This is a genomic window from Xanthomonas sp. NCPPB 2933 (assembly GCF_056725225.1).
On record NZ_CM161518.1, the window covers coordinates 4,956,894 to 5,013,121 of the forward strand.

Below are 56,228 nucleotides of genomic sequence, written 5' to 3' on the forward strand. Positions count from 1 at the left end.
CCGCCGAGCGCGCGCCGACCTTGGCCACCGCGCTCTTGCGCGCCGCGCTCTTGGCAGCGGTCTTGGCAGTCAATGCAGCCGCTTCGGCCTTGGCGTTGGCCTTGGCGGTTTCCAGCTTCTGCCTGGCGCTGGCCTTGGTGCTGGCCAGTTTCTGCTTGGCCGCAGCGGTACTGCTGGTCAGCTTCTGCTTGGCCGCATCCTTGGTCGCGGTCAACTTCTGCTTTGCTGCGTCTTTGGTCGTGCTCAGCTTCTGCTTGGCCGCGTCTTTGGTGGCCGTCAGCTTGTCCTTGGCAGCCTCTTTGGTCGACACCAGCGAGCGCTGGGTCTTGGCCACGCTGCGCTTGACGGCAGTGGCCGCTTGATTGGCTTTTTTGACCACGCGTTTTTCGACCTTGACCGCGGCCTTGCGTGCCTTGGCCACGCGCGTCTTGACCTCTTCCACCGCCGTGCCGGCTGCGTCCTGCACGCTGGCGACCGCCTCGCTGGTAGTGCTGGCGATGGTTTCGGTCAGTTCGGTGGCCGTGCTTTTTACGTTGTCGACGGCGTCGGACAGGGTTGCCGTCACACCATTGCCGTTGCTCATAGACCCTCCTTAAGGGCGTCATTTCTGAAAAACGCAGGCGATGCACGACGGCATGCGTATGCTGAACAGGCATCGGATCAAGCGGACGCTACGCCGGGCTCAAGCGGCTGTCAACGCAAGGCCTGCAAGGGGTGCGTGGCGCTTTCACCAGGAGTTAAATTGCGCACTGGCACTCTCGTTCAGCTTGATTTACGCAGTCAGACGCCCTATTCCTCTTCCACCGCGTAACCGGATTCCGTTGCATGCGACCGCTGCCTACCCTGCTGACACTTTCATTGGCCGCCGCGTTCGGCGGATTTGCCGCCACCGGCATCAATGCCTGGCTGGACAACCGTGCCGAGGCCACCCCGGCCGGCACTGCGTCCTTCACCCTGCCCGCCGCCGCCGCGTTGCCGGCCGCCGTCGCCGGGCAACCGGTGCCGTCGTTGGCGCCGATGCTGCAGCAGGCGATGCCGGCAGTGGTGAGCGTCAACACCAAGCAAGTGGTACGCGTGCGCAACCCGTTCTTCAACGACCCGATCCTGCGCCGGCTGTTTCCGGAAATTCCGCAGGACCGCATCAACGAATCGCTGGGCTCGGGCGTGATCATCGATGCGCAAAAGGGCTACGTGCTGACCAACCACCACGTCATCGAAAATGCCGACGACGTGCAGGTGACACTCGGCGACGGGCGCACCGTCAAGGCCGACTTCATCGGTTCCGACGCCGACACCGATATTGCGCTGATCCGCATCAAGGCCGACAAGCTCACCGACATCAAACTGGCCGATAGCAGCGCGTTGCGCGTGGGCGATTTTGTGGTGGCGATCGGCAACCCGTTCGGCTTCACCCAGACGGTCACCTCCGGCATCGTCTCGGCGGTGGGCCGCAGCGGCATTCGCGGGCTGGGCTACCAGAACTTCATCCAGACCGATGCTTCGATCAATCCGGGTAACTCCGGCGGTGCGCTGGTCAATCTGCAAGGCCAGTTGGTGGGCATCAATACCGCCAGCTTCAATCCGCAGGGCAGCATGGCCGGCAATATCGGGCTGGGCCTGGCGATCCCCTCCAACCTGGCGCGCAATGTGGTGGAGCAATTGGTCACCAAGGGCGTGGTGGTGCGCGGCACGCTCGGGTTGGAAACCCAGAACCTTACCCAGCAGATGCTGCAGGGCCTGGGTGTGGATTCGTTGCGCGGCGCTCTGGTGACGCGCGTGTTGCCAGGTTCCGCTGCTGCGGCCGCAGGCGTGCAGCCGGGCGATGTGGTGGTGGCGGCCAACGACCAACGCGTGGACAGTGCCGAAGCCTTGCACAACTACGAAGGCCTGCAAGCGGTAGGAAGTGCGGTGACCTTGGAGATTCGTCGCGACGGCAAACCGCTCAAGCTCAGCGCCACACTGAAAGAGCAGGATCGCGCGGTCACCGGCGACATGCTCGACCCACGCCTGGGCGGGGCCACCTTTGTGGACCTGCCCGAATCGCTGCGCCAATCCGGCATCACCGGCGTCATGATCAGCGAGGTCAAACGCGGCGGTCGTGCCGCAGCCAATGGTCTGGTCAGCGGCGATGTGATCGTGGCCAGCAGCGTGGGCGAGTTTGCCGATCTGGCCAGCTGGCGCGCCAACTTTCAACGCAAACCGCAGCAATTGGTTGTACGCATCTTGCGTGGCAACGCGCAGTACGACGCGTTGATGCGTTGACGTGGCGTGCACTGCGATGCACGTCCACTAACACCCCCTACACCGCAGCGATGCTATTGCTGCACCACGCCCGCATGCTGTCGCGGCTGCCATCAATGACCGAAGGAGATATCGCATGAGCCCCACCAATACCGATCAGCTGAAAGAGAATCTGAGCGAAGCCAGCACCCACCTGAAGTCCGCTGCCAGCGCTGCGGGCGAAGCGGTCAAGGGCGCCACCAGCGCTGCGGGCGATGAGCTCAAGCTCGGTCGCGCCAACGTCAAGGCAGAGCTGTCCGACACCGCACTGGCTGGCATGGCGGCTGCAGAGTTCGGCGGCGCCGCTGCCAAAGAGCAGCTCGATGTGCTGGTCAGCAAGGGTAACGACCTGCTGGAAAGCGCCACCGATCTGATCCGCGAGCGTCCGCTGGCTGCGTTCGGCGTTGCATTTGCGACCGGCTGGATCATTGCCAAGCTGGCACGCAGCAACGACAACTAAGTCGTGAGCGATCAGGCCTCTACAGCTGGAGCATCCGACGCGCCCAACGCGCGTACGGAAACGCCAGGACTGGACGAAAGCGTACGTGCGGTCGGCGCTGCCGGTCGCGCGACGCTGGGCTCGGCCAAGGACACCAGCCGCGCATTACGCCGGCTGGTGTCGGCCGATTTACAACTTGCACGTAGTGCCTTCGGGCGCGGCCTGGCATGGGCATGCGTTGCCGTGGTCTTCGGCGCTTCATCATGGTTGTTGTTGGCAGGCGCGATCATTGCGTTGTTGCAGCGCGCCGGGTTGTCGTGGTTCCAGGCAATGTTCTTCACCGCGTTGGCCAGCTTGCTGGTCACCGGCATCGCGGCGTGGCGGGTGTTCTTCTACTTCGATCACACCGGCTTGAATGCGACACGTCGTCAGCTGATCAAGCTGGGCATCTTCGATGACAGCAATGACGACGACGATGCCACTGCATCGCCCAGCAATGGAGCGCGTACATGAAGTTTGGCACCTTGCGTCAGCGCGTCGAGCGCGCTGAATTTCTGGTGGAAGGGCGCGCCCAAGAAACGCGTCTGCATTGGGGTGAATTACGCCAGACCTGGCGTGCTGGCTGGTCGCCGTTGCGCATCGTGGTGATGGGTTTCGGACTGGGTTTTGTCACCGGCCGCAACGAACCGCAAGCCGCGCTTGGCAGCATCGCCAGCAAGCTGGGCGGCATCCCGAAGATTCTGCAGATGATCAGCACGATCTCTGCACTGTTTACAGCACATCGCGCGCAGGAGGCCTCCGAGCAGGCCGAACGTGCAGCCGACAACGCCGAAGAGGTTGCTGCCGATCCGCCGGTGACCGTGGTGCAGGCGCCGGTAGACCGCGCAGCCTGATCGCTGCGCTGAAGGCGGGCACCGTGTGCCTTTGTGTACTGCCTGTGCGGCCGAGTCCGCCACCGAACTTTCGATACTGACGTGATGCGCACAGACTCTGTGCGCGCTGTTGACGCGTTCTGCCGATAATGGCGCACCGCTGGCACCACGCCAGTCTGCTGCCAGGGCGCGCATGTCTCTTCCCATCGACTCATTGGATGCTGCCGTCCCGGCAGAATCGCTCCCGCCCCCACCGGCACCGCGCCCGCGGGCCCCGGCTTCGTTGGTGGTGCTAGCCACGCTAGCGGTGGGCTACACCTTGTGGGCAGCGCAGACGATCATCCTGCCGGTGATGCTGGCGGCGTTCTTCGCTCTGATCGGCAATCCCATCCTGCGCGGCTTGCGCAAGCTTTATATCCCCCGTTTTCTTGGCGCCTTCATGGTGTTGTGCCTGGGCCTGGCCGGCACCGTGGCGCTGGCCGCGCAATTGGCCGGCCCGGCTGCGGAATGGGTGCAGCAGGCGCCGCGGCAGATGCGCCAGATCGCGCGCGATGTACGCGATCTCACCAAGCCGGTGATGCAGGCCAACCAGGCCGCGGAAAATTTTGCACGCGCGGCCGGCGGCGAAGGCCAGCGCAATGTGCAGATCGTGCGCACGCAGATGGACGACCCGTACAAGGCGCTGGTGCGTACGCCCAAATTGGCCGCCTCGGTGCTGGCGGTGGTGCTGCTGACGTTCTTCTTCATGGTCTATGGCGAAAGCCTACAGCGGCATGCGATCGCCTTGCTGCCCAATCGCCAGCAACAGCGCTTCACCACCGAAATCATGCTGGACATCGAACGCGAGGTCTCGCGCTATGTGCTCACCATCAGCGTGATCAATACGCTGGTGGGTCTGGTCTTCGCCGGCATCCTGTATGCGCTCAAGATTCCGCTGCCTGAAGCCTTGCTGTGGGGCACGGTGGTGGCGCTGCTCAACTTCGCGCCGTATGTGGGCCCGCTGATCGGCGTGATGCTGATGCTGCTGATGGGTTTTGTGGAATTCCGCACCACCTTGTCGGCGATGCTGCCGGCGATCCTGTATCTGGCGCTGCACACCATCGAAGGCCAGGTAGTGACCCCGATCGTGCTGGGCCGACGCATGGCGATCTCGCCGCTGATGTTGATTTTGGCGCTGATGCTGTTCGGCTGGCTGTGGGGCATGGTGGGCCTGCTGCTGGCGGTGCCGCTGCTGGTCTGCATCAAAATGGTGCTGAGCCGGGTGGAGGGGATGCAGCGTTGGGCCAGGCTGCTTGAGTAGCCGGGATTGGGGAGTCGGGATTGGGGATTGGGGATTGGTAAAAGCGACCGCGCATCGCCGTTGCGAATCTCCAATCCCGACTCCCCAATCCCCTTTTCATCGCAACAACCGTAAAATCTGCCGATGAGCTTCCACATCAGCGCCATCACTCTCGACCTCGACGATACGTTGTGGCCCTTTGCGCCGATCGGGGCGCGGATCGATCAGGTGCTGTACGACTGGATGCGCGAGCACAGCCCGGTCACCGCCGAGCGCTTCCCGGTAGAGGCGATGCGCGAACTGCGCGAGCGCAGCTTTGCCGACAACCCGCACCTGCATCACGACCTCAGCGCACTGCGCCGGTTGACGCTGGAAATGGCGCTGCGCGAGAGCGGCGGCGATCTGGCGTTGCTCGAACCCGCCTATGAGGTGTTTTACGCCGCGCGCAACCAGGTGGAATGCTATCCGGATGCGCTCGACGCACTGGCGCGCATTGCCGCACATGTGCCGGTGGCGGCGCTCAGCAACGGCAATGCCGATCTGCAGCGCATCGGGCTGATGCACCACTTTGCGTTTCAGCTGGGCTCGCGCGAACACGGCAGCGCAAAACCCGACCCGAGCATCTTCCTGGCCGCATGCGCGCGGCTGGACACACCGCCGGCCCAGGTGCTGCATGTGGGCGACCACGTGCGCATGGACGTGCTGGGCGCGCTGGATGCCGGCTTGCGCGCATGCTGGATCAATCGCGAAGGCGCGCAATGGTCGCACCCCACACAGCAGCCCGATCTGGAGTTCGACTCCATGGCCGGGCTGGCCGAGTGGCTCGACGCACACCGGCCGCATCCAGGCGCCGCACACGATGGCGTCCGCCTTCCCGCCTGAGCCACTATTGCTCGGCGCACGGCGCCGCATTCAAGGATTCCCATGTCGCAGCTCACCGGTTTCATCGATCCCAACGCCGCCGCGTTGCCGCTGTATGTACTCGATCGCGCAGGCTTTGCAGGTTGGTGCGCCGAGCAGCCCACGCGTGTGTTGTCGTGGGCGCAGGCGCAGCGCTTCGATGCGGCGCAGGGCAGCGTGTTGCTATTGCCAGGCGAAAACGGGCTGGCCGGGGCGATCCTGGGCATCGGCGACCGTGCCGACGCCTATGCCTACGCACATGCACCGATGGCGCTGCCGCCGGCGAGCCGCTGGACGCTGGCCAGCGCATTGAGCGACACCGAACAGGCGCTGCTGCACCTGGGCTGGGGCTTGGGCGCGTATCGCTTCTCGCGCTATCGCAAGGTGCCGCGTGCACCGGCCGAACTGGCGGCTGCGCCATCGGCGGAAACCCGCGCCTTGATCGAAGCTTGCTTACGCGTGCGCGACTTGGTCAACACACCCACCGAAGACATGGGCCCGCAACAGCTGGAAGATGCCACGCGCGCACTGGCGCAAACGTATGGCGCGCAGGTCGAGGCGATCATCGGCGAGCAGTTGCTGGCGCAGAACTTCCCCACCATCCATGCAGTGGGACGCGCCTCGCATCGCGCGCCGCGTCTGATCGCGCTGCGCTGGGGCGCGGCCGAGCATCCGCATCTGGTGCTGGTCGGCAAGGGCGTGTGCTTCGACACCGGCGGGCTAGATCTGAAACCGGCCGACGGCATGCGCAACATGAAAAAGGACATGGGCGGTGCGGCGCATGCGCTAGCGCTGGCCGGCCTGGTCATGGCGCAGCAGTTGCCGGTGCGGCTGACCTTGCTGATTCCTGCAGTGGAAAACGCCGTTGGCCCGGATGCGTTCCGCCCCGGCGAAGTCATCACCACCCGCGCCGGCGTCACTGTGGAAGTGGATAACACCGATGCCGAAGGCCGCCTGGTGCTGTGCGATGCGCTGAGCTACGCCACCGAGCAGCGCCCCGATCTGATCCTGGATTTCGCCACGCTCACCGGTGCCGCGCGCATCGCGCTAGGCCCGGATCTGCCTGCGCTGTTCGCCAACGACGATGCCCTGGCGCAGGCCTGGCTGAGCGCTGGCGAGCAGACCCGCGACCCGGTGTGGCGCATGCCGCTGTGGCGCCCGTACCTGCGCTATCTCAACAGCCACGTGGCCGACATGGCCAACGCCGGCTCGCGCATGGCCGGCGCCGTCACTGCCGCGCTGTATCTGGAGCGCTTCGTCGCCCCGGGCCAGCTGTGGGCGCATCTGGACGTGTACGCCTGGAACGACAGCGACCGCCCCGGCCGCCCGGCCGGTGGCGAAGCATTGGCATTGCGCTCGGCTTACGCGATGCTCAAGCAGCGTTACGGCGGCTAAGGCCGGCTGGCGACACAGCATTGGAAAAACTCGCCTTTGTCGACGAGTGAAGTGATGTCAGCAATGGCAGCGACGTTGATCGGATTAAATGCGTGATCAGGCCGCAGCGCATCCGACGTCCGCGCTGCATTCACGGCTCGCAACCATGCAAACCGACCATCTCGACTGGTCCTTGCCCGCCCACCGTCGCGGGACCTTATGCGGCATGGATGCCGCAGAAGAGCCTACATGGACGTACTTGCGGCGTGTCCCGCGATGGTGGGCGGGCAAGGACCCTGCAGCCAAGTCGCAGCACCAATGCTCTACAACCAACGCATCCACACCGTTCGACCAACCTCTCAAGGCGACCGAGAGCTTGAGCTTCAGCGTCATCTGGAGATCCCCAAGCCGAGCGGGTCGAAGGCGTAATGCCCTCAGCACGCTGCGCCATTGCCCGTCATCGGGATCATTCATCGGCCGCTTTGGTGGCAGCATCACACAGTAGACGCACTGGAGCGTGGACTATTCGCCGACGGGTCGTGCCTGCGCCGCACGTTGGCGGGCCTGACCATCATTGCGCCGCACATTGTTTTGCTGCATTGACTCAGTACTGCATCGACCCTCATTGCATCGCCCACCGGAGCCAGCCATGAACGTGCCACCTCCCTCTCCACCGCCGCAGCGCTCACGTGCTGTGGCGCCGCTGCTGGGCATCGCTGCGATTGCCGGCGGCATCGCGGTGGCGTTCGCCTGGACCGCCGGCTGGATCGGTAGCGACCGGCTCACCGCCGCGCGCATGACCGACACCATCGAATCCAGCGGGCCGCCGCATCCGGGCTTTCGCCGCGCGCACACCAAAGGCGTGTGTGTGAGCGGAGAATTCAAGGCCAGCGGCAAGGCGACCTGGCTGTCGTCGGCACGCATCTTCAGCCAGGACAGCACGCCGGTGCTCGGGCGCATGTCGATCGGCGGCGGCGACCCGCATGGCGCCGATGGCGCCGCGCGCGTACGCAGCATGGCGTTGCTGTTGCGCAGCGACGACGGGCAGGAATGGCGCACCGCAATGAACAGTTTTCCGTTCTTCGTGGTGGCCACGCCAGCGGGTTTTCAAGCGCTCAATGTGGCCTCCAAGCCGGACCCGGCCACCGGCAAACCCGATCCGGCCAAGCTGGCCGCGTTCGGCAAGCAGTATCCGGAAGCGGCCAAGTTCCAGCACTGGGCCAAGACCGCGCCGTGGTCCAACAGCTGGGCCAACACGCAGTACAACGGAGTGAATGCGTTCCGCGCGATTGCCGCCGATGGACGCGAGCGTTACATCCGCTGGTCGATGCGTCCGCATACGCCGTTCAAGGAATTGAGTGCCGAGCAGCGTGCCAGGGCCGATGGTGATTTTCTCGCCACCGATCTCGATCAGCGTCTGGCGCAGGGACCGTTGCGTTGGGACATGGTGCTGACCATCGCCGAACCGGGCGATGCAGTGGACGATCCATCGCAACCATGGCCGGAAGGCCGCAAGCAGATCGTGGCCGGTACCGTCTCGATCGATCATGCCGAGCCGCAGGCCAGCGGCCCGTGCCGCGATCTCAACTACGACCCGCTGATTCTGCCCAAGGGCATCGCCGGCTCGAACGACCCGATCCTGGCGGCGCGTTCGTCGGTGTATTCGCAATCGTTCAATCGACGCGAGCATGAAATCGCCAACGGCCAAGGCGCCGCCGCCACCGGTCAGGGAGCCCACCCATGAGCAGCCGCACCCACTTCAATCTGCCCGCACGCGTGCTGCATTGGCTGATGGCCGCGATGATCCTGACCATGCTGTTCGTCGGCGTGGGCATGGTGGCCTCGGTGACGCAGCGGCCGTGGTTGATCGATCTGCATCGTCCGCTGGGCATCGCGATCCTGATTCTTGCGGTGCTGCGATTGATCAACCGCCTGCGCAACCGCCCGCCGCCGTTGCCGGCCGATCTGCCGGCGTGGCAAAAAGCTGCTGCGATCGCCTCGCACTGGGTGCTGTATGCGTTGATGCTCGGCATGCCGCTGATCGGCTGGGCGATGTTGTCGGCCGGCGCGTATCCGATCGTGCTGTGGCCTGGCGCGCAATTGCCGCCGATCGCACCGCACGATCCTGCGTTGTACGCCTGGCTGCGTAGCGCGCATGGCTGGTTGGCGTATCTGTTGTTTGCCACCGTGCTGGGGCATCTGAGCGCGGCGCTGTTTCATGCGTGGGTGCGCCGGGATGGTGTGTTTTCCAGCATGGCGCGAGGGGAGCGGTCTGCGCGTTGATGAGTGGGTGCGTGGTTGAAGACGTGTTGCACAGCGTAACTTCACTGCGACGTACCCTCACCCCAACCCCTCTCCCGGCGGGAGAGGGGCTTGATTGCCTCTAGCCTTGAGGGTGATCCATGCCACGCACAAAGCGGCTTAGTCCCTTCTCCCACCGGGAGAAGGTGCCCCGCAGGGGCGGATGAGGGTACGGGCGAAGCCTCGTAATCCCACTCGCCAAGTGGCTTTGCCCCGTACCCTCACCCCAACCCCTCTCCCGAGGGGAGAGGGGCTAATGCTTAACGCTGGCGCTTTGTTTCAGCCGCTGGCGTAAATGCATCGATGCCTTTGCCAGTCGCGGCCCAGTAAATCCCGCCGTAAAGATGATCTAAATAGCGCGGGTCGTTATACGCCTCGGCCAAATGGCCGAGCGCGGTGGCGAATACGCGGCCGCCTTCGAAATGGTGATACCACGCCACCGGATGCTGTTTGCCCATACCCTTGGCGACCTGCCCAGGCCAGATCAGCGTGGGGTCGTAGCTCGTCTCGTCCACCGTCAACAGAGTGACCAGGTCATCGCTGTACGGCGCATCGTATTCGTACCATTCGTCGGTCCACACCCATCGTTTGGGCAGGCCGGCAGTGGCCGGGAAGTTGGCATCCACCACATCCACCATCGCCGTCTGCATATACGGATGGGTGCGGAACGAGCGGCCGATCAGATGGTCGTACCACTCCCACTCGCCGCGCTTGATGGCAAACGCCTTGTGCACCGCGACCACGCCGCCGCCGTTGCGCACGTACTTCTGGAAGTTCGCGCGCTGGGTGGGATCCAGATCGGTGGCCGGTGTATTGAGCAGCACGATCGCCGCGTATTGCGACAGATCGCCATCGAAGGCCTTGGCATTCCACGCCCACACCAGCTCGACATAGTGCTTGCGCGCCATCGCCTCGAACTGCGGCTTGGCTACCGGGATATAGTCGTGGTGATACTGGTTGGGAATGGCCGCCACCAATATCTTGAATTGCTCGGCGGATGCATTGAATGTGCAGGCAACTAGCAGACCCAACAGCCACAGATATTTCATGCAGTTCGCTCGCGATGATCACTCGTTCGGCAGTGTACCTGCGTGCGTGCGGCATGCTTTTTTAGAGTGGCTGACAAATCGCGGCGAGTATGTTGTCTGCGGACTGCGGACTCTGCTGACTGCGTAATCAGAACCGAGGCGCGCCAGCGGTGCATGCTGTACCTGGCATCTGCTGCACCCGCCTGGTAGTGAGCGCAGTCGTGTTGTTTAGCCGCACTTGGGCACGGTTTGGAAAGCTGCCCGCTGCGGCAGTACACGACTGATGCGTGGCATTGCACGGTCAACGCCATCCAGGGTTGCGCTCGCTGGCACCGCAACGCGTCTGCGTCTGTGTCTGTGTCTGCGTCAATGCTTCACAGCCAGCCCTTCTGCCGCGCCAACCGATACGCTTCGATACGATTGGCGACCCCCAGTTTGCCGATGCATTCGGACAGGTAGTTGCGCACCGTGCCATGCGACAACTGCAGCTGCTGCGCGATCTCGCTAGCCGAGCGGCCTTCGCCAGCCAACCGCAACACGGTGCGCTCGCGTTCGCTCAAGGGGTCGGCTTCCACCCACGCGTCCACTGCCAGTTGCGGGTCGATCACTCGCCCGCCGCGTTGCACCTGACGCAGCGCGCTGACCAGTTGTTCGGCTGGCGCATCCTTGAGCAGATACGCGGCGACGCCGGCATCCAGCGCGCGGCGCAAAAACCCGGGGCGGGCGAAGGTGGTGACGATCATCACCCGCACCGGCAGCGCCTGGCGCTGGATGCGCTGGGCCAGCTCCAGGCCGGTCAGACCGGGCATTTCGATATCGGTGATCAATACATCCGGTTGCAGGCGTTGCAGTTCGCGCCAGGCACTTTCGCCATCGCCTGCGCTGCCGACCACCTCGATATCGTCTTCCAGTCCCAGCAAGGCGACCAATGCGCCACGCAGCAGCGCTTGGTCTTCGGCCAACAACACCCGGATCATCGCGCGCGCTCGCATGCAGACAATGGTGGCGCACGATAGCAGCCGTGGCGCATGCCGTGCATTGAGTGAGGTGCAGTCAGCGCAGGTGCGATCAGCGCGACTGCGGCATCAACGGGACCGGCAATGGCGGCTGCGCCGTCGCCAGTGTCGGCCGCGGCAATGGCACGCTGGCGCGCAGGCGCATGCCGCGCGGCAGCGCTTCAACCTCCAGCGCACCGCCCAGGCCGTGCAGACGCGTGCGCATGCCGTCCAGGCCATTGCCGGGCACGATCACACCACCGCGCCCGTCATCGGTGATTTCAAGCAGCGCGTGTTCGCCCTGCGTGCGCAAGCTCACGCGCACACGTCTGGCCTGCGCATGCCGTTGCACGTTTGTGGCCGCTTCGCGCACCACCAGGGCCAGTGCGGTCTCATGTTCGGGCGGCAATGCCAGCGTTTCCAGCTGGTGTTCCAGCACGATGCCGTCCATCTCCAGCAACACACGCGCCGATGCCAGCTCGGCCACCAGCCCGGCGGCGCGGATGCCGGTGACCGCACGCCGCACCTGCGCCAAGGCATCGCGCGAAATCTGCGCCACTGCATCGATCTCGCTACGCGCGGCCTGCGGGTCGCGTTCGATCAGGCGCGCGGCCAGATCGGACTTGAGCGCCACCAACGACAAGGTGTGGCCGAGCAGATCGTGCAGGTCGCGCCCGATGCGCTCGCGCTCGGCGGTGGCGGCCAATCGACGTACTTCGTCCTGCGAAAGCCTTAGCAACGCGTCCTTGCGTTCGTTGATGCTGTAGACAGCCCCAACCGCAGCCATGCCCAGCACCGACACCGGCAACCACACCAGCGACTGCAGGCGCATCCCCAGCCAGTGCGCCCAACCCAGGTACAGCGCGTTCATCACCACCAGCATCGCGAAGTGTCGCCACACCGCATGCCGCGTGGATGCGCGCAGGCTCAGGCAGGCGAACACGAAATAGCTGATGCCCGAGGGATACACCGGCAGCAACGCGGCACTGAGCACACCCATCGCCCAGGCATAGCGATACAGGGTGCCGCGCGGCGCCAGCAACATGCGTGCGTACAGCAGCAGGAACACCGGATACGACAGCAGCGTGCACAGCAGCCAGGTGCTGTCGTACCCGCGCGAGGAAAACACCGGCACCACAAACACCCAGCTCGACCACAGCAGGTGCACACCATCCATCCACGGCGACTGGCCTTGCGCCAGCCGCGCGGCAACCTGCGAATTGGCGGCGGGGCGAAGCCAGCCGGGAAGCCATAAGCGCATCGGGATGGGTCCCTGTGAGTGATCGGATTCTGCCACTGCCGGGCCCGCCGCGTGAGGCGACGCAGCTGGCCGCTGCGGGCGAGCGGTCTCATGCATCTGCAGCGCCCGATTGCGTAGGTACGTGGCAATCCCTTGAAACAGCGAGCGGCACGCACAGGCAGTGCAGGTGGACGCAGAGCATGGCGATTCCGGCAGTCATGACGATGGCGCAGCGTGGCCCAGCGCTACGAGCGCGGCCAGTCGCCGCTGTCATGGCGTGCAGGTGACAGCTGTCACTGGTGGCCGACGCCGCCGTGGTCGCATGCTGCGCAGCACCTTGCAGTAGCGTTGGATCGCACGACCGTTCGTCGCCGCAGCTGTGTTGGTGACTTCCGGCAGCTTGCGGCGCCGCCTGCGGCCGGTCACATTTTGCGCAGCATCCCGTCCTGGTCATCGATGAATACTTCCGCCGATCTACTCAAGCAACTCCGCATCGACCGCCAGCGTCCTGCCGCCCCTGAGCCTGCACGGCGCGGTGGCTGGATCATCGCCGCCGTTGTCATCGTGATCCTGTTGGCAACTGCGGCGTGGTGGTTCACCCGTCGCCCGGTGGCGAAAGTGCAGACCGCGCAGGTGGTGGCGATCAGCGCCGGCAGCAGCAGCGCCTCGGTGCTGGATGCGTCGGGCTACGTGGTGGCGCGGCGCATGGCCACGGTGTCGGCGCAGGTCACCGGCAAGGTGCGCGAGGTGATGATCGAAGAAGGCATGCGGGTCGAACAAGGCCAGGTGATGGCCACGCTCGACCCGCTGGATGCCGAAGCGCAGCGCACGCTGTCCGCATCGCAACTGTCTGCCGCACGCAGCCAGGTCGACAACATGCAGGCGCAACTGGCGGTGGCCAATGCCGATGCCACGCGGCTGCAATCGCTGGTCGGCGCGCAACTGGTCTCACGCTCGCAGTACGAGCAGGCCACCGCACAACGCGACGCCTTGCGCGCACAGCTGCAGAACGCACAGCGCAATGTGCGCGTGGCCTCCGACCAGCTGGCAATCTCGGCGATCCGCTCGGACTTCAACGTGGTGCGTGCACCGTTTGCCGGCGTGGTTACCGCCAAGGCTGCGCAACCCGGCGAAATCGTCTCGCCGTTGTCGGCCGGCGGCGGCTTCACCCGCACCGGCATCGGCACCATCGTGGATATGGAATCGCTGGAGATCGAGGTGGAAGTCGGCGAGTCCTACATCGGCCGCGTGCAGCCGAAGATGCCGGTGGAAGCGGTGCTCAACGCCTACCCGGAATGGAAGATTCCCGGCGAAGTGATCGCCATCATTCCCACCGCCGACCGCGGCAAGGCCACGGTGAAAGTGCGCGTGGCGTTCAAGGTCAAGGACCCGCGCATCGTGCCGGAGATGGGCGTGCGGGTGAGCTTTCTCGAACAGGCCAAACCGCAGCAAGCCAGCAAGCCGCAGGGCGTACGCGTGCCGGCGGCCGCGCTGGTCGAACGCGACACGCGCACGGTGGCGTTCGTGGTTGGCGAGCGCAACACCGTCAGCGCGCAGACGGTCACTCCCGGCATGGTGATGGGCGAGGACCGCCAGGTGTTATCCGGCCTGAGCGCAGGCGACAGCGTGGTGCTGGATCCGCCGCAGAGCCTGAAGGACGGCGACACGGTGGCGGAAGCAGAACCGGACGCTGCCGAGTAACGGCAACGACCACTGCGGTAAAACGTGGGTAGCGACGCCGCTCAGGGGAGCGCGGTGCCCGCGTTGGCGGCCATTCGATACGCACGTCGTTGCGCCTGGATGGCGCTGCAGTTGAACAAAGCGCAGTGAACACGCACCAAAGAACGCGATGTTGATCTTGATCCGCATCGAACCTCGTTATCGCTCATTGCAGAAATAAAACGCTCGGGCGTCGCCGCCAGGCGCAATCGAGCGCTTCGCCCGGCATTCGCGTCTTTCGTTGCACGGCGCTGCACTGCCCTGCAACGCCACAGTCATCGCATCTCGCCTTGCCGCTTCAATGCAATCGCAATCGCAGTCGCCATGCCGCACCGCCCTCACTCTTCCCATTGCACCGCCAGGAGTCGCCATGACCGCTCTCGTCAGCTTGCGCAACATCACCAAGACCTACCAACGCGGCCCCGAGCAGGTGCAGGTGTTGCACGGCATCGACCTGGACATTGCCAACGGCGACTTCGTCGCATTGATGGGTCCGTCCGGTTCGGGCAAGACCACCTTGCTCAATCTGATTGGTGGCCTGGACAGCCCCAGCGGTGGCGAGATCGAGATTCAAGGCGAGCGCATCGATCGCATGAGTGGCGGCCAGCTCGCGACCTGGCGCAGTCACCACGTCGGCTTCGTGTTCCAGTTCTACAACCTGATGCCGATGCTCACCGCGCAGAAGAACGTGGAGCTGCCGTTGCTGCTCACCTCGCTCAATGCTGCGCAACGCAAACGCAATGCGGAAATCGCACTGACCCTGGTCGGCCTGCAGGAACGCCGCACCCACAAACCCAGCGAGTTATCCGGCGGCCAGCAGCAACGCGTGGCGATCGCGCGCGCGATCGTGTCCGACCCGACTTTCTTGATCTGCGACGAACCCACCGGCGATCTGGATCGCCACAACGCCGAAGAAATTCTGCGCCTGCTGCAGGAACTCAATCGCGAACACGGCAAGACCATCGTGATGGTCACCCACGACCCCAAGGCCGCCGAATACGCCACCCATACCATCCATTTGGACAAGGGCGAGCTGGCCGACGCGCCGCTTGTGCTCTAAAGGAGTGATGCCATGAAGTATCTCTCGTTGGTCTGGGCGCAGTTGTTCCGCAGCAAGACCCGCACCTTGTTGACGCTGTTGTCGGTGGTGGCGGCATTTTTATTGTTCGGCATGCTCGATTCGGTGCGCGTGGCCTTCACCTCCGGCGGCAACGTCAGCGGCGTGGACCGGCTGGTGGTCGCTTCGCGTTTGTCGATCACCCAATCGCTGCCGATCAGCCTGGAATCGCAGATCCGCAGCGTGCCGGGCGTGCGCGATGTGACCTCGGCGATGTGGTTCGGCGGTATCTATCGCGACCCGAAGAACTTCTTCCCCAACTTCTCGGTGGCGCCCAACTTCTTCGACGTCTACAGCGAATACGAGCTGCCCAAGGACCAGCTCAAGGCTTTCCAGACCACGCGCACCGGCGCCATCGTCGGAGAGAGCCTGGCCAAGGCCAATGGCTGGAAGATCGGCGACACCATCCCGTTGCAGGCCACCATCTTTCCGCGCGGTGGCAGCAACGATTGGCCGCTGCAACTGGTCGGCATCTTTCGCATGAAAGACCGCACGGTGGCAGCCAATCAGGAACGCCAGTTGATGATGAACTGGAAATACTTCGACGAGTCCAACGACTACATCAAGAGCAAGGTTAGCTGGTACACGGTGACGCTGCGCAATGCCGACCAGGCCTCGCGCGTGGCGCAGGCGATCGATGCGTTGTCGGCCAACTCCGATCACGAAACCAAGTCGCAGACCGAATCGGCCTTCCAGCAGGCCTTCCTCAAACAGTTCGCCGATATCGGGTTGATCGTCACTTCGATCATGGCGGCGGTGTTTTTCACCTTGTTGCTGCTGACCGGCAACACCATGGCGCAGGCGGTGCGCGAGCGCATTCCGGAATTGGCCACGCTCAAGACGCTGGGCTTTCAGGACCGCACCGTGTTGAGTCTGGTGATGGTCGAATCGGTGCTGTTGATCGGGCTGGGCGGGTTGATCGGCATGGGCCTGGCAGCGCTGGTGATCCCGGCGGTGGCCGCACGCAGCGGCGGGGTGATGCCGGTACAGAGCGTGCCGCTGCAGACCTGGTTGGTCGGGCTGGGGCTGATGGCCGGCATCGGCATCGTGGTGGGTGTGCTGCCGGCATTACGCGCGCAGCGCTTGAAGATCGTTGATGCCCTCGCCGGCCGCTGACAGGAGCATGCACATGCAAACCAAATGGAAGAACCGTCTCGTCAATCTGGTGTCGGTCGTGTTGCTGGCCGTCGGGCTGGGCGTGTGGATCGCGCTGCCGTGGATCGGCGTGCTGGTGCTCGCCGTCGTGCTGGCGGTGTGGCTGGTGGCCACACGCAGCGGCCGGCTGTCGTTGGCCGCCGCGCGTATCGGCATCGCTACCTTGCCGCAACGCTGGGGTGCCAGCTCGGTGATCGTGGTCGGCATTGCCGGCGTGGTCGGCGTGCTGGTGGCGATGCTGGCGATGGGCCAGGGCTTTCAGGCCACGCTCAACAACACCGGCGACGACACCACTGCCATTGTGTTGCGCGGCGGCTCGCAGGCGGAAACCAACTCGGTCATCACCCGCAACCTGGTGCCGCTGATCAGCAGCCTGCCCGGCATCGCTGCCGATGCCAAAGGCCGCCCGCTGTTGTCGCCGGAACTCTCGCAAGTGGTCAACATCGCCTCCAAGTCCGATGGCACTGACGTCAACGCGCAAGTGCGTGGCGTGGGCGAACAGGCCTGGGCGGTGCATGACAAGGTCAAGCTCGTGCAGGGCCGGCGCTTCACCACCGGCCTGCGCGAGATCGTGGTCGGCAAGGGCGCGTTGAATCAGTTTCGCGGGCTGGAACTGGGCAAGACGCTCACCCTCGGCAGCCAGCAATGGACCGTGGTCGGCGTGTTCGCCTCCGGCGATGCGCACGATTCGGAGCTGTGGACCGATGCGCAGACGCTCGCCACCACCTACAACCGCAGCGCCTATCAGTCGATCAGCGTCCGCACTGCGGGCAAGGCTGGATTTAGCCAGTTCAAGACCGCCATGGCCGCCGACCCGCGGCTCAAGCTGGATGTGGAAACCACCCGCGCGTACTACGGCAAGCAGGGCGGCGGCTTGAACAGGTTGATCAGCATCCTGGGCACGGTGATCGGCACGATCATGGCGGTGGGCGCGGTGTTCGGCGCGCTCAACACCATGTATGCGGCGGTGGCCACGCGGGCGCGCGAGATCGCCACCATGCGTGCGATCGGTTTTCGCGGCACGCCGGTGATCATGGCGCTGATGCTGGAAACCATGTTGCTGGCGCTGCTGGGCGGCCTGCTCGGTGGCTTGATCGCCTGGGCGGTGTTCAACGGCTATAGCGTGTCCACGCTGGGCAACAACTTCAGCCAGATCGTGTTCCAGTTCAAGGTCTCGCCGGAGCTGTTGTGGAGCGGGCTGAAATGGGCGCTGGGCATTGGCCTGGTCGGCGGGCTGTTCCCGGCGTTGCGCGCGGCGCGGTTACCGATTACCACAGCGTTGCGTGAGGTGTAAGGCGGGCTGTTGGTCCGCTGGGATTTGGGAGGCGGGATTCGGGATTTGTTGCAGCCAAGGCAGCTGAGCGCGGGTGCCGCGGCTGAACACATTGCAGGCTGTCATCGTTTTGTCACTGCAATGCGGTAGATGCGCGGGTCGGGCAGGCCGTAGCCTGCTCGGCCGTTTCATCCATCGATCTCTCGCCATGATGCGCCTGATTCTGCTGGCCTGCGCCTGCCTGTGGCTGGCCGGTTGTTCTTCGTCCTCGACCTCGCTCAGCGAGCGCCTGGTTGCGCCCGGTGGCGTATCGCCGTTGCTGGACGAGGAGCGCATCGCCGCCACCATCGCCACCGTGCCCAACCGCAGCGGGCATGTGGTGACGCGCGATCAGGTACCGATCTTCTGGCGCGCCATCGATCCCGGCCAGTACGCCATGCAGTACCGCTATCTGGGCCAGCGCAACGATCCGGCACATGTGCTGGATGTCGATTTCAGCTTCAAGGTTCCCACCGCCACCCCGCCGACGCCGCGCGGTACTGTGGTGCTGCTGCACGGCTGGATGATGGATGGCGATTCGCTGCTGCCATGGTCGCTGGAATTGGCGCAGGCCGGCTACCGGGTGATCACCATCGACCTGCGCAATCACGGCCATTCCGGCGGTGGCCCATCCGGTTACGGCACACGCGAATCCGATGACGTGATCGATGTGCTCGATGCGCTGCAGCCGCGCGGCGAAATCCGCGGCCCGCTGTATCTGTTCGGCATTTCCTATGGCGCTGCCACCGCGCTGTTCACCGCCGACAAACTTGGGCCGCGCGTCGCCGGTGTGGTGGCGATGGAATCCTTCGCCAATGCCGGGCGTGGCATCCGCGACATGGTGCCGCACCTGCTCACCAGCCAACCGAACGGCTGGCGCGGGCAGGCGGTGGCCGCCTATGCACGTTGGCGCTATGCCGACCAGAATATCGATGCGGTGATCGCCGCCGCCGACAGCCAACTCCAGCTGGATCTGGACCACGTCGATGTCGCGCACGCCCTGGCCGACACCCGCAGCTGCGTGCTGCTGTTGCACGGCGATGCCGATCAACACATCCCGGTCGCACACGGGCGTGCGCTGGCGCTGGCCAGCCCGCGCGCGCACTACGTCGAATTGCCCGGCGAAAACCATCTGAGCCTGCCACTGCGGCTGGACCTGCTCGGCGGGCCGATCGATCAATGGCTGGCGCAAACCCAACAGGACCCAAGCCACTGTCCCGCACCACAGGCACTGCCGACCTCCACGCTCGCAGTGGCGACACCGGCAGTGGCGCCGCGCGGCTGAGAGCGGCCGACAAAACGTCGCGCGCGGTCCTCAATGGGAGCGGACCGCACGCTCCTGACCGGCGTTTACAAATGACATGCCGATGTCGAGCAGCGACTGCGCCCGCACGGCGCTGAGCGCAGTGGTCTGGCAGTCACCTGCATCCAGACGGGAGCCGTACAACGGCAGGCTGCCGGAGCGCGCACGACCGATGCTTAGGGAACCACCACAGCCGGCCGCCGCGAACGCCACACGCTGTCGCCAACGAACAACAGCAGCCCGACCCAGATCGCGGCAAACCCAATCACACGCCCCTGATCGAACGGCTCGTGGAAGAACCACACGCCCAGCAGCAACTGCAGGCTCGGCCCGATGTATTGCAGGATGCCCACCAGCGACAGCGGAATCCGCCGCACGCCATACGCAAACCCGATCAGCGGCACCGCCGTTACCACGCCGCCGAAGATCAGCAACAAATCGGTCCGCAACTCCCAGCCGCTCAGGAAGGCGCCGCCATGGCCCTGCTCGCCCCAGCCGGCCAGCAGCAGCGCCGGCACGAACAGATACACGCTTTCCACGCCCAGCCCGGCCACCGGATCCACCGCCACCAACTTGCGCAGCAAGCCGTAGGCACCGAACGAAAACGCCAGCCCTAAGGCGATCCACGGCGGCGCACCGGCATCGATGGTCAACCACAACACGCCCAGTGTGGCGCACACCACCGCCACCCACTGGATGCGCTGCAGGCGTTCCTTGAGCACCAGCACGCCCAGCAACACGCTCAGCAACGGATTGATGAAGTAGCCCAGGCTGGCCTCGATCACATGCCCGGCGTTGATCGCCCAAATGTACAGGCCCCAATTGAACGCGATCGCCACGCTGCTGCCGGCCAGCATCCACAACGCGCGCGGCTGCGCGGCGATGGCGCGCCACCAACGCAGGCCCGATGTCGCCAGCAACCACGCCACCACCAGCACCGTGCTCCAGACGATGCGGTGCGCAATGATCTGCAGCGACGGCACCGCCTTGAGCATATGCCAGTACAGCGGCACCAGGCCCCAGATCACGAAGGTCGATGCGGTGATCAACAGCCCGCGACGCGCCTCGATCGGCGAGACCGCACTCATCGCCGCGCCTTGGCCAAGGTCACCACCAATACGCCCGCCAGAATCACCGCCATCGCACCGATATCGTGCGCGCTGAAACGCTCATGCCCGAGCCAGGCGCCCAACCCCACTGCAATCACCGGATTGACGTAGGCGTAGCTGCCGGCCAACGCCGGGCGCACGTGATGCAGCAGCCACACGTAGGCGGTGAATGCCACAATCGAGCCGAACACGCACAGGTACGCCACCGCCAGCAGTCCCTGCGGTGTCGGCAAGCTGTGGGGACGCTCGCCGATCAGCAGGCCGGTGCTCACCAACAGCACGCCGCCGCACAGCATCTGCCCGGCGGCAGTCATGAACGGCGAGGGCAGATCGCGCCCGCGCGACCACACCGAACCGAACGCCCAGCCGATCGGCGCGATCAGCAACAACACCAATCCCCCAGGCGTCGCGGTCAGGCTGCTGCCGGCGTTGAGCCAGACCACACCGAGGAAGCCGATCACGATGCCCAGCCATTCGCCACGGCTGGCATGCTGCCCACGCAACGCGCCGAACAACGCCATCCACAACGGCACCGATGCCACCGACGTGGCGGCCAGGCCGGACGACACGCTGCGCTCGGCCAAGACCACCATGCCGTTGCCCAGCAGCAACAAGGCCGCACCCATCAAGGCCACGTTCTTCCATTGCGCACGCGTCGGCGCGGCCACACCACGCCAGCGCAGTACCGCATACAGCACCGTGCCGGCCACGATGAAGCGCGTACCGGACACCATGGTCAGCGGCAACGCGCCACCTTCCAGCGCAAACCGGATCGCCAGATAGGTCGAGCCCCAGACCACGTAGACCAGCAACAACGCGAGAGCGACCAGCCCGCTGCGCGCAGGCGCGGCAGCGTCGTGAGAGGAAGACATCGGAACAGGGCCAAGTGCAGCGGAAGCTTCAATTCTAGAGCACATGCCCAAGCCGACGCCGCACGCAGCCAGCGGCCGCCTATCGCGGTATGGTGCGAGCCAATCCGCATCCGAGAGTGCACATGCAGCTTCGCCTTCCCTGGCTGGCCCTGGCCGCCCTGACCACGCTTTCCACCACGGCATCGGCACGCGCACCCGAGCCATGGGAACTCAGCGGGCGCAAGCTGATCGAGGCCGGGCTGGACGGATCGCTGGCGCCGGAAATCGACGCGCCAGCGCAGCTCGAATTCAAGGTTCTGGTCTCGGCCAGCCGCGCCGGCGCTTACCTGCTCGGCGTCGCCAGCGCCAGTTACCGCAAGCAGTGGTGCATGCCGGCAGGCAAGGCAGGCACACCGGATCTGCAGGCGATCATCGCCGATATCGGCGCGCTGCCCGACGCGCGCCAGGACCAAGCAGCGCCTGACTTGATCGTCCAGGCGCTGGCCAAACGCTATCCCTGCGGCGGCGCGCGCGCCAAGGCTGCGGCGGGCAACGCGCAGCGCAATCCTGGCAAGCCTTAGCGCGGCTAATAAACGACTGCGCTCACCGCCAGGCGGGCGCGGCCGGTGCTCGGTGCGGCATGTACCACTCGTACACTCGGTTCTGAGCGCGCCGTCGGCACCCACCTGACGACTGCTCACTACGGCTTGTTAGCCGCTCTTAGAGCAGGTCCATCGGCAACCATTAATACCTGAGCGTTGACCACAGCGCCGGGCAGTCGAATGTCGCCCGGTTGGTCGAGGGCGCGATGCCCTCACCATTGCGCGCTTACTTGCGCGCCGCATCGCTCTTGGCACGGATTGCCTTGAACTCCGAGCCGTCCTGCCAGCTCGGCCACTGCCGGCCGTTGGCCAGCGCCACGCCCACGTCGTAGACCAGCGTGGTGTCGGCCGCATGGCCGCTGGCATCCCATTGCGGGGTCCAGCGATCGCAGGGCTGGTGATAGCACTCGGCAAAGTATTTATCGCGCAGCGCCTTGCCGGCCGCCACACCGCCTTCGAGCATGTCCAGACCGGGGCCTGCAGTAATCGCCGGCACACCCATGCGTGCGAACGCGAAATGGTCGGCGCGGTAGAAGAAACCCGCTTCCAGATTCGGATCCGGCGAATAGCTGCGCCCGCGCGCCTTGGCGGCCTGCTCCAATTCGCCTTCCAGCGAGACGCGTCCACGTCCCCACGAGGCGATATCGCGGGTGAGGCCATCCGGGCTGAACATCTCCATGTTGAGCACCGCCACGGTCTTGTCCAACGGCGCCAGCGGATGCGCGGCGTAATAGTTGGCGCCGAGCAGGCCCTTTTCTTCTGCCGTCAATGCGATGAAATACAACGTGCGCTGCGGCTGGGGGCCGGCTGCGAACACGCGCGCCAGTTCCAGCACGCTGGCAACGCCGGTAGCGTTGTCCACTGCGCCACGACGCACGGTATCGCCGCCGGCATCGGCCTTGCCCACACCGAAGGCATCCCAGTGCGCGGAGAAGATCACCGTTTCGTCCGGATGCTGGCTGCCGGTGAGCTTGGCCACCACGTTATGGGTGACCACGCGCTCGCGCTTGAGCTTGAAGTCCACTGACAGCTTGGCATCGCCCAACACGATCGGCGCGAAATCGCGCTGCTGCGCACGCTGCTTGGCCTGCGCAAAATCCAGCCCGGCGCGCTGGAACAGCGACACCGCCAACGCCTGCTGCATCCATCCGCGCACCGGCACATGCTGCGCCTTCGCATCGGCATCGCTGCGTTCGATATCGAACAACGGCGACAAGCCGGAACTCTGCACCGTCGCCCAGCCGTACGCGGCCGGCGCGGTCTCGTGCACGATCAACACACCGGCAGCGCCGCGGCGTGCGGCCTCTTCGTACTTGTAGGTCCAGCGGCCGTAGTAGGTCACCGCCTTGCCATCGAATGCACCCGGCTGCGGCGCTTCGAAATCGGCATCGTTGATCAGCACCACCGCGATCTTGCCGCGCAGGTCCACGCCTTTGTAGTCGTCCCAGTGCCGCTCCGGCGCGCTGATGCCGTAGCCGACGAACACCAGCGGTGCATTCTTCAAGGCCACCGCATCCAGCGGGCGCAGACTCTGCAAGGTCACATCGGTGCCATTGACCAGGGTCTGGGTCTTGCCGCCGACGCGCAGGCTGGCGCGCACCGGGCCATCCACCTGCGCGCGTACCAACGGTACTGCCTGGGTCCAACCGCCCTGCTCGCCGCCCGGCTGCAGGCCTGCCGTCTTGAACTGCTCGACCAGGTAATCCACCGTGCGCTGCTCACCGGCACTGGCCGGCGCGCGCCCTTCGAATTCATCCGATGCCAGCAGACGCACATGCCGCGACAACGCCTCGGCATCGATTCCGCCGCCGGGCAGATCGTTGGCGGCCTGCGCCACGCCTCCCACAAACAGGCAGGCGGACAACAACAGGATGCGCATCGGATTCACGGCGTGGCCTTGCAACAGATAGATGACACACAGTTTACAAGCGTGCGGCCGACACCGGAGCACCATGACACGAGAATGCATTCGATCGCATGGACTGCATGCCTTGCTAAAGCGCGGGAAGCGTTTTTCATTGAAGCCAGCGCGTAGGCAGCGTTATCGAGAATGTCTCATTGCGCCAGACGCCGATGAAACAGATCACACACATCATTTTTCCCACGGTGCGGATGCGTCGTGGGCAGAGCGGCTGAGCTGCGGCTTGGCTGCAGGGCCCTTGCCCGCCCACCATCGCGAGACACGCCGCAAGTACGTCCGTGTAGGCTCTTACGCGGCATCCATGCCGCGTAAGGTCCAGCGACGGTGGGCAGGCAAGGACCAGTCGAGATGGTCGGTGTGCATTGCTATTCGAAATGCCGCTTATGGTGTAAGTGATTTGGACACTGCGGATAGAGCAGTTGCAGAGCGATTGATCTGCCGTTTTGCTGCAGGGCCCTTGCCTGCCCACCATCGCGGGACACGCCGCAAGTACGTCCATGTAGGCTCTTACGCGGCATCCATGCCGCATAAGGTCCCGCGACGGTAGGCGGGCAAGGACCCGTCGAGATGGTCGGTGCGCATGGTTGCAAGCAACGCATGACGTGTGTTGTTCGGATAACGCTGTGGCGATCAGCTTCGCAACCCAATACGCAACGCGATCACAGGCAGGCCTTCACCCAATCACCGACCAACTTTATGGTGCGGTGTCCTCACCGATTGCGGGATCGTGTGGCGGCATGGATGCCGCCACCGAGCCTACACGGACGTACTTGCGGCGTGTCCCGCGGGCGGTGAGGGCACCGCGCCCTCGACCAGCCAAGTTTTGGTGCATGGTTGCGAGCAGTGCGCGTTGCGCCGCGGTCTGATCGGCTCTTTTCGATGCGAGCAACGTCACTGCCATTCCCGACATCACTCCACTTGTCAGCCAAGGCGAGTGCGGCCAACACGTTGCAGCCACCGATACAGCGTTCAAGCGATTTTGTCAGCCGCTCCAAGCGCGCTAACTCGTCCGCGTTGCTCGATCCAGCCAGCACGCCAATCCCTGCGCGTTGAGTTCGATATCGGTGGCCAGCAGCTGCGCCACGCTCGCATCGTCCAGGCGACAACCGTGCAGGCGGGCGCGCTCCAGATACAGCTCACTCAACGCCGCCACCATGCAGCGATGGCGGTCCGCACGCTGTGCGCAGCTCAGTGCAATGGCGGTCATCGCATGGATCTGCTCGATCAACGCCTGCGCCAACGGCTCCGGCGATGTGACGCGCCCGTAATGGGTCAGATACATCGCGGCCGGCGCGGTCTCCATCAGCCGCGCGATGGAGTGCAGCATCGCTTCCGGCTCGAACTGCACCGGCGAAGAAGTCGGCAGGATGAAGGCGCCCTGCGCGCTATCGAGCTGGCGATACGACAAGCCGAACGTGTCGCCAGTGAACCAGCTGCGGCTGCGAGCATCCCATACACACAGATGATGCCGCGCGTGCCCGGGCGTATCCATCGTGCGCAGCGCGCGCTCACCCAACATCACGGTCTGCCCATCGGCTGCTTCCACCACCCGCTCGGCGGGCACCGGCACGATGGCGCCATAACTGCGTGCCATTTCCGCCTCGCCATACACGGCGGTGGCACCGGCAATCAGCCGGGTGGGATCGATCATGTGCGGCGCGCCGCGCGGGTGCACCAGCACGCGCGCATTGGGCAGGTGCTGCAGCAAGGCACCCGCGCCGCCAGCGTGATCCAGATGCACATGGGTCAGGATCAACCACTCCACCTGCGCAGGCGTCAGCCCGGCGGAGTGCAACGCAGCCAACATGTGCGGCACCGACAGCGAGGTACCGCAATCGACAAAGGCGCCACGTTGCGCCTCGACGATCAGGTACGCCGCATCGAACTGCACACCGCCAAAGCCGGTATCGATGGTCTGGATGCTGGAATCGGCTGTCGCTGTCATTCCCACACCATGCTTGCCCAGGAAACCGCAGTGTAGGCGCAAGGGCTTTGCGCTGGCTGTGTTCGCAGTTCCAGGCAGCGATACATCAGTCTCCTGGACAGCGCTGCCGTCAGGCTGCGCTTATCGGAATTCGACATCGCGCGGCCAGGCGATCACCTCGTACCGTCAGCCTTCAGCCGTCAGCCGTCAGCCGTCAGCCGCGATGCATTGCTGCGCGCCGATCAGCCCTCGCGCAACACACGCATCGCCGCAAGAATCACCCCCGCATCCACCTGCGCATGCACGCCCGGCAATTGCAGATCGCTGGCCTGCTCGGCCTGTTTCAAGCGTGCAATCAACTGACCCGCATCGCGCGGTGAGGCGAAGCCATCGCTCTGCAGCAGCAACGCACCGGCGCCATCGTTCAACTTGAAGTAGAACTGCCCGTCGCTCTCGCGATATTGCTTGAACACCGGCGGTGCGACTTTTTCATCCGCGTCCACGGACGTTGTCGCGGCCTGGCTGGAGAGATCGCGCAGACCCACTGCAGCGCGCAGCTCGGCCAGAAACGGCGTGGCGTAGCGCGCGCGCAGACGTGCACCGCCGGCGCGCAGAATTGCCTCGATCTTGGCCGGCTCGGCCATCAGCGCCTCATAGCGCGTGCGCAGCGGCGTAATTTCCTGGTCGATCCGCTCGAACAGCTGTTGCTTGGCATCGCCCCAGCCGATGCCATCGGCAAAGGCCTGGGCAAATGCAGCCGTTTCCTGCGGCGTGGCGAAGGCCTGATACAGCTGGAACAACGCCGAACCCTGCGTGTCCTTGGCTTCGCCGGGCGCGCGCGAATCGGTGAGGATGGAGAACACCAGCTTGCGCAGTTCCTCGCGCGGGGCAAACAGCGGAATCGTATTGCCGTAGCTCTTGCTCATCTTGCGGCCGTCCAGGCCCGGCAACGTGGACACCTGCTCGTCGATCACCGCCTCGGGCAGGGTGAAAAAGTCGCGGCCATACACATGGTTGAAGCGCTGGGCGAAATCGCGCGCCATCTCGATATGCTGGATCTGGTCGCGCCCCACCGGCACCTTGTGCGCGTTGAAGATGAGGATGTCCGCCGCCATCAGCACCGGGTACATGAACAAGCCGGCGCTCACGCCCGCATCCTCGTCCTCGCCCTCGGCGCGGTTCTTGTCCACCGCCGCCTTGTAGGCATGCGCGCGGTTGAGGATGCCCTTGCCGGCCACGCAGGTGAGCAGCCATAGCAGCTCGGTGGTCTCCGGCACATCGGACTGGCGATAGAACCACACCGTTTCCGGGTCCAGCCCGCAGGCCAGCCAGCTGGCGGCGATTTCCAGTGTGGAGCGCTGCGTCCGCGCCGGGTCCTGCGCCTTGATCAAGCTGTGCAGGTCGGCCAGGAAATAAAAGCTCTCCGCATCGGCGCCGGCGCTGGCCTGGATCGCCGGGCGGATCGCACCGACGTAATTGCCCAGGTGCGGGGTGCCGGAGGTGGTGATGCCGGTAAGGACGCGAGTGGTCATCTGCGTGAAGGCCAGGAAGTCAGCGCACAAGTTTAGCGGTTCCGTGCGCCGGGCATGGACGCGCCGGTTTTGCATGCGTTATTCCTGCCCGCAGACGCAAAACGGGCCGCATCAGGCGGCCCGTCGTATGCAGCTGTCGCTCACTTCATCGCATGAGCGCCCTTGCGGATGGCTCAGGTGTCGTCGCGCAGCGACTTTTCGAAGGCGCGCACTTCGGTCTGGGCGCGATCGCGATCCCACCCGTAGCGCTCCTGAAGCTTGCCCTGCAGATACTCGGCATTGCCTTCGGCGATCTTGAAATCGTCGTCGGTCAGGTCGCCCCACTTGGCCTGCGCCTTGCCTTTGAGCTGGGTCCACTTACCGGAAATGATGTCAGTGTTCATGCGTTGACTCCGCTTGATGCGGCCGCGATTGACCGTGGCATCAGGTTGCCGATGGACGCGTTCGCTGCAGATCAAAAGCTGTCAAACCCAGACTCACCGCACTGAACGGTCGCTTACGCGTGCGTTGCACGCGGTGCATGTCGATACACGCAGAACTGGCGCGTCGAACGCAGCAGTTCCCGAAAACATGGCGAAAAAAAACGGGCCTTACGGCCCGTTCTTTTAAGCATGCAGCGCTAGATCACTTGCGCGCAGCGTCTTCCACTTTCTCGCCAGCGCCCTGCACGTCCTTGCCGGCACCTGCGACGGTGTTGCAACCCGCCAGCATACCGACCGAAAACACCGACAGCACCAGCAGCATAATTGCACGCTTCATAACAAACTCCTTCGTGGGTAAACGGCGACGTGCCGCAGATCAATCAATTCGAACAACAAGATCAGACAAAACCTGGAATCAGCACTTACCGTCGCTGCAATTATCGGCCTTCTTTTCGACCTTCTCACCTGCGCCCTGCATGTCCTTGCCGGCGCCGGCCATGGTGTTGCAGCCAGTCATCACGCCAGCCGAAAACAGGCCTAGCACCATCAGTGTCAGCAGTCGCTTCATCGGTCTTCCTCAGTTCTGCATTCGGTGCCAACGCACCGCGCTTGGCGCCAAATCTGACTGCGTGGCCGTGGATTTGATGTGAACGTGGTGTGCCGCGTTCAGCAATCGATCAATCTCGCATCAGCGTGGACTTGCCGAACAGGCTCTCCACCAGATCCACCGCCAGCTCGGCGGTCGCGTTGCGGTTGTCCAGCACCGGATTGAGTTCGACGATGTCCAGCGACCCCATACGGCCGGTGTCGGCAATCATCTCCATCACCAGCTGCGCCTCGCGGTAGTTGGGACCACCGGGCACGGTGGTGCCCACGCCCGGCGCGATGCTGGGGTCGAGAAAGTCCACATCGAAGCTCACGTGTAAATGGGTGTCCGCGCTCATACCCTGCAAGGCGGTCTCCATGGTGCGCTTCATGCCGGCCTCGTCGATGTAGCGCATGTCGTAGACATCGATGCGGTGCTGCTTGATCAGGCGTTTCTCCTCCGGGTCCACCGAGCGGATGCCGATCTGCCGCACCTGCTCGGGCAGCAGGGCCGGCGCGCTGCCGCCCAGATGGGTCAGCGCCTGCGGGCCCAGCCCACACAGGCAGGCCACCGGCATGCCGTGCACGTTGCCCGATGGCGTCACCTCGCTGGTATTGAAATCCGAATGCGCATCCAGCCACAGCACCCGTAGCGGGCGCCCCTGTTCGCGGCAGTACTTGGCCACCGCCGTGATCGAACCGATGCCCAGGCAGTGGTCGCCGCCGAGCATGATCGGCATGCGCCCGGCGCATAGTTCGGCATAGCTGGCATCCATCAGCGCCTGGTTCCAGGCCACCACTTCGTCCAGATGCCGGTAGCCGGCCTGCGGGGCCAGCCAGGGATTGCGCGGGCCATCCAGATTGCCCAGGTCGCGCACCTCCACCCCGCGGCCGATCAAGGCCTCCTGCAAGCCGGCGATGCGCAGCGCCTCCGGCCCCATCCGCGCGCCACGGTGGCCGGCGCCGATATCGGTGGGAACGCCAATCAGGGAAACCGGCAGGTACTGCGTCGCCATGCATTGCTCCAGCATCGAGAAAGCGCTGAAGTCTAGTCGTCGGCCCGCGCACTGACGCGCGGCAGCGCAGCACGGCGCGCGGCCTGCGTCGCCAATCACGCAATCGCATCTGCCACTGCAGCAATCCGAACAGCGGCCGATACCCCGTAGCGGGCAAGCGTCGGGCAGGTGCGGATGGCATGCGCAAGGCTGCGGTGTCAGCGTGATCCATCTCGGCCGGAGCATTACCGACCACCAGCCGCGTTCGCTTGTCAGCTGCGTCGAGAGGTTGATTGCTGCTTCACGTGACGTGGTTGGGCAGTTTGTGGCGCATCTGTGCTTTGCGGAATGCGCCTGCCTGACCGCACAGTTAGACCATGGCTGGAGATGCCGATGTCACTGTCTGCCCGCCAGCGCGGGTCATCAGTGCCTTCGACAGGTTTTTTCATCGCGCAGCGCGTTTTTGTACAGGGGGAGAAGTTCATGCCGCACAACGCCGTCAACCAGGTCGTCAAGGCTGCCGTGGGCGAGGTCGCGCGGGCGTCGCATCAGTACGATCTGCAGCACATCGGCCGCGAGTTCGCGCAGACCATCGAGCGCGAGCCGGGCATCCGTTTGTTGATGCTGTCCACCGCCGACGGGCGCGCCATTACCGAGCAATCCAGTCTGGATGTGGACGGTCGCCGTCTGGCGGCAATGGCCAATTCGTTTCTGACCCTGGGCGAGACCCTGGCGCGCGAATCCAGTCTGAGCGAGGCTGATTACGCCACCGTCAGCACCCGTGGCGGCCAGCTGGTGCTGATCCGCATTCGCGCCGACAAGCCGCTGACGCTCACCGCAATTGGCGGCCCGCAGCTCAATGCCGCCGCACTGTTGTTCAACGCACGCGACTGCGCCGGCCGTCTGGCCAAGGCCATGGCGCAACCAGCGATCTGAGGCTTGGCATTGTTCGTGCTTGCCTTTCGCGCACCCATTACTCACCGCTTGTAAGGACGTCCCGTGGCACAACTCAATCTGGAACACCTGCATTCAATCGCCGGCTTCGTCGGTGCCGCACTGGTCGATAGCGACAGCGGCATGGCACTGGGCATGACCGGCGGCACCGATCTCAATCTGGAACTGGCCGCCGCCGGCAATACCGAAGTGGTGCGCGCCAAGCGTCGCATCGCCGAGCAGCTCGGTCTGAACGACACGATCGAAGACATCCTGATCACCCTGGCCCGTCAGTACCACCTGCTGCGTCCGCTGGAGAGCAACGGCACGCTGTTCTTGTACGTCGTGCTGGACCGCGCCAAGGCCAATCTGGCGATGGCCCGTCACGAGCTCAAGGCGTTCGAAAAGACCCTCGACTTCGGTTGATGCAAACCTGGCGGCGCACACGCGTCGCCTGCCCGGCCTGCCGGTCTGCACCGGCAGGCGTCGCACTCCAACGCGCCGATGCGGCGCCATGTCATGACCATACCCATTCACGCCCTGCGGGTCGCCACGGCCGGCCTGGACCTGCTGCACACCACGCGCCTGAAACTGGCGTGCTCGCTGCTGCTGGCAGAGCGCGTCGACGTGCAATTGGGCGAGTGGCCGCAACACGCGGCCGACGTGGTGGTGCTGGGCCTGGAAAGCGCCGACGGCCTGGCCGCGTGGCAGGCGTTGCAAGGCCAGCCGATGCGCGTGCTGGTGGTGTCGCGGACACCGGTCGCCGGCGCATGGATCAAGCACGGCGCCACCGTGCGCGAACTCAACGAACACCTGCGTCTGCTGCTGTCCTCGCCGCATAACGTGCAGATCGCCGAGCCGGCGCTGCTGATTCGCCATTGCCGCGGTGAATTCGGCAACGCTGCAGTGCTGCTACGCCACGCGCAGCTGTACGTCCGTGTAGATCCGGCCAATGCCTGCGTGCAACTTGCGCCCGGCCTGCCGTTGTCCGAATTGGTCGCCGCACTGGATCGCCCCGGTTGGCAGGTCGCACCGGACACAACCGATGCCGCACTGACGCAACGCATCTCATTCGAAGCGCTGTATTTCGCCCTGCCCGAGCATCTGCGCCCCGCGCTGCCGGCGGTAGAACCCAGCCATGCGCTACAGCTGCGCCAATGGCCGGAACTGAGTGCCGAGACCAGCTCGCCAGCACAGTTGCTCGCCATCGCCCACCTGCATGCACGTCCGTGGCGCGCGCAGGCGCTGGCCAACGCTTGCAAGCTGCCGCTGCAAACGGTGGAATGCCTGTTCGCCGCTGCACTTGCCAGTGGCCTTGCCCAGACTGCGGAGATTGCCGTGCCTGCAACGCAGACTCGTCCGGACAGCAGCAACTCCCGGTTCTTCTCCTGGGTCGCGCGTCGGTTTGGCCTCTCTCTCTTTCAGGCGCAGTCATGAGTCTTCTGGCCAACAAGCTGGTGTTCGTTGGCGGCATGGGCGCCGGCAAGACCACGGCAGTGCGCGCCATTTCCGACGTGGAGCCGGTCAGCACCGAGATGCCCCTCAGCCAGGATGCCTACGGCGACAAGACCTACACCACGGTCGCACTGGACTACAGCTCGATTGAGCTGGAAGACGGCGAGTTGCTGCACGTGTACGGCGTGCCGGGCCAGAAATACCTGGATTTCATGTGGCCATTGGTCTGCGACGGCGCACTGGGTGTGATCGTGCTGACCAGCGCGCGCGATCCGCAGATGCTCGAGGCCACGCTGGCGTTGCTGCGCGAATTTTCGCAGATCGCACCCGAGGCCAGCCTGGCGGTGGGCATCACCATGACCGACGAAATGCAGGATTTTCTGCTGCCGCCGTTCCGCGATGCATTGGTTGCCGAAGGCTTTCGCATCCCGGTCATGCGCGTGGATGCGCGCTCGGCCACCCAGATCACCTTCCTGGTGAAATCGCTGCTGTCCTATCGCTACACCTCGGCGCACAGCTGATCGGCAGCGCTTGGCGCGCCTACCTGCGTGATCGACACGCAGGACAAAACAAGGAATCCGGTCACGACGGTGCCTGAAAGGGCGTCACGCGGGGGATGCCGCCTCTAGGGTGGCGACGACGCGTCCATCTTCCTTGATGCCAGACACGCGACGCGAACGTCATACATTCGAGCGCTTTGCCTGACTTGTTCAGTATGGCGCGCGATCAAAAGCCAGGACATCGGGACGTTCCCGACATCGCGCAGGACATACCCGTGATATCGCGTCGGCAATAGCGGTGGCGATGGGCAGCCAAGCCGTCGCGGCACCATGCGGCTTACGCGCGTAGTTGGGTGCCTGGCTGCCAAGTGGCGCACCCATCTGTGGTGACCGCACATCGCGTAGCCAGTAGCTAGCGACTGTCTTGCTGCTGCTGTTGCACGGCAACTCGTCGAACAGGCAGACATCAAGCAATCTCGACGCGCGCTTCGGCGCACGGCAGCGTCACTGCCCGCGGCGGCAACCTGACCCGCCAGAATCGACAACTGCAGCGCGCCGCAAAGACGCTGCCGCAGTACTGACCTATCGCCACGATCGGATAAAGTAGCGCGATGACAATCGAACTGAAGCCCGGCGGCTTGTTGATCGCGATCGAAGGCATCGACGGCGCCGGCAAGACCACCCTCGCCCGCAGCCTGGCCACCACACTGGAAGCTGCCGGCGCCCGCGTCGTACTGAGCAAGGAGCCGACCAACGGCCCCTGGGGCACCAAGTTGCGTCAGTCCGCCGCCACCGGCCGCCTGAGCGCGGACGAAGAAGCCGAGCTGCTGATCCGCGACCGCCACGAACATGTGGACACCCTCATCGCGCCCGCATTGGCACGCGGCGACATTGTGATCCTGGACCGCTACTTTCCGTCGATGGTTGCCTACCAGGGCGCCGCCGGCCTGCCGCTGGACGCGCTGCTGGAACGCAACGCCTTCGCACCGCGCCCGGACGTGCTGCTGCTGCTCGACCTGCCACCGCCCACCGGCCTGGCGCGCATCCGCGCCCGCGGCGACGCCCCCAACCACTTCGAAACCCAGGACAACCTGGAACGCTGCCGCGCCATCTTCAATGCCCTGCAATTGCCGGGCAAACACGTGGTGGATGCCAGCGCAGATGCAGACAGCGTGCTACGTCAAGCCCACGCTATCGTCGTTGCCGCACTGGCCGAACGGCTGAGCGGCGACGCTGCGCACACCGACGCAGAAAGGGCCGTCCTGGGACTGCTATCGGCCGGTCGCCCGGCCTGATTTGCTGCGCGCGCTTATGCGCAGGCAACAACAAACTGTGCAATACGATTTGCGCGCACCGCGCAACTTATCTAAAGCCCCTCTCCCCGCGGGAGAGGGGTTGGGTGAGGGTACGGCCAGCCACAATTCCCGACGAAACCGCTCCTTCACCAAGCGCTTCGCCTCATAAAGGAATCAATATTCCGATAGAGGATGTCGCGTTGGCCCGCACAACCACCGTGCGTGGCAATCGGCTGCAGTGAAAATTGCAGGCACAGAAAACGCACCCAAACGACAGCACGGCCAGAACAGGTGTGTGCACGAACTTGTGGATCGAAGATGGTGCCGGCACCCGAATTCGAGCCCCCTTGCTTTAAGGGTTTCCGGGCAGTCTGGGGAATTTCTATTAAGTCGCCGGCTGCGACCTTGGCGATCTGGGGGAGCCAGAATCCGACGCATGGCCCTTCGCCGTCAGCGATCTCAGCCTGACGACACACTAGAGCGATCGGCCACGCGGGCGGCAATCCACTCGTCAATCTCAGACTCCAGCCAAGCGACCAACGTGCCCAGCGGCACCGGCTTGGGAAATGTGCCCTTCTTGATTCGGTCGTAGATGGTGGTCTGGGACATGCCTACCCTGTCCTTGACCTGCGCAATGCGCAGCAGGCGAGGCCGGCCGTCAGACGGCGCTTGCACATGTCCCGGGCGCTCAGTGGGTGGTAGTGCGCGCAACGCCCTCACCTCAAGCTTGGCTGCCACTTTTTCTGCCATTGCTTTAGCTAGCAGCTCGATCAATTCGGTGAACTGCTCATGCGGCAAGCCACCAAGTCGCTTCGGGTCGTTCTTTTGATGGTGATCGTTCATGCCCCGAAGATAGGGAGCGCTATAGCACCAGCTGCGACTACGAGACGGCCGCCCTAGATTTTAGTTGGCTTGCACGCAAGGCAGATGCAGCTTTCGCCCTATGCTGTAATCGGATCCAACTGAATAGAGGCGACAAGTCATGTCCACCCTGTGCCTGTCACCCGACGAGGTAAAAGAGCTGTGCCGAAGTTCCCAAAGAGCACGGCAAGCTTTATTCCTGCGGCAAAGTGGAATCCGCCACATACCTTGATGTGTATGTATGGCGTGTAGTTTTGCGTTCTGCGGTTGAGCCAGTCAAGGACGCTGTTCCAGCACCTCATGTATGGAGGTCCAACAAGCTGGACTTTCCAGGATCAGGAGGCAAGAAGCGTCGCGCGCCCTGAGATTCCTTCAACGCACGATCAACGCTGTTCATCCGCGAGGGTCGAGCCATGAATGAAGTAGCAAACGCGGTGCCGTGGGAAGTGCGCGCAATTGCTTGAACTCGCGCCGCGAACGGTGCTTGAGACGGTCGCATGCCGTCCTGACTTTCCCGTACCGCTGACCATGCGGCCCCCAACGTGGGTGGCCGGCAAGGTGGTCGAGTGGCGGGAACGTAATCGCGCGGGATTGCCCAAAGGGCAGAAAAGGTAATTGCAAGCTAAGCCTGGCCCAGCCACGCCCAAGTTGGCCTGCGAATTTGAGCTCACGGTCGAACGGGCTCTTAGCCTTTCCTGCGGGCAACCTCGGCCGCCCGCTCGAAGGCTTGAGCTAACGACATTCAAGTGACCGACGATAGATTCGCCTTGATCGTTATCTGTAGTCAGACAGACCCGCGAGTCGGCGTAGGAATAGCCCTAACCATTATAAAAGTGTGACCTGAGGCGAATTCCAACAAAATTTAATGGAGATATTGCACCCTCACACCAACATGGAGAGTGCAAGTGCTAAAGCAGTTCCTAGGCTTGGCTTTAGTTGTGGGCGGTTTGTATTCAATGCCACCAAACGCTAATGCCGCCAATATTCGATGCGACACCTGTGCGTCAGATCTTGAGTTCCGAGAACAAGCTCTTGTCCAGGGACAAGGTACGCACAACATCTATAACCTTTTTGACAACACAATTCAGACGTGGCAGGTTCCCAAGCAGGACACTGGGACTGATCCTTGGCGCGTTGACCAAAAAAAGCCACTTGCGACGCGTGCCGCAGCACAGCCTCCCGTGCGAGTTGCGACAAGCCCGCAAGCGGTAACTGAACTCGACCGGGCACACCGCGTCTTCGTGTCTGGCGGTTATACGCTCAAGCCAATCATCAATGTGCCAGTTGGCATCGTGAATGTTCCATCCGCACAGTCCAAAACTGCTATCGATGTTCTGAGTGACTTCAACCTGCGTTCAATGCTCGCGTCTGGCGTAGCGAGCAATGGCGTCTATAGCACGGTAGTCGGAACTAACCTAGCCACCGCCTTGGCCGACTTGCTCGCAGTCGCTGCTTCACCGCTGGGGCTTAAGCAGCAAGCGGGTGTGACCTTTCGTCTTGTCATGGCCGACGGCAGCACAATTGATTTTAAAATCTCCCTGGATGCAACAAACGGCGAATACATCAACGGCAGTGCTAGAACTCCTGGTGGCCAGCTAATTCCTGACAACATCAATCAGGTTCAAGGTGAGTGGACCAGTGCAGGTGGAGATAATTTAGAAGGCATGGCTGGCTACATGGGCGCGTTGGGCGCAAGCATGAACAACATCGGCGCCGGCGGAGTTACTCGCATAGCTTGCGTCAGCGCAGGTGAGACGCGCGTCTGCACGGTCTATAGGCAATAGGAAATAGAGCGTGGTAAGTCTCTAACCTCTACCACCCACAGCACCGAGCAGTCAGCACAGCACTGACTGCTCGGTGTCATTGCGCAGCCTGCGCTTGCAATGGCTCTCCGAGCAGTCCGCCAGGCGTCAACGCGTCGCCTGTAGCAGCCTTGCTAAGAACCTTCTCAGACAGATCGAGGTGGGCTCCGGCCAAAGCCTTCCCCTTGCCTATTCGAGCAGCTGCGGCTGGCCATGGCCGCATCGTATGGGGAATTTTTGGGGGAGTGAGTAGTGACGAACCGTTGCGATACCGGGCGCCCACGTTTTTCACCAGCCCTGTGAAACCCTTTCTGCATGCGCGTTTGCAGGCGATTCGGGGGTTGCGAAAAGACCTTCATGGTGCCGGCACCCGGATTCGAACTGGGGACCTACCGCTTACAAGGCGGTTGCTCTACCAACTGAGCTATGCCGGCAAAGGCCAAGCGCATTGCGCGCCGGTGCGCATTCTAGCGCAGCGCGGAGCAATCTAGCGATCGTTGACGCGTTGCACCCGCGGTGCCCTGCAACGCAGTGGGTGCCGAGGCACTACGCACATCGATCCACCAGCGCGATTGCCCGGTGCCGCTGGGCATCAGCTGCGCGGGAAACCCCGCACTCACCAGGCTCGCCTGACGCCGCTCGGCGCGCTCGCGGCTCTGGTATTGGCCCAGCGCGACGGAGTTGTCCTCGCCTTGCGCAATCACGTAATAGTCGCCGATGCCAGCCGCAGCGATGCGCTTGACCAACGCCTGCGCCGCCGCGCGATCGCCCACGCTGGGCAGCATCACCCGGAACGTACTGACCCCGGCGTCCTTGTCTTCGCGCACGCTGCTGCGCGTGGCTTGACCACGAATGCGTGCCAGCGCGGCATCGGCGTCGGCGCGTGCCGGATAGGGGCCCAGGCTGGCGCAGCGCTCTGGAACGGGTGCGGGAGTCAGCACCGTTGGCGATGTCTTTGGTGCAGCCGCCACAGCAACCTCGGCCGGTTTCGGAGCGACCTTGCTTGTGGCCGGAATCTCGGACGGTACTGGCGATGTTTCGGCCACTGCGGTGGTAGCCGCAGCTGTCGAAGCGGCCGCCGCCGCTTGTTCCGTTGATGTCTGAGCCGGTACTGCTGCCGGTGCCGGTGCCGGTGCAACCGATGTTGCTGCCGGCGCAGCGTCTGGAGCTGCTGTTGCTGCTTCTCTCGAGATCGCAGCCGCCGCGCCTGTTGCGATGTTCGGCAACACCTCCAACCGTGCCACACCTGCCGGCTGCGCCGGAGCAGCCAACGCGGCCGGTGCCGGCTGCAGGGCCCACCACAACGCCACGCCGGCATTGAGGACGATCAAGACAACGATGAGCGCGCGTACATACATGCAATGGATTCTAAGAGTGGCCGATAACCGCTGGCGAGCGCTCGACGACTCGGCGCGAGCGGCAGGCAGCCAGTGACCCCAGTGTACGAGCGCGACATCCCGATGCCGAGCATCGGCCGCCCACCTGGCGGCTGCGCGTCGTTTCGATCACCGCCCTCAGGGCGCCGACGCAGACCTCGCCCAGATCGCCAACCCATCCAGCACCAGCGCAGCGCGGAACGTGGCATCGGGCAATAACGGCAGCAACGGTGGCGCGCCACCGCCATGCACCAGCAAGCGCACCGGTACGCCCAAACTGCGTTGCGCGTGCTGCAGGCTGCGCTCGATCAGCGCCACCGCCGCACCATCGCAGCCAGACGCCAGTGCATCGTCGGTGTCGTTGGCCAGCTCCACATAATTGCCGCCGCTGGCCGGCAATTGCACCGCGCGGGCATGCAGCGCTTCGCGCATGGTGGTCGGCGAGGCGGCGATGCGCCCGCCATGATGCTGCCCATCGGCCCCAAGCAGATCGATGGTCAGCGCAGTGCCCACGCCGGCCACCAGCACCGGTGCCTCGCCACGTGCGCCAAGCAGCGCCAGAAAGCGATCCACGCCGAAGCGGCTCGGGTCCGCATACGCAATGCGGATGCCGGCGCATTCGGCCGCGGTGCGCACGATCCGCACCTGCTCGAAGCGCTCGTGCAGGCAGGCGAGCATGCGCTGCGTCAACGCCGGCGCAGCAACGCTGGCCACATGCGCGATGCGCCCGGTCGGCAGCGCCGACAGTGCGGCCGCATCCATCGCCTCGGCGCCGTGCGGCCACGCCTGCACATCGCCGGCGCGATCTCCCTGTAGCAGGGCGTACTTGAACCGCGAATTTCCCAGATCGAACAACCACTCGCTCATGCAGGTCTCACGCTCACTTCTCCGGAGTGGAACAGGCGCACCGTCTCGCCCAATTGCACACGCAACGCGCCGTCGGCAGCCAAGCCGAGCGCAACGCCGTGATGCCGGGTGCCAGCCTCTTCGACCTGTACCGCGCGGCCACACAACACGTCCAGGGCCGCATAGCGACTCAGAAACGGAGCCAGCCCTTGTGCCTCGAACAGATCCAGCGCCGGCAGCAGCCCGGACAACACCGCCGCCGCCACGGTATCGCGCGAGACCGCACGGCCCGCCAGCGTATCCAGATCCACCCACGGCTGGTCGATCCCAGCGGCCGCCGCAGCCGGCATGTGCACGTTCAAGCCCAGTCCGATCACCGCACGCGCATTGCCGGCCATTTCGCCGCCGCCTTCGATCAACAGGCCGCCCAGCTTGCGCTCGCGCGCCAGCAGATCGTTGGGCCACTTCAGCCCGACATCGGCAAAGCCGCAACCGCGCAAGGCTTCGGCCACCGCCACACCCACCGCCAGGCTGAGCCCGGCCAGCTGGCCCAACCCGCCGCTGAAACGGCGCGAGGCCGACAGATAGATATGCGCACCCAGCGGCGAGGTCCATTGCCGGCCGCGACGGCCGCGCCCACCGGTCTGACGCTCGGCCAGCAGCACCGCCACGCCCTGCTCGGGCGCCGCACGCGCCAGCAAGCTGGTGTTGGTGGATTCCAGCGTCCAGGCGACATCGAGTGCAGCCAGGCCCGCCAGCGCATCGCTCGACATGGCCGCACGAATCCGCGCAGCCTCCAGCAGATCCAGCGGCGCCGCCAGACGGTAGCCGTCTCCGGCCCGCCCTTCGATGTCGACCCCGGCTGCGCGCAAATTTTGAATGCGCTTCCACACTGCCGCACGGGTCAATCCGGCATCGCGCGCCAGCGCATCGCCGGATAGCCGGCCGCTCGCAAGTTTGGCCAGCAACGCGCGGTCATCCACGGCAAGGTCCCCAAATCGATCCGTGAAAGTATGCGCCAAGCCCACCCGGGCGCCCAGCACGGCTTGCGTGAGGGAGTGAAAAGCGCGTTATGATCGCCAACTCACGCCGCTTGCCCTGGATGTGGACGATGCGCCGAATCACGGTTTGCCTGCTCCTGTTATTGGCTCCGCTTGCCGCGCTGGCATCGGACCAACTGGTCGATGGCGACCATGAGAGCTGCGTCAGCACCAATTCGGCTGCGCGCGGCAGGACGCCCAATGGCGAGGCCGCTGCACCGGCACGCGCTCCCGCGCACAAGCCCACGCCGGCCACCGGCGGCGGCGGTAGCGATGGCGACGCGCTGTTCCCACGCATGCGCACGATGCCGCGCTGGCACAGTTTTCTGCCGGGCATGTTCCGCTGATCCAGTGGTTGTCGCGCTGGCTGCGCCGGCCGCCCATCGACATTCCTGATGCGTTATGGCTGCCGGTCTGCAGCGGCTGCGCCTGGGTCGCCGCGCTCGATCCGCCCCGCCAGCACCGCCTGCGCACCCTGGCCGCACAATTCCTGCAGCAAAAAACCATTTCCCCGGTCGATGGGTTGCAGCTGCATGCGCACGATCATGTGCTGCTGGCGGCCACCTGCTGCCTGCCGCTGCTGGAAATCGGCGCAGTGGGCTGGCGCGGCTGGTCGCAACTGATCGTCTACCCGGACGCGTTCCGCGTGCAGCGCACGCATGTGGATGCGGCAGGGGTGATGCATGCCTGGGACGACACCCTGATCGGCGAATCCTGGGAGCAAGGCCCGCTGATCGTCAGCTGGGCCGATGTGCAGGCCGATCTGGACGACCCGCAGGCAGGCTTCAACGTGATTGTGCACGAGATGGCGCACAAGCTCGATGCACTCGATGGCGCCCTCGACGGCACCCCGCCGCTGCCACGCGATGCACAACGCGCCTGGGCACGCGATTTTCAGCAGGCCTTCGATGCGTTCTGCCAACGCGTGGATGCAGGCGAAGACACCGAGATCGATCCGTATGCCGCCGAAGCACCGGAAGAATTCTTCGCGGTCGTGAGCGAATATCACTTCTCGGCGCCGCAAGTGATCGCGCGCGTCATGCCGGATGTCGCCGCGCAGCTGACGCGTTTTTACGGGCCTTCGCCGTTTGCTTCTTCAGCGCAGCGCTGAGGGTGTGGTGGCATCAACGCGTTGCTTGCGATGGTTGTCATGCAACCGCTTCGCGCGCGTTGCTCGCACACGCTTGGCCGAATTGAAAACACCGCTGCGCAATGTCGTGCAGGTGCACGCTCGGCACTGCTGATTTCAACAGCACGCTGCAATGCACTCACACCAGCCCAAGATCGCGCGGCCTGGCACCGGGAAACACCCGCTCCAACTGCGCTGGCGACAGCCCCCACAATCGACTCAATAGACCGCCGAACAGACTGCGGTAATTGGTAAGCACCGGGTAATCACGATTCTGCAGCAGCTGCGTTTGTTCGACCGCGACCTGCTCGCCAGCGATACGGCCACCCTGCACGCCGCCACCCAGCACCCAGTACGTGGTGCCGTGCCCGTGATCGGTACCCTTGCTGCCGTTCTCGCGAAAGGTGCGGCCAAACTCTGAGAGCACCACCACCACGGTGTCCTTCCATGCCGGCCCCAAGGCATCAGCGTATGCCGCCAGCCCTTCGCCGAGATTACGCAGATTATTGGCCAACCCACCTTCGACACTGCCCTGGTTGGCATGGGTATCCCAGCCGCCGACATCGACGAATCCCAGCCGGTACTGGTCGCGCATCAGGCTCGCCATGCGCCGGGTTTCGTCGGCAAAGGTGCGCGCACTGGCAGCGCCGCGGCCGGCCTGCTCCATCTCTTCGCGCAGCTGCGCGGTCACCTGCTGACGCAATGCCAGGCCCTCGCGCGCGGCTGCCGCAAGCGGCGTTGCGTCGTACATCTGCGACAGAATCTGCGCCTGCCGCGCATCCAGACCGCCTTTGCCGATCCCACGCAACGACACATTTGGCAAATCGCCGCCGCCTTGAAACGTCAGCGGTAGCGAATCGGTAAACGCAATCGCCGGCACCCCGCTGAGCACGCCCGACAGGCGCGCCATGAAACCGGACCGATAATCGCGGCGCTGCCGGCCGGCCTGGCCCGATTCGATATCGTCCTGGGTTTCGAAGTGGCTGCGCGACAGATCGTCGGTGCCGGCAAACGGCACGAAGGCCAGCTGCTTGCGTTGCCAGAGCGGCAGCAGCGCATCGCGCATCACCGGGTTGAGACCCCATTGCGCATCCAACGCAACGGCGCTCTTCGGATTGGCCGCATCCGGCCGCGCAATCGCCAGGGTCGGGCGCGCCTGATAATAAAAATCGCTGGCATGCGGCACCAGCAGATTATTGCTGTCGTAGCCGCCACGCAGAAACACCACCAACATGCGCGCACTGTCGCGTGGCGCTGCAAACAGACGACCGCTCCACGGCAGACTCGCGGCCGCTGCAGAGGCAAGCAGAAATTGACGTCGTTGCATGGTGCACTCCTGCGGCGATGACCGTTCGGCGATGATTGAATCAGTGGTTGTTGAATCAGCAGTCGTTGAATCAGCGGCCGCTAGATCAGCGATAGTTGAAGTCCGGCGATGACAGCAAAAACCCGTTCCACTCCGCCGGCGAACGCGCCTGGCCCAACGCCTCACGCGTGCCGCTGGAAAGCGACGGTGCAACCCAGCGATACGATGGACGCGTATCGATCTGCGTCAGCACAGGAATTGGCGTGTCGTTATCGCCATCGAAGCGAAACAGTTGCTTGGGTCCGCCGCTCAGCGAACGCGCCACTTCGAAGCGTCGCGCCAGTTGCCCGGAGCTGGTCCACGCCTGCGATTGCAGCGACCACCCATCAGGGGTGATGCGCCCGAACACCGGCTCGCCGAGTTGCTGCACCCAGCTCACCATCGGCGCGGCATTGACCACCGGTTGATCTTCGTACGCCAGCCGCATGGCCGAGACCACAAACCGATTCGGATCCTTGAACTTGCGCGGTTGCGCCTGCGCAAATTCCGGCGCGTCCAGCATGGCCTGCATCACCTTGGCGATATCGCCATCGCTGCGTTGAAAGGTCTTTGCCATGCGCGCGACCAGTGCGACCGGCGGCTTGTCACTGACGAAATACTCGGCCAGGCGCTGCGACACAAACTGCGCGCACGCCGGTTGCCGTACCAACAGCTGCACTGCACGTTCGATCTCATCCAGACCGCCAGCGGCGATGCGCTGGCCCAGCAAGGTCTTGTCGCCGGGTTGATGCCGCGCAGGATTGAATTCGAACAGGCCCTTGCGCACGATCTGCGCCTGCCCCGTTGTTGCAGCGGTTGGTACTGGCGGCGCGCCTTCGGCCTTGATCGGCACCAGACCGGCGCCGGTCAGTATCAGCGCCAGTTGCTGCACATCCTGCTGGCTGTAGCCGCCATGCACGCCCAACGTGTGCAACTCCATCAATTCGCGCGCGTAGTTTTCGTTGACCTTGCCCTTGGCATTCTTGGCGTTATCCAGATATTCCAGCATCGCCGGGCTTTCCAGCGTCGCCATCACCAGGTCCGCGAACTTGCCGGTGGCATGCGGACGAATCGCGTTTTCCATGTAGTCGGCCGCCATCCATTTCACGCGCCCCTTGTCGGCGTACACGCTGAAGTGATTGAGCCAGAACCACACCAACTGCTCGCGCAGCTGCGCCGGCGCATACACCGCACGCAGCAATTGCGCCTGACGCGCCTGGGTCAGCATCTGACCGCCACGCGCCTGCCACGCCTTGCGCAAGGCAGCCTTCTCATCGCCATCGGGCAGCGTTTGCAGACGGATCTTGTCGGCCTCGTATTGCGTCAGCAAGGTCACCAATGGCGTGTGCAGCGCATCGAACTGCTGCAGTTGTGCACGGATCGGCGCTGGCAATGCGGCATCGTCGCTGGCTTGCAATAGCAGTGCGCCGTAGCGCTTGGGGCCGAGCCGCTGCAGCTGCGCCGCGCTATCGGCATCCACGCCGTAGGTGGCACGCTGCAACCAGCGTGTCTGTGCTGGCGTCAATGACGCTTCGGCGGCACTGCACGACAGCACGACGACGCAGCCCGCCAACAGCAACGGCACGCGCCATCTGCGCTGTCGACGTGTTCGGACGGAAAGTGCAGTGACCCACCATGCCTGTGCAACGCGCTCGAACATGCAGTTCTCCATCGCAACGGCCTGCAACCGGCCCAGTATGGTCAAGCCAACGCGTGAGGCGTTAAACGGTTGTCGGAGCGTGGCGCGACATTGGCCACGGGTTCATCCCGCAACGCATGCCGGTCACAGTCCCGGCGGCAAGGTCACATCGAAGCGGGCGCCGCCCAGTTCCTGCGAGCGCACCACCTGCAATTCGCCGCGGTAGGCCTTGATCAGGTCCTGCACGATCGACATGCCGATGCCGTGACCCTGCACGCGCTCATCGCCGCGCACGCCACGTTGCAGAATCTTGGCCACATCTTCCGGCGCGATGCCGGGGCCATCGTCTTCCACCGACAGGATCAATCCGGCGCGGCGGCTCCCGGTGGTGGGACCTGGCTGCGCAGTCAACAGCACGCGGCTGCGCGCCCACTTGAAGCCGTTTTCTAGCAGATTGCCAAGCAGCTCCTGCAGATCGCCCGGCTCACCATGAAAACGCGCTTCGGGCGAAATATCGAATTCGCACAGCACGCCTTTGACCGAATACACCTTCTCCAGACCGCGCACGATTTCTTCGGCAGTCGACTCGATCGGCAACGGCGCGGCAAACAGCTTGTGCCCGCTGGAAGCCGCACGTGCGAGTTGGTAAGACACCAGGTCGTTCATGCGCCGCAGCTGCACGTCCATTTCCTCGTGCAGATCGCGCTCGGACTGACCGCTGTCCAGTTGGGTGCGCAACACGGCGATCGGCGTCTTGAGGCTGTGTGCCAGATCGGCAAGCGTATTGCGCTGACGATCCAGGTTGTCGCGCTCGCTTTCGATAAAGGCGTTGATGCTTTCGGTCAGCGGCTCCAGTTCGCGCGGATGCTGCTCGCTCATGCGCTGGATTTCCCCGCGCTGCACCTTGGTCAACTCGTTGATGACCCGCCGCAGCGGTCGCAGGCTCCACTGCAGAATAAAGGCCTGCAGCACCAGCAGCACCACGCCGGCACTACCGAGATAGAACCACACCGCGCCCCGGAACACGCGCAATTGCGCGCCCATCGAGCGCGCATCTTCCATCACGTAGATGGTGTACGGAATCTCGCCGCCGTGTTCGCGTTCGACATAGCTCACGCCCAGGCCATAGCGGTACAGCTCGCCCAGACTGCCGTCGATCTGGGTCATCTCCAGCGGGCCGATGAACTCTTCCTGGCGCGGCTCGAGCATGCGCCCGTGCGGAATGTTGGGCCCCTCGGCCGACATCGACGTCCAGCTCTCATCCGGGCGCACGACTTCGACATACAGCCCGCCGCCGGGCACGTCGAAACGCGGATCAGGCGGTTGGCCACCGATGTACAGCGAGCCATCGCGGACGAAATCGATATTGGCGGCATACGCCGAGGCGTAGTTCTTCAGCCGCTCGCGCAGATTCTTTTCGGCAGTGTCGGCGAACGCCACATCCAGCGCATAGCCTGCCAGCGCCAGGAAGGCTACCAGGCTGAGGCTGGCAGCCAAGAGCTGGCGGGCCTGCAGGGAGCGCGGCCGCCAGCGTTTGTACCACTTGGAGCGCACCGACACCCTATCTTCCTGTTTGCCGACGCGCGGACTCAGCCTTCGGTACGCGGGATAGCGAAGCGGTAGCCACGACCACGCACGGTCTCGATCGGCTTGAGCTCACCGTCGGGATCGAGCTTCTTGCGCAGGCGACCGATAAACACTTCCAGCACGTTCGAATCGCGATCGAAATCCTGCTGATAGATGTGTTCGGTCAAATCGGCCTTGGAGACCAGTTCGCCGGCATGCATCATCAGGTACTCGAGCACCTTGTACTCGTAGCTGGTCAGGTCGACATTGGCGCCATTGACGCTCACCGTCTGCGCTGCCAGATCCAAAGCGACCGGGCCGCACTCCAGGGTCGGCTTGCTCCAGCCTGCCGCGCGCCGCAGCAACGCGTTGACGCGCGCCAGCAGCTCTTCGACATGGAACGGCTTCACCAGGTAATCGTCGGCGCCCTGCTTGAGGCCTTCGACCTTGTCCTGCCAGCTCGAACGCGCGGTCAGGATCAGCACCGGGAATTTCTTGCCCTCGTCGCGCAGCGCCTTGATCAGCTCCATGCCCGACATCTTGGGCAGGCCAAGGTCGATGATGCCGACGTCGAACGGCACTTCGCGGCCCATGTACAGACCTTCTTCGCCATCTTGTGCAGCGTCGACAGCAAAGCCTTCACGCTTCAGGCGCGCGGCAAGTGTCTCGCGCAGCGGAGCTTCGTCTTCGACCAAAAGGATACGCATGCACTCTCCCTAGTTACGTTGTCGGCGGGTGCCGGGGAATTTATGAGACTGAACGCAGAACTATCTACGTTTACTGGTTATCGTCGCGTGGTGGCGCATCTGGCGGCGCCGGGCGACGCGGCGGCGGGGGCTGCATCTGTTCCGATTCGTACACGGTGTGCACGCGCCCGTCCAACATGTACTTGACCCGGTTGAGATTGCCGCCGTCGAACGGCACACGTTCGGCGCTGAGGATCTGTCCACCGGTGGACCGCTGCACCTGCCGAATGGTGTCCGACAGCGTGCGCCCGTTGCCGCGGGCTGAGGGCGGTAACGCCTCACGGCCCGAATGCCCCATCGGATATCCCTGACACCATGCCGACGGCGCTGCCGTGGCGACCCAAAGGGCAACCAGGACAACATGGCTAGCGCGGCAGAACGGCTGGGTCACAAACGAATCCTAGCGGGTTGTTCAGGAACATTCAAAATTCGTGAAACCGGCCATGCGTCACAGCGTGGTCGAGCCCGAGAATAGACCCAAATTCTTGATTTTGGGGGGTGAATCCGATCTGAACTTTTTAGCTTCGTGTTAACGCGGTTCAGTGAAATGAACGCCGTTTGAGGACAAAAGCCTTGTTTGCGCTCGCTCTCGCGGTCGTGGCTGCCGCGCTGTGAGCTAACAAATGCGGCCGTTCAAGCGCTGGTTCAGGCTATGCAAGTGCCAGACCACTCTCAGGCGACAACGCGCCAGGCGTGCGTATCGGTGCGCTGCAATGCCTGCTCGACCAGGTCCCATCCGGCGCCGGGGCGGTGTGCGCCCTCGCTCAGCACCTGGCGGAATGCGCGTCCGCCGGGCTGTCCATGGAAGAGTCCCAGAACATGTCGGGTGATGTGCTTCAGCGCCAGCCCTTGCTCCAGCTGGGACTCTACATAGGGCTGCAGCGCGCGTAGCAATGCCTCGCGCGATTGTTCCGGGCGCTGATTCAGTGCCGCGTCCAGGCAGTGCAGCACGTAAGGGTCGTGGTAGGCCGCACGGCCGAGCATGACGCCGTCGGTGTGTTGCAGATGTTCCAGCGCGGCGTCCACCGCAGCGATGCCACCGTTGATAACCACCGGCAGTTGGGGGCGCTCCTGCTTGAGGCGATAGGCCCAGTCGTAGCGCAGCGGCGGCACCTCGCGGTTTTCCTTGGGCGACAGGCCCTTGAGCCAGGCGTTGCGCGCATGCACCACCACCATGGCAGCGCCGGTCGCGACAACTTGATCGACGAAACTGGCGAACACCAGATAGTCGTCATCGTCGTCCACGCCCAGGCGGCACTTGATCGTGACCGGCAGCGTCGTTGCCGCGCACATGGCGGCAACGCACTCGGCCACCAGCGCCGGCTCGCGCATCAGGCAGGCACCAAAACGCCCGGCCTGCACGCGATCGGAGGGGCAGCCGCAATTGAGGTTGATTTCGTCATAGCCCCACTCCTGCGCGATCGCTGCAGCCTGCGCGAGCAGGGCCGGTTCACTGCCGCCCAGTTGCAGCGCAAGCGGATGTTCGACCGGATCGAAGCCGATCAGCCGCGTGCGATCTCCATGGATCACCGCGTTGGCGTGCACCATCTCGGTGTACAGCCGTGCGGAGGGCGCCAGCAGGCGATGGAAGACCCTGCAATGGCGGTCGGTCCAGTCCATCATCGGGGCGACGGACAGACGCAAGGAGGCGGCGTAACGATCGGCGGAAGCGGTCATCGACAAGTTGGCCGCCGTGAGCGGCCATCGGAATGCAGAGCAGGATCAACAGCTTACACGGGCATCGATGAATCTGCCGCAGCGCATGAGCCATGCCTAAGCTCTTGGCTGTCAGATCTTCTGGAGGATCAGCTGTTCGCAGCATCATGCGATCGACAGCGTATCGACAGGTGAAATTCGAACACGATGCGAGCGTTATGGATTGCGCTGGAGGCGCGCTTGGGCGCCCAGCATCACGGCCACATCTGCCGTCGGAGCGGAGAACGACATTGCGCTAGCGCTGTTTTTGCTCCAGCTCGCCAAGTCCGAGTGCCGTCGAGCGGCATCGCTAGTTGCCTGCATCGCGCCGTCTCAGCGGTGGCGTGGGCCAGTTTGACCGGCTGAGTCTGGCCGTGGGTGTAGCGTTCGCCGAGCAGGATGCTGCTGTCCCTGGCGGCGCCCGCCCCTGTCGAGCGAACGCGCTACATCATTGCTTACAAGCAGGATTTCTTGCGTCCACTGCTGGCGTCAGCGCGATTGCGCGCTTCGCCTGGACGCGAGCAATGCTTACGGGTTGCGGAAACCGACGCGCTCTTCGGCAGTCAGCGGCTTGCCGAGTGCGTGGTAGGAGGCGACCAGCGTGATCAGGGCGGTGCCCAGCACGGTGTAGAAGCTCCACGAGGTGGCCAGGACATGCACCTGGCCGAACACCAGCGCCACGACGGCGGTGGCGGTGCACAGCACCATGGCGAGCAGGGACATCAGGAAAGGGATGGAAGGATCGAGCTTCATGGTCCGGGGGTTCCAAGGTGCGATAGCTTCAGCATCGGCGTTGCCCGCGCTTTCTTGAACTGTTTTCTGCGGTTTTTTCCAATGAATTTCAAGCAAGTCAGCGCGCGCTCAGATTTATGTCAAAGCCTTGGCGCACAAAGGTTTCAGCGTCAGAAAACTCCTGACGTGGTGGCAGAAAAATCACCACCTCCGCCAGAGTTCCAACGCACGCGCGGCAGAAAACCGGCGGCCGCAGAGAAGCTCTTTTTCGACTCTCGGCAGGCAGATGGGCGACCGCGCCGATGGACCGGCCGATGTGCATATCTACGACGGGTGGCGCTGGGGCTCCTGAGAACCGGAAGATCTGGTGATCAAGACCTGACGACTGTCGGAGAGCTGGGATGATGGTCGCCGCTGCGTGCGGCTGCCTGCGTGCGCTACAACGCGCCGCAATGGGTACTGGTCCTCTCGGCGCGGAGAACAAGGCGCAGGTTTACCAAAGCGGAACTGTGCCGCCGCCGCTGAGCGCTTGCTAGGTACTACCGAAGGATTCGCCAAAGACGTCACATGCCGGGAGTGCGCGACGCTCGGGCAGCACCTGGCGGCCGAGCATGCTCAACGCTGTGCTGCCTCAACAGGTGCCGTGGGGCTGTAGGCGCTGGCTGTGCCGCACCTGCGGCAGTTCAGCAAGCAAGGCACGCGGAGCGCACCCTGGCATCACCAGTGTGCTTTCAGCGCACCGGAGCGGTGGCGAACTCGCCGCGTTGCAGCTTGGTCACATCGTTGCCCTGCCCGTCCTTGAGGCTGAGGTCTGCGCCTTTGGCAGCCAGATCCCTGAGGACATCGGTGCGTTGAAACAGTGCCGCGTACATGGCCGCGGTCTGGCCGGCATTGTTGCGCTGGTCCGGGGCGCAATCGGCCTGCATCAACCGTTTGGCGATGCCCAGCTCGCCCTTGAAGATGGCGCCCATCAGCGCAGTGTTGCCGCGTTTGTCCTGCGCACATGGGTCGGCGCCGGCATTGAGCAACTGCTCCACCGCCGGGCGCTGGCCGTGATAGGCGGCCAGGATCAAGGCGGTGTAGCCCTTCTCGTCGCGAGTGTTGAGGTCGTAATGCGAGCGGATGAACTCGGCGAGCATGTCCTGCCGACCTTCGCGTGCCGCATCGAAAAAATACTCGCGCAACTGCAGCTTGATCTGCGCAGGGTTGGTGGTCGCATTCGTGGTACTGGCAGGGACAGACGCGGGTGAAGCAGCGTTGGCAACCGCAGACAAGGTGCCGAGCATCAGAAATAGCAGGGTGCGCATGTGGCTCTCCCGAAAACGAGGACGGCACCGCGGCACAGGCCGCGATGCCGTCGGGTGGATCAGTCCTGCAGGCTGGAGGCCAGCTGCTTGACGCGAGCCAGGTCACCCTTGGCAACGCGGGTCACGCCAGTGCCGTACTCAGGGTCGGCCTTGTACAGGAACGACAGCATCAGATGCTTGCTCTCGGTGTCGGTAGTGGCCAGCGACTCGCCAAAACTTTGCACCAGGTCGGCACGATCCTTCTTGCTGTAGGACCGATACAACTCGCCAGCCTGCTTGAAGTTCTGCTCGCGGGTGATCTTGCCCTGCTGGGTGGTACCCGACAGCGGCAGCTCGCTGTAACGCGCAGCGGTGTCCTGCGGACGCGGCTCCAGGCGGCTCGGCTCGTAGTTCACGCCGCTGGTGGTGTGTCCGGTGTTGGCTTCGCCGTCCTGGTTGCCGTTATTGACGGCCACACGCGGGCGGTTGACCGGCAGGCTCAGGCCGTTGGTACCGATGCGATACAGCTGGGTGTCGGCGTAGGAGAAGATACGGCCCTGCAGCAGACGGTCTTCCGACGGCTCGATGCCCGGCACCAGATTTGCCGGCGCCATCGCCACCTGCTCGGTTTCCTGGAAGAAGTTGTCCACGTTCTTGTTCAAGACCATCTGGCCGACCTTCTGCTCTGGCACATCCGGCCAGATCTTGGTGGCATCCAGCGGATCGAAATCCAACTTGGCCAGGTCTTCCGGCTTGAGCACCTGCACGTACAGGTCCCACTTCGGGAAGTCGCCCTTCTTGATCGCACCGACCAGATCGTTGGTCAGGTGGCTGTAGTCCTTGGACTGGACCGCGGCAACCTGCTTGGGATCGAGGTTCTTGATGCCTTGCAGCGTCTTCCAATGGAACTTGACGTAGTGCACTTCACCCTGCGCATTGACCAGCTTGTAGGCATGCACGCCGTTGCCGTCCATGAAGCGATAGCCAGCGGGCGTGCCTTCGTTGGAATACAGCAGCGTCAGCGTGCGCGTGCTTTCGGGCACGTGCGAGAAGAAATCGAAACGACGCGAATCGTCATCCAGGTTGGTGCGCGGGTCCGGCTTGAACGCGTGGACCATGTCGGGGAACTTGATCGCATCGCGAATGAAGAAGGTGGGGAAGTTGTTGCCGACCAGATCCCAGTTGCCTTCGCTGGTATAGAACTTGGTGGCAAACCCGTGCGGGTCGCGCAACGTTTCAGGCGAATGGTTGCCGTGCACCACCGAGGAGAAGCGCACGAACACCGGGGTCTTTTCGCCGGCGCTGAACACCTTGGCTTTGGTCAGGCTGGACAGATCGGCAGTGGCGGTGAACTCGCCTTTGACGCCGGTGCCGCGGGCATGCACCACACGCTCCGGGATGCGCTCGCGATCGAAGCGCTGCAGCTTCTGGATCAGCTGCACGTCCTGCAGCAACACCGGGCCGGTCGGGCCGGCAGTCTGGGAATTCTGGTTGTCACCGACCTTGGCGCCATTGTCGCGGGTCAGAACGGATTGGGCGAAGACCGGTGGGGCGATCAGCGTCGGGGCTAGCAGGGCTAGCACCATGAGGGATCCAGGGCGCATGGCGTCAGCTCGTTTGAAGGAACTGAATCATGGCCAGCAGGCCGAAGTGTGAGAAGTCGTTAGTTATGATCGCAGCGATAGGCGAACATGATGATGACTGTGTAGCGTGATATGCATCGCCAAATATGCGGGCACCAGGTTGCAGATAACGGCATTGCCAATCTGATGCGTGAACTGACGAACTTCGTATTGCGTCACGCAAGCGCGCATGACGCTTCAAGCAATGCTGCGTCGCAAGGTTCGATCAGCCAATCAACCGATCACCCGCTTGAACGGCGGCAGCGCGTCGATGATGCGTTTGCCGTAGCGGCGCGTGAGCAGGCGCGAATCAAGAATGATCACGCGGCCGTGGTCGTTGGAACTGCGGATCAAGCGGCCGGCGAATTGCGTGAGTGTGCGCAGCGCGTGCGGGATGGCGATCAGGTTGAAGGCGTTATGACCCCGGCTTTCCAGCCATTCGCTCAAGGTCGATGTCTGCGGGTCGGTCGGCACCGCGAACGGCACCTGGGTGATGACCACGGTGGTGCAGGCATCGCCGGGCAGATCCAGGCCTTCGCCGAACGAGTTCAAGCCAAACAGCACCGAGCCCTCGCCGGCGGCAATGCGGCGCATGTGTTCGGTGATCAGTTGCGACTTGTTGCCCTCGCCCTGCACCAACACGCGGTTGCGCTGCGCCAGCGGCATCAGGTCAGCGACCTTTTCCATCTTCCAGCGCGAGGTGAACAGCACGATGCTGCCCTTGGACGTCCAATCCAGCTCGCGCACCAGATAACGCGCGACTTCCTTCGGGTGGCCTTCGCGATCGTCTGGGGTAACCGGGAAATTGGGCACGATCAATTCGGCCTGATTGGGCAGGTCGAACGGCGAGGCCAGCGAGGCCATTTCGGCGTGATCGGGCAAGCCGTTGTCGATGGCGAAGGATTGAAAATCGCCGCCGCCGGTGAGCGTGGCCGAGGTCATCACCACCGAATCCACTTCGTTCCAGATCATCGTGCGCAGCACCTGCGCGGCCGACACCGGCGAGCAATGGCAGATCAGATCGCCATCGCGCGACAGGGTGATCCAACGCGCCATCGGCGGCTGGCCTTCCTTGTCTTCGCGTCGCCAACCGCTCCATAGATTGTGTTGCTGCTCGGCCATTTCCAAGGCCATGCCGAGACTGCGCTGCAGGCGTTCGCGCGCCGAATCGTCCTGCTTGCCCTTGGCGATCGCACTGTGCGCGGCATGCACCCAGTTGAACAGCGCGCGGGTTTCTTCGCCGAGTTCTTCGATCGCCGGGCCCCACTGCGGCGGCAACTTGCCGTTGGCCGCGCGCCACAGCGGATCGCGCTCGCCGGGTTCGGGCTTCCACACGTGTTCGACTTCGGTATGGAAGGCCTTGAGCAATTTGGAAACGCGCGCGGCGACCTCGATCGCTTCGTTGGGCAACAGGTTGCCGATCTTGTCCTTGTCCACCGCGCGGTATGCGGCGGCGATGAGAATCTGCAACCGGCCGGTGCGCCTGGCCATTTCGTCCAATGGCAGATTGGCCGCGCCCTGGTCGATTGCCACGCCGGCGATGTGATGGCCTTCGTCGAGTACCAGCAGCATATCGGCGGGCGGGGCGATCAACGGCTGGCCGTTTTCGGCATCGCCCAGCGACAGCGACGACAGCAACAAGGCGTGGTTGGTGACCACGATCTGCGCCTCGCGCACGTCGGTGCGCGCCTTCAGCACCGGGCACTGCGCGGCGTAGCTGCAGCGGCGGCCCGCACAACCGGAGGCCGGCGTGGTGATGCGCATGCGCAGCGGTACCGAGACCTGTTCGGGCGCGTCATCCAGGTCGCCGTTCCAGGTACGCGCGGCGTAGGCCTTGGCCAGACGTTTGGCCAGGTCGGCATCGACGGGACTGAGCGGGCGGTCGTAGAGCGCCTGCTCGTCTTCGAACATGGCGTTCTGGCTGGTGTCGCCTTCGAGTTCAGCCGCATTCCGGGTGCACAGATAGCGCGTGCGGCCCTTGGCCAGTGCCACGGTCGCTTCCAGGCCGGTGGCCTTGAGGAAGGCCGGGATATCGCGCTCCACCAGCTGCGATTGCAAGGCCACGGTGCCGGTGCTGATCACCAGCTTTTTCTTGGTGGCCAGGGCGATCGGCACGCCGGCAGTGAGATAACCCAGGCTCTTGCCGACGCCGGTGGGCGCCTCGGCAATGCCGATGCCGCCGGAGGTGGCAAGTGCGCGCGAGACCAGGCCGATCATCTGACTCTGCGCCCGCCGCGTGGCGAAGCCGGGCGTGTTGGCCTGCAGCTTGGCGTAAGCCTCGCGGATGCTGGCCTTGACCGGATCGGTCAGGCTGCGCTGGGGAGGGACGGGCGCCGACGGCGCGGCCGGTGGGGCGACTTCACTCATCGCGCTATTTTCGCACGGACCGGCGCAGCGGCTGCGACCGGCGTGCGGAACAACTGAACGCGGTTGTCTTTACCTAAGAGTGTCCATCAAAACTACTGCGCAGTTTTGTTCGCCACTCTAGGTACGTCGCGGCCAGGCGTAGCGCGCCCACACCACGCCGATCACCACCATCGCCAGGCCCATGACCAGCATGCCGGCGCCCACACCGGTCGGCCCGAAGCGTTCGTACAAGATGCCGCCCCGGTTGACCGCCGCCAGGTTGTCTGGATACAGCAGCGTCCACATGCCTTGGCCACTGCTGACCAGGCCGACCATGGTCAACCCCAGGGCCTTGATCGGAATCATGGCCGCTCGCTGGCTGCGGGCGGTGAGCGTTGCAGGCTGAGCGCCAGCGTCCACACCAGCACGCCGATGCCCACGGCCTGCACGGCCATCAGCACGAAATGTGCGACACCGACCACCATGCTGATCTGGCGCACATTGCCTTGTTGCAGCAACAGCATCGGAATGGCCTGAAAGGCGACTTCAGCCAGCAAACAGCCCAGCAGCACCCACAGCGCGGCCAGCCCGGCGCACCGCAGCGACCCGCGTTGGGCACGCCACAGCAGCACCAGCCCCAACAGCAAGGCGATCAACAGCGTCACGCGCGACAGCAGGCTGGTGACCAGGGTCAGCAGGATATCGGTGGCGGTCACGCTGCCCACCTCAGTCGGCGCTGATCAGGACGGCATCGCGTGCGCGCAGCGCGGCGTAGACCGGGTTGGTGTCCGGGCGCACGCCGTGCCATAGCGCGAAGCTTTCGGCCGCCTGCTCGACCAGCATGCCCAGGCCGTCGATGGCGTAGCGGCATTGCGCCGCACGTGCCCAGGCCAGGAAGGCGATGGCGGTTTCGCCATAGTTGAGATCGACCGCTGCGGTGAGGCTGTTGACCAGCCCCAGCGGCAGCGAGAACGCACCAGCGTCGCGATCGCGCCCGGCGGCCGTGGCGTTGACGATCAGCTCGAAGTCGCCCAGATCGCGCAGGTCTTCGATATAGCGCGACATCACCCGTGCCGGTTCGCCCAATGCATCGCACAGCGCATCGGCGCGCTCGGGCGAACGATTGACCACCACCATTTCGGTGATGCCGGCTTCCAGCAATGCCGGCGCCACGCCGCGTGCGGCGCCACCGGCGCCCAGCAGCAGCACGCGGCGACCGCGCAGATCCAGCCCGTGGCGGTCGGTGAGATCGCGCACCAGGCCGGCGCCGTCGGTGTTGTCGCCCTGCCACTGGCCGTCGTTGCGCACCAGGGTGTTGACCGCGCCAGCCAGCCGCGCGCGATCGCTCAGGCTGGCCGACAACGCACAGGCGGCCTCTTTCAGCGGCAGCGTGACGTTGGCGCCCTTGCCGCCTGCGTCGGCGAATCGCTCCAGCGCGGCGGTGAACTCCTCCGGCGACGCGTCGATGGCGGTGTAGTCCAGCGCAATGCCGGTCTGCTTCCCGAAGTCGGCGTGGATGGCCGGCGACAGCGAATGGGCGACGGGGTGACCGAACACGGCATAACGGGATACGGGCATGAAACGTTCTCTGGTTGACTAGACTGTGCGCGACTTTAGGCAGGAACACCGCATGCAATACCGATGGACGCTGCTCGCGCTGGCGGCAAGTTTACTCTTCGTCCCGGCTGCGTCGGGGCTTGCCGAGTTCGGCATCGAAGGCATGGGCGTGGTCTCCACGCCGGCCAACGAAGCACACGCCACGTTGAGCCCGGACGGCCAGCGCATCGTCTGGGCCAGCGACCGCGCCGGGGGTGCCGGCGGTTGGGATCTGTGGCAGGCCCAACTGAGCGGCGGGCGTTGGCAGAACGCGCAGCCGCTGCCGATCAACACCGCGCAGGACGAGACATCGCCATTGTTCAGTGCCGATGGCCGCTGGCTGCTGTTCGCCTCCACCCGGCCTGGCGGTGCGGGTGGCGCGGATCTGTATCGCGCGCCGGTGGATGCGCAAGGCGGGATCGGTGCGGTGCAATCGCTGGGCGCGGCGATCAACAGCCGGGGCAACGAGCGTTCCCCGACCCTGTCGCTGGACGGCACGCGCCTGCTGTTCGCCAGCGATGGGCACGGCGGCGCCGGTGGCATGGACGTGTTCGTGGCACGTTGGGACGGGCAGGCCTTCGTTGCACCGGTGCCGTTGAGCGACATCAACAGCGCTGCCGATGAGCTGGATGCGGCCTGGCTCGGCGATGGGCGCGGGCTGGTGTGGGCGCGCGGGCAGACAGATGGGCCCAGCCAGTTAATGCTGGCGACGTGCAAGAACGGGCATTACGGCGCGGGCCAGGCGTTGCCGCTGTCGTTCAACGGTCCGCAGGAACGCACCTTCGGGGCGGTGGTGGATGCGGCCAAGCCGGGCGAGTTGCTGGTGACGGGCAGCGCGCGTGCACCGCGTGCGGGGCAACTGGATATCTACCGGATGAAGGCGCCGGCGGCGGATGGCGATGCCAGTTGCCGTTGAGGGTGAGTGGATGCGCGAATCAGACTGAGAGCGGCTGACAAAACTTACATCACGCCGGTGCGTTGCAGGGCGGATGATCCGGGTCTTCGCTGAGGCTTGGCTGAGCTGCGGCAGATTTGTGGATTTGCTGCAGGGTCCTTGCCCGCCCGCCATCGCGGGACACGCTGCAAGTAAGGAGCGTTTAGACAATGCAGATGGATCATTTGTAGAGCCGATGATCTTCAACTTGGCTGCAGGGCCCTTGTCC

At 64.3% G+C, this 56,228-nt stretch carries 54 protein-coding genes, 1 tRNA gene and 1 other RNA gene (1 of these 56 only partly in view); 25 read left to right on the forward strand and 31 right to left on the reverse strand.

What is annotated here, in order from left to right; translation table 11 throughout:
• Positions 1 to 583, reverse strand: the 5' portion of a protein-coding gene (locus tag AC1PLU_RS20935) for a histidine biosynthesis protein HisIE (RefSeq protein ID WP_481107140.1). 257 nt of this gene lie to the left of the window's left edge; the window shows 583 of its 840 coding nt (coding positions 1-583); the start codon lies at positions 581 to 583; its stop codon lies beyond the left edge, outside the window.
• 242 nt (positions 584 to 825) lie between these two features.
• Here AC1PLU_RS20935 and AC1PLU_RS20940 point away from each other — a divergent pair, with 242 nt between their 5' ends.
• The 9 genes from AC1PLU_RS20940 to AC1PLU_RS20980 all read left to right on the forward strand — a co-directional run bounded on the left by AC1PLU_RS20940 (position 826) and on the right by AC1PLU_RS20980 (position 9,427).
• Positions 826 to 2,262, forward strand: a complete 1,437-nt coding sequence (locus AC1PLU_RS20940; protein WP_268213061.1) for a Do family serine endopeptidase — start codon at positions 826 to 828, stop codon at positions 2,260 to 2,262.
• 115 nt (positions 2,263 to 2,377) lie between these two features.
• Positions 2,378 to 2,740 carry a hypothetical protein gene (locus AC1PLU_RS20945; protein WP_006450942.1) on the forward strand — a complete coding sequence of 121 codons (363 nt, stop codon included), beginning with the start codon at positions 2,378 to 2,380 and terminating at the stop codon, positions 2,738 to 2,740.
• A gap of 3 nt (positions 2,741 to 2,743) precedes the next feature.
• A complete protein-coding gene (locus tag AC1PLU_RS20950) occupies positions 2,744 to 3,232 on the forward strand; it encodes a phage holin family protein (RefSeq protein ID WP_115039437.1) in 489 nt (162 codons plus the stop codon).
• Positions 3,229 to 3,612 (forward strand): hypothetical protein, encoded by a 384-nt coding sequence (locus AC1PLU_RS20955; protein ID WP_481107141.1) that lies wholly within the window; start codon positions 3,229 to 3,231, stop codon positions 3,610 to 3,612. Before AC1PLU_RS20950 ends, AC1PLU_RS20955 begins: the two co-directional genes overlap by 4 nt.
• Positions 3,613 to 3,784: 172 nt before the next feature.
• The gene (locus AC1PLU_RS20960; RefSeq protein ID WP_043889516.1) at positions 3,785 to 4,891 is read left to right on the forward strand and encodes an AI-2E family transporter; all 1,107 of its coding nucleotides are present in this window, start codon (positions 3,785 to 3,787) and stop codon (positions 4,889 to 4,891) included.
• Between the two features lie 123 nt (positions 4,892 to 5,014).
• Positions 5,015 to 5,752 carry an HAD family hydrolase gene (locus AC1PLU_RS20965; protein WP_481107142.1) on the forward strand — a complete coding sequence of 246 codons (738 nt, stop codon included), beginning with the start codon at positions 5,015 to 5,017 and terminating at the stop codon, positions 5,750 to 5,752.
• A gap of 42 nt (positions 5,753 to 5,794) precedes the next feature.
• The gene (locus AC1PLU_RS20970; RefSeq protein WP_481107143.1) at positions 5,795 to 7,165 is read left to right on the forward strand and encodes a leucyl aminopeptidase family protein; all 1,371 of its coding nucleotides are present in this window, start codon (positions 5,795 to 5,797) and stop codon (positions 7,163 to 7,165) included.
• A gap of 628 nt (positions 7,166 to 7,793) precedes the next feature.
• Positions 7,794 to 8,888 carry a catalase family peroxidase gene (locus tag AC1PLU_RS20975; protein WP_481107144.1) on the forward strand — a complete coding sequence of 365 codons (1,095 nt, stop codon included), beginning with the start codon at positions 7,794 to 7,796 and terminating at the stop codon, positions 8,886 to 8,888.
• Entirely contained in the window at positions 8,885 to 9,427 is a 543-nt protein-coding gene (locus AC1PLU_RS20980) for a cytochrome b (RefSeq protein ID WP_481107145.1), read from the forward strand. The genes AC1PLU_RS20975 and AC1PLU_RS20980 overlap by 4 nt, the downstream gene beginning before the upstream one ends.
• 278 nt (positions 9,428 to 9,705) lie before the next feature.
• Here AC1PLU_RS20980 and AC1PLU_RS20985 read toward each other — a convergent pair whose 3' ends face one another.
• The 3 genes from AC1PLU_RS20985 to AC1PLU_RS20995 form a co-directional block, all read right to left on the reverse strand.
• Positions 9,706 to 10,494 (reverse strand): ThuA domain-containing protein, encoded by a 789-nt coding sequence (locus tag AC1PLU_RS20985; protein ID WP_481107146.1) that lies wholly within the window; start codon positions 10,492 to 10,494, stop codon positions 9,706 to 9,708.
• A gap of 353 nt (positions 10,495 to 10,847) precedes the next feature.
• A complete protein-coding gene (locus AC1PLU_RS20990; RefSeq protein ID WP_074056481.1) occupies positions 10,848 to 11,450 on the reverse strand; it encodes a response regulator transcription factor in 603 nt (200 codons plus the stop codon).
• Positions 11,451 to 11,541: 91 nt separating this feature from the next.
• Positions 11,542 to 12,729, reverse strand: coding sequence for a sensor histidine kinase (locus tag AC1PLU_RS20995; protein ID WP_481107147.1), 1,188 nt, complete (start codon positions 12,727 to 12,729; stop codon positions 11,542 to 11,544).
• Between the two features lie 435 nt (positions 12,730 to 13,164).
• Here AC1PLU_RS20995 and AC1PLU_RS21000 point away from each other — a divergent pair, with 435 nt between their 5' ends.
• From AC1PLU_RS21000 to AC1PLU_RS21020, 5 genes are all read left to right on the forward strand, one after another.
• A complete protein-coding gene (locus tag AC1PLU_RS21000; RefSeq protein WP_481107148.1) occupies positions 13,165 to 14,409 on the forward strand; it encodes an efflux RND transporter periplasmic adaptor subunit in 1,245 nt (414 codons plus the stop codon).
• 388 nt (positions 14,410 to 14,797) lie between these two features.
• Entirely contained in the window at positions 14,798 to 15,487 is a 690-nt protein-coding gene (locus AC1PLU_RS21005; protein WP_006448816.1) for an ABC transporter ATP-binding protein, read from the forward strand.
• A gap of 12 nt (positions 15,488 to 15,499) precedes the next feature.
• Positions 15,500 to 16,660: an ABC transporter permease gene (locus AC1PLU_RS21010; RefSeq protein ID WP_481107149.1), complete on the forward strand. Its 1,161-nt coding sequence runs from the start codon at positions 15,500 to 15,502 to the stop codon at positions 16,658 to 16,660.
• A gap of 7 nt (positions 16,661 to 16,667) precedes the next feature.
• The gene (locus AC1PLU_RS21015) at positions 16,668 to 17,993 is read left to right on the forward strand and encodes an ABC transporter permease (RefSeq protein WP_481107150.1); all 1,326 of its coding nucleotides are present in this window, start codon (positions 16,668 to 16,670) and stop codon (positions 17,991 to 17,993) included.
• Between the two features lie 187 nt (positions 17,994 to 18,180).
• Positions 18,181 to 19,296, forward strand: a complete 1,116-nt coding sequence (locus AC1PLU_RS21020; protein ID WP_481107151.1) for an alpha/beta hydrolase family protein — start codon at positions 18,181 to 18,183, stop codon at positions 19,294 to 19,296.
• 194 nt (positions 19,297 to 19,490) lie between these two features.
• On the opposite strand, the gene rarD is transcribed toward AC1PLU_RS21020, so the two are convergent.
• Together rarD and yedA are read right to left on the reverse strand one after the other, a co-directional pair.
• Positions 19,491 to 20,402: an EamA family transporter RarD gene (gene rarD / locus AC1PLU_RS21025; protein ID WP_481107152.1), complete on the reverse strand. Its 912-nt coding sequence runs from the start codon at positions 20,400 to 20,402 to the stop codon at positions 19,491 to 19,493.
• Positions 20,399 to 21,340, reverse strand: a complete 942-nt coding sequence (yedA, locus tag AC1PLU_RS21030; RefSeq protein WP_172839258.1) for a drug/metabolite exporter YedA — start codon at positions 21,338 to 21,340, stop codon at positions 20,399 to 20,401. The genes rarD and yedA overlap by 4 nt, the downstream gene beginning before the upstream one ends.
• A 44-nt stretch (positions 21,341 to 21,384) precedes the next feature.
• Between yedA and AC1PLU_RS21035 the strand changes: the two genes are divergently transcribed.
• The gene (locus AC1PLU_RS21035; RefSeq protein ID WP_115039417.1) at positions 21,385 to 21,855 is read left to right on the forward strand and encodes a Rap1a/Tai family immunity protein; all 471 of its coding nucleotides are present in this window, start codon (positions 21,385 to 21,387) and stop codon (positions 21,853 to 21,855) included.
• A 59-nt stretch (positions 21,856 to 21,914) separates the two neighbouring features.
• A non-coding RNA gene (locus AC1PLU_RS21040) (sX9 sRNA) lies at positions 21,915 to 21,990 on the forward strand.
• Positions 21,991 to 22,102: 112 nt separating this feature from the next.
• On the opposite strand, the gene AC1PLU_RS21045 is transcribed toward AC1PLU_RS21040, so the two are convergent.
• The 7 genes from AC1PLU_RS21045 to rocF form a co-directional block, all read right to left on the reverse strand.
• Positions 22,103 to 23,755: a M28 family metallopeptidase gene (locus AC1PLU_RS21045; RefSeq protein ID WP_481108563.1), complete on the reverse strand. Its 1,653-nt coding sequence runs from the start codon at positions 23,753 to 23,755 to the stop codon at positions 22,103 to 22,105.
• Between the two features lie 1,042 nt (positions 23,756 to 24,797).
• Positions 24,798 to 25,742 (reverse strand): MBL fold metallo-hydrolase, encoded by a 945-nt coding sequence (locus tag AC1PLU_RS21050; RefSeq protein WP_115039412.1) that lies wholly within the window; start codon positions 25,740 to 25,742, stop codon positions 24,798 to 24,800.
• Positions 25,743 to 25,963: 221 nt separating this feature from the next.
• The gene (locus AC1PLU_RS21055; RefSeq protein WP_481107153.1) at positions 25,964 to 27,253 is read right to left on the reverse strand and encodes a tryptophan--tRNA ligase; all 1,290 of its coding nucleotides are present in this window, start codon (positions 27,251 to 27,253) and stop codon (positions 25,964 to 25,966) included.
• 173 nt (positions 27,254 to 27,426) lie between these two features.
• Positions 27,427 to 27,636: a CsbD family protein gene (locus AC1PLU_RS21060; RefSeq protein ID WP_006451342.1), complete on the reverse strand. Its 210-nt coding sequence runs from the start codon at positions 27,634 to 27,636 to the stop codon at positions 27,427 to 27,429.
• Between the two features lie 241 nt (positions 27,637 to 27,877).
• The gene (locus AC1PLU_RS21065) at positions 27,878 to 28,012 is read right to left on the reverse strand and encodes an entericidin A/B family lipoprotein (RefSeq protein ID WP_006451341.1); all 135 of its coding nucleotides are present in this window, start codon (positions 28,010 to 28,012) and stop codon (positions 27,878 to 27,880) included.
• 78 nt (positions 28,013 to 28,090) lie between these two features.
• Positions 28,091 to 28,243 (reverse strand): entericidin A/B family lipoprotein, encoded by a 153-nt coding sequence (locus AC1PLU_RS21070; RefSeq protein WP_006451340.1) that lies wholly within the window; start codon positions 28,241 to 28,243, stop codon positions 28,091 to 28,093.
• A 109-nt stretch (positions 28,244 to 28,352) separates the two neighbouring features.
• On the reverse strand, positions 28,353 to 29,276 hold the full coding sequence (gene rocF, locus AC1PLU_RS21075; RefSeq protein WP_046931980.1) for an arginase: 924 nt from the start codon (positions 29,274 to 29,276) through the stop codon (positions 28,353 to 28,355).
• Positions 29,277 to 29,738: 462 nt separating this feature from the next.
• On the opposite strand from rocF, the gene AC1PLU_RS21080 reads away from it, so the two are divergent.
• From AC1PLU_RS21080 to tmk, 5 genes are all read left to right on the forward strand, one after another.
• Entirely contained in the window at positions 29,739 to 30,191 is a 453-nt protein-coding gene (locus AC1PLU_RS21080) for a roadblock/LC7 domain-containing protein (protein WP_481107154.1), read from the forward strand.
• Between the two features lie 63 nt (positions 30,192 to 30,254).
• The gene (locus tag AC1PLU_RS21085; RefSeq protein ID WP_006452081.1) at positions 30,255 to 30,614 is read left to right on the forward strand and encodes a roadblock/LC7 domain-containing protein; all 360 of its coding nucleotides are present in this window, start codon (positions 30,255 to 30,257) and stop codon (positions 30,612 to 30,614) included.
• Positions 30,615 to 30,707: 93 nt separating this feature from the next.
• A complete protein-coding gene (locus AC1PLU_RS21090; RefSeq protein WP_481107155.1) occupies positions 30,708 to 31,625 on the forward strand; it encodes a hypothetical protein in 918 nt (305 codons plus the stop codon).
• Positions 31,622 to 32,164, forward strand: coding sequence for a GTP-binding protein (locus tag AC1PLU_RS21095; protein WP_481094210.1), 543 nt, complete (start codon positions 31,622 to 31,624; stop codon positions 32,162 to 32,164). The genes AC1PLU_RS21090 and AC1PLU_RS21095 overlap by 4 nt, the downstream gene beginning before the upstream one ends.
• Before the next feature lie 590 nt (positions 32,165 to 32,754).
• Entirely contained in the window at positions 32,755 to 33,438 is a 684-nt protein-coding gene (gene tmk / locus AC1PLU_RS21100; protein WP_481094209.1) for a dTMP kinase, read from the forward strand.
• A gap of 459 nt (positions 33,439 to 33,897) precedes the next feature.
• On the opposite strand, the gene AC1PLU_RS21105 is transcribed toward tmk, so the two are convergent.
• Positions 33,898 to 34,281, reverse strand: coding sequence for a helix-turn-helix transcriptional regulator (locus AC1PLU_RS21105; protein WP_481094208.1), 384 nt, complete (start codon positions 34,279 to 34,281; stop codon positions 33,898 to 33,900).
• A 944-nt stretch (positions 34,282 to 35,225) separates the two neighbouring features.
• Between AC1PLU_RS21105 and AC1PLU_RS21110 the strand changes: the two genes are divergently transcribed.
• Positions 35,226 to 36,083, forward strand: coding sequence for a hypothetical protein (locus AC1PLU_RS21110; RefSeq protein WP_481107156.1), 858 nt, complete (start codon positions 35,226 to 35,228; stop codon positions 36,081 to 36,083).
• Positions 36,084 to 36,459: 376 nt separating this feature from the next.
• Here AC1PLU_RS21110 and AC1PLU_RS21115 read toward each other — a convergent pair.
• The 4 genes from AC1PLU_RS21115 to birA all read right to left on the reverse strand — a co-directional run bounded on the left by AC1PLU_RS21115 (position 36,460) and on the right by birA (position 39,351).
• Positions 36,460 to 36,535, reverse strand: a tRNA-Thr gene (locus tag AC1PLU_RS21115).
• A 33-nt stretch (positions 36,536 to 36,568) separates the two neighbouring features.
• Positions 36,569 to 37,459 (reverse strand): SPOR domain-containing protein, encoded by an 891-nt coding sequence (locus tag AC1PLU_RS21120; RefSeq protein ID WP_481107157.1) that lies wholly within the window; start codon positions 37,457 to 37,459, stop codon positions 36,569 to 36,571.
• 156 nt (positions 37,460 to 37,615) lie between these two features.
• On the reverse strand, positions 37,616 to 38,344 hold the full coding sequence (locus tag AC1PLU_RS21125) for a type III pantothenate kinase (RefSeq protein ID WP_023905548.1): 729 nt from the start codon (positions 38,342 to 38,344) through the stop codon (positions 37,616 to 37,618).
• Positions 38,341 to 39,351 carry a bifunctional biotin--[acetyl-CoA-carboxylase] ligase/biotin operon repressor BirA gene (birA, locus tag AC1PLU_RS21130; protein ID WP_481094261.1) on the reverse strand — a complete coding sequence of 337 codons (1,011 nt, stop codon included), beginning with the start codon at positions 39,349 to 39,351 and terminating at the stop codon, positions 38,341 to 38,343. Before birA ends, AC1PLU_RS21125 begins: the two co-directional genes overlap by 4 nt.
• Before the next feature lie 44 nt (positions 39,352 to 39,395).
• On the opposite strand from birA, the gene AC1PLU_RS21135 reads away from it, so the two are divergent.
• Entirely contained in the window at positions 39,396 to 39,710 is a 315-nt protein-coding gene (locus tag AC1PLU_RS21135; protein ID WP_115039388.1) for a hypothetical protein, read from the forward strand.
• A gap of 8 nt (positions 39,711 to 39,718) precedes the next feature.
• Entirely contained in the window at positions 39,719 to 40,474 is a 756-nt protein-coding gene (locus tag AC1PLU_RS21140; RefSeq protein ID WP_481094206.1) for a M90 family metallopeptidase, read from the forward strand.
• A gap of 157 nt (positions 40,475 to 40,631) precedes the next feature.
• Here AC1PLU_RS21140 and AC1PLU_RS21145 read toward each other — a convergent pair whose 3' ends face one another.
• The 13 genes from AC1PLU_RS21145 to aroE form a co-directional block, all read right to left on the reverse strand.
• Positions 40,632 to 41,819 (reverse strand): DUF1501 domain-containing protein, encoded by a 1,188-nt coding sequence (locus AC1PLU_RS21145; RefSeq protein WP_176339713.1) that lies wholly within the window; start codon positions 41,817 to 41,819, stop codon positions 40,632 to 40,634.
• Positions 41,820 to 41,904: 85 nt separating this feature from the next.
• The gene (locus AC1PLU_RS21150; RefSeq protein WP_481094205.1) at positions 41,905 to 43,497 is read right to left on the reverse strand and encodes a DUF1800 domain-containing protein; all 1,593 of its coding nucleotides are present in this window, start codon (positions 43,495 to 43,497) and stop codon (positions 41,905 to 41,907) included.
• Between the two features lie 123 nt (positions 43,498 to 43,620).
• Complete coding sequence (locus AC1PLU_RS21155) at positions 43,621 to 44,991, reverse strand: ATP-binding protein (RefSeq protein ID WP_172839287.1); 1,371 nt, start codon at positions 44,989 to 44,991, stop codon at positions 43,621 to 43,623.
• A gap of 74 nt (positions 44,992 to 45,065) precedes the next feature.
• Positions 45,066 to 45,749 carry a response regulator transcription factor gene (locus tag AC1PLU_RS21160; RefSeq protein ID WP_002808458.1) on the reverse strand — a complete coding sequence of 228 codons (684 nt, stop codon included), beginning with the start codon at positions 45,747 to 45,749 and terminating at the stop codon, positions 45,066 to 45,068.
• A gap of 70 nt (positions 45,750 to 45,819) precedes the next feature.
• On the reverse strand, positions 45,820 to 46,086 hold the full coding sequence (locus AC1PLU_RS21165; RefSeq protein WP_006452098.1) for a hypothetical protein: 267 nt from the start codon (positions 46,084 to 46,086) through the stop codon (positions 45,820 to 45,822).
• Between the two features lie 374 nt (positions 46,087 to 46,460).
• Positions 46,461 to 47,465, reverse strand: coding sequence for a tRNA dihydrouridine(20/20a) synthase DusA (gene dusA, locus AC1PLU_RS21170; protein WP_481107158.1), 1,005 nt, complete (start codon positions 47,463 to 47,465; stop codon positions 46,461 to 46,463).
• 546 nt (positions 47,466 to 48,011) lie between these two features.
• Complete coding sequence (locus AC1PLU_RS21175; RefSeq protein WP_006452100.1) at positions 48,012 to 48,236, reverse strand: hypothetical protein; 225 nt, start codon at positions 48,234 to 48,236, stop codon at positions 48,012 to 48,014.
• 710 nt (positions 48,237 to 48,946) lie between these two features.
• A complete protein-coding gene (locus AC1PLU_RS21180) occupies positions 48,947 to 49,522 on the reverse strand; it encodes an ankyrin repeat domain-containing protein (protein ID WP_481107159.1) in 576 nt (191 codons plus the stop codon).
• Between the two features lie 59 nt (positions 49,523 to 49,581).
• Positions 49,582 to 51,087, reverse strand: a complete 1,506-nt coding sequence (gene katB / locus AC1PLU_RS21185) for a catalase KatB (RefSeq protein ID WP_481094202.1) — start codon at positions 51,085 to 51,087, stop codon at positions 49,582 to 49,584.
• Between the two features lie 270 nt (positions 51,088 to 51,357).
• A complete protein-coding gene (gene dinG, locus AC1PLU_RS21190; RefSeq protein ID WP_481094201.1) occupies positions 51,358 to 53,490 on the reverse strand; it encodes an ATP-dependent DNA helicase DinG in 2,133 nt (710 codons plus the stop codon).
• Positions 53,491 to 53,607: 117 nt separating this feature from the next.
• A complete protein-coding gene (locus AC1PLU_RS21195) occupies positions 53,608 to 53,835 on the reverse strand; it encodes a hypothetical protein (protein ID WP_481107160.1) in 228 nt (75 codons plus the stop codon).
• Positions 53,832 to 54,194, reverse strand: coding sequence for a hypothetical protein (locus AC1PLU_RS21200; protein ID WP_481107161.1), 363 nt, complete (start codon positions 54,192 to 54,194; stop codon positions 53,832 to 53,834). The genes AC1PLU_RS21195 and AC1PLU_RS21200 overlap by 4 nt, the downstream gene beginning before the upstream one ends.
• Before the next feature lies 1 nt (position 54,195).
• The gene (aroE, locus tag AC1PLU_RS21205) at positions 54,196 to 55,047 is read right to left on the reverse strand and encodes a shikimate dehydrogenase (RefSeq protein WP_481107162.1); all 852 of its coding nucleotides are present in this window, start codon (positions 55,045 to 55,047) and stop codon (positions 54,196 to 54,198) included.
• Positions 55,048 to 55,099: 52 nt separating this feature from the next.
• Between aroE and AC1PLU_RS21210 the strand changes: the two genes are divergently transcribed.
• Positions 55,100 to 55,981 carry a TolB family protein gene (locus AC1PLU_RS21210; RefSeq protein ID WP_481107163.1) on the forward strand — a complete coding sequence of 294 codons (882 nt, stop codon included), beginning with the start codon at positions 55,100 to 55,102 and terminating at the stop codon, positions 55,979 to 55,981.
• The last annotated feature ends 247 nt before the right edge of the window (positions 55,982 to 56,228 follow it).

What these genes read in the sequence shown, in the direction of transcription:
- AC1PLU_RS20940 (WP_268213061.1), top strand. Translation starts at nt 826, where the DNA reads ATGCGACCGCTGCCTACCCTGCTGACACTTTCATTGGCCGCCGCGTTC.
- AC1PLU_RS20945 (WP_006450942.1), top strand. Translation starts at nt 2,378, where the DNA reads ATGAGCCCCACCAATACCGATCAGCTGAAAGAGAATCTGAGCGAAGCC.
- AC1PLU_RS20955 (WP_481107141.1), top strand. Translation starts at nt 3,229, where the DNA reads ATGAAGTTTGGCACCTTGCGTCAGCGCGTCGAGCGCGCTGAATTTCTG.
- AC1PLU_RS20960 (WP_043889516.1), top strand. Translation starts at nt 3,785, where the DNA reads ATGTCTCTTCCCATCGACTCATTGGATGCTGCCGTCCCGGCAGAATCG.
- AC1PLU_RS20965 (WP_481107142.1), top strand. Translation starts at nt 5,015, where the DNA reads ATGAGCTTCCACATCAGCGCCATCACTCTCGACCTCGACGATACGTTG.
- AC1PLU_RS20970 (WP_481107143.1), top strand. Translation starts at nt 5,795, where the DNA reads ATGTCGCAGCTCACCGGTTTCATCGATCCCAACGCCGCCGCGTTGCCG.
- AC1PLU_RS20975 (WP_481107144.1), top strand. Translation starts at nt 7,794, where the DNA reads ATGAACGTGCCACCTCCCTCTCCACCGCCGCAGCGCTCACGTGCTGTG.
- AC1PLU_RS20980 (WP_481107145.1), top strand. Translation starts at nt 8,885, where the DNA reads ATGAGCAGCCGCACCCACTTCAATCTGCCCGCACGCGTGCTGCATTGG.
- AC1PLU_RS20985 (WP_481107146.1), bottom strand. Translation starts at nt 10,494, where the DNA reads ATGAAATATCTGTGGCTGTTGGGTCTGCTAGTTGCCTGCACATTCAAT.
- AC1PLU_RS20990 (WP_074056481.1), bottom strand. Translation starts at nt 11,450, where the DNA reads ATGATCCGGGTGTTGTTGGCCGAAGACCAAGCGCTGCTGCGTGGCGCA.
- AC1PLU_RS20995 (WP_481107147.1), bottom strand. Translation starts at nt 12,729, where the DNA reads ATGCGCTTATGGCTTCCCGGCTGGCTTCGCCCCGCCGCCAATTCGCAG.
- AC1PLU_RS21000 (WP_481107148.1), top strand. Translation starts at nt 13,165, where the DNA reads ATGAATACTTCCGCCGATCTACTCAAGCAACTCCGCATCGACCGCCAG.
- AC1PLU_RS21005 (WP_006448816.1), top strand. Translation starts at nt 14,798, where the DNA reads ATGACCGCTCTCGTCAGCTTGCGCAACATCACCAAGACCTACCAACGC.
- AC1PLU_RS21010 (WP_481107149.1), top strand. Translation starts at nt 15,500, where the DNA reads ATGAAGTATCTCTCGTTGGTCTGGGCGCAGTTGTTCCGCAGCAAGACC.
- AC1PLU_RS21015 (WP_481107150.1), top strand. Translation starts at nt 16,668, where the DNA reads ATGCACATGCAAACCAAATGGAAGAACCGTCTCGTCAATCTGGTGTCG.
- AC1PLU_RS21020 (WP_481107151.1), top strand. Translation starts at nt 18,181, where the DNA reads ATGATGCGCCTGATTCTGCTGGCCTGCGCCTGCCTGTGGCTGGCCGGT.
- rarD (WP_481107152.1), bottom strand. Translation starts at nt 20,402, where the DNA reads ATGAGTGCGGTCTCGCCGATCGAGGCGCGTCGCGGGCTGTTGATCACC.
- yedA (WP_172839258.1), bottom strand. Translation starts at nt 21,340, where the DNA reads ATGTGCTCTAGAATTGAAGCTTCCGCTGCACTTGGCCCTGTTCCGATG.
- AC1PLU_RS21035 (WP_115039417.1), top strand. Translation starts at nt 21,385, where the DNA reads ATGGTGCGAGCCAATCCGCATCCGAGAGTGCACATGCAGCTTCGCCTT.
- AC1PLU_RS21045 (WP_481108563.1), bottom strand. Translation starts at nt 23,755, where the DNA reads ATGCGCATCCTGTTGTTGTCCGCCTGCCTGTTTGTGGGAGGCGTGGCG.
- AC1PLU_RS21050 (WP_115039412.1), bottom strand. Translation starts at nt 25,742, where the DNA reads ATGACAGCGACAGCCGATTCCAGCATCCAGACCATCGATACCGGCTTT.
- AC1PLU_RS21055 (WP_481107153.1), bottom strand. Translation starts at nt 27,253, where the DNA reads ATGACCACTCGCGTCCTTACCGGCATCACCACCTCCGGCACCCCGCAC.
- AC1PLU_RS21060 (WP_006451342.1), bottom strand. Translation starts at nt 27,636, where the DNA reads ATGAACACTGACATCATTTCCGGTAAGTGGACCCAGCTCAAAGGCAAG.
- AC1PLU_RS21065 (WP_006451341.1), bottom strand. Translation starts at nt 28,012, where the DNA reads ATGAAGCGTGCAATTATGCTGCTGGTGCTGTCGGTGTTTTCGGTCGGT.
- AC1PLU_RS21070 (WP_006451340.1), bottom strand. Translation starts at nt 28,243, where the DNA reads ATGAAGCGACTGCTGACACTGATGGTGCTAGGCCTGTTTTCGGCTGGC.
- rocF (WP_046931980.1), bottom strand. Translation starts at nt 29,276, where the DNA reads ATGGCGACGCAGTACCTGCCGGTTTCCCTGATTGGCGTTCCCACCGAT.
- AC1PLU_RS21080 (WP_481107154.1), top strand. Translation starts at nt 29,739, where the DNA reads ATGCCGCACAACGCCGTCAACCAGGTCGTCAAGGCTGCCGTGGGCGAG.
- AC1PLU_RS21090 (WP_481107155.1), top strand. Translation starts at nt 30,708, where the DNA reads ATGACCATACCCATTCACGCCCTGCGGGTCGCCACGGCCGGCCTGGAC.
- AC1PLU_RS21095 (WP_481094210.1), top strand. Translation starts at nt 31,622, where the DNA reads ATGAGTCTTCTGGCCAACAAGCTGGTGTTCGTTGGCGGCATGGGCGCC.
- tmk (WP_481094209.1), top strand. Translation starts at nt 32,755, where the DNA reads ATGACAATCGAACTGAAGCCCGGCGGCTTGTTGATCGCGATCGAAGGC.
- AC1PLU_RS21105 (WP_481094208.1), bottom strand. Translation starts at nt 34,281, where the DNA reads ATGAACGATCACCATCAAAAGAACGACCCGAAGCGACTTGGTGGCTTG.
- AC1PLU_RS21120 (WP_481107157.1), bottom strand. Translation starts at nt 37,459, where the DNA reads ATGTATGTACGCGCGCTCATCGTTGTCTTGATCGTCCTCAATGCCGGC.
- AC1PLU_RS21125 (WP_023905548.1), bottom strand. Translation starts at nt 38,344, where the DNA reads ATGAGCGAGTGGTTGTTCGATCTGGGAAATTCGCGGTTCAAGTACGCC.
- AC1PLU_RS21135 (WP_115039388.1), top strand. Translation starts at nt 39,396, where the DNA reads ATGATCGCCAACTCACGCCGCTTGCCCTGGATGTGGACGATGCGCCGA.
- AC1PLU_RS21145 (WP_176339713.1), bottom strand. Translation starts at nt 41,819, where the DNA reads ATGCAACGACGTCAATTTCTGCTTGCCTCTGCAGCGGCCGCGAGTCTG.
- AC1PLU_RS21150 (WP_481094205.1), bottom strand. Translation starts at nt 43,497, where the DNA reads ATGTTCGAGCGCGTTGCACAGGCATGGTGGGTCACTGCACTTTCCGTC.
- AC1PLU_RS21160 (WP_002808458.1), bottom strand. Translation starts at nt 45,749, where the DNA reads ATGCGTATCCTTTTGGTCGAAGACGAAGCTCCGCTGCGCGAGACACTT.
- AC1PLU_RS21165 (WP_006452098.1), bottom strand. Translation starts at nt 46,086, where the DNA reads ATGGGGCATTCGGGCCGTGAGGCGTTACCGCCCTCAGCCCGCGGCAAC.
- dusA (WP_481107158.1), bottom strand. Translation starts at nt 47,465, where the DNA reads ATGACCGCTTCCGCCGATCGTTACGCCGCCTCCTTGCGTCTGTCCGTC.
- AC1PLU_RS21175 (WP_006452100.1), bottom strand. Translation starts at nt 48,236, where the DNA reads ATGAAGCTCGATCCTTCCATCCCTTTCCTGATGTCCCTGCTCGCCATG.
- AC1PLU_RS21180 (WP_481107159.1), bottom strand. Translation starts at nt 49,522, where the DNA reads ATGCGCACCCTGCTATTTCTGATGCTCGGCACCTTGTCTGCGGTTGCC.
- katB (WP_481094202.1), bottom strand. Translation starts at nt 51,087, where the DNA reads ATGGTGCTAGCCCTGCTAGCCCCGACGCTGATCGCCCCACCGGTCTTC.
- dinG (WP_481094201.1), bottom strand. Translation starts at nt 53,490, where the DNA reads ATGAGTGAAGTCGCCCCACCGGCCGCGCCGTCGGCGCCCGTCCCTCCC.
- AC1PLU_RS21195 (WP_481107160.1), bottom strand. Translation starts at nt 53,835, where the DNA reads ATGATTCCGATCAAGGCCCTGGGGTTGACCATGGTCGGCCTGGTCAGC.
- aroE (WP_481107162.1), bottom strand. Translation starts at nt 55,047, where the DNA reads ATGCCCGTATCCCGTTATGCCGTGTTCGGTCACCCCGTCGCCCATTCG.
- AC1PLU_RS21210 (WP_481107163.1), top strand. Translation starts at nt 55,100, where the DNA reads ATGCAATACCGATGGACGCTGCTCGCGCTGGCGGCAAGTTTACTCTTC.